Origin of the sequence: Microbacterium oleivorans, assembly GCF_023715745.1 — a bacterium.
Taxonomy (GTDB): Bacteria; Actinomycetota; Actinomycetes; order Actinomycetales; family Microbacteriaceae; genus Microbacterium; species Microbacterium oleivorans_D.
Map to the genome: position 1 here is coordinate 57,492 of NZ_JAMBOV010000002.1, position 55,652 is coordinate 113,143.

A 55,652-nucleotide genomic window follows, 5' to 3' on the forward strand; every position below is an offset into this window, starting at 1 on the left:
CCGCAGGCGATCTGACGTACTCCGACGTGTTCCTCGTGCCCCGACGGTCGGACGTGACCAGCCGCCTCGACGTCGACCTGTCGCCGGGGGATGGGACGACCGCCACCATCCCCATCGTGGCCTCCAACATGAACTCCGTCACGGGGCCGCGGATGGCGGCGACGCTCGCCCGTCGCGGTGGTCTGGCGGTGCTGCCCCAGGACATGCCTCTGCAGGAAGTGGATGCCGGCATCCGCTGGGTGAAGGACCAGCCTGTGCGCTGGGACACTCCGCTCGTCCTGACGCCCGACGCGCTGGTCGCAGAGGCCGCCGCTCTCCTGCCACCGGCCGCAGGACACGGGATCGTGGTCGCCACGCCGTCGCAGCACGGCACGAGCGGACCGCAGGTGCACGTCGACGACATCCTCGGCATCGTGCCGGCCGAACGCCTCGGCACCGCCCTGCCCGACGCGCGGCTCGGAGATCTCGTGCGCGGACGTGCGGCATCCATCGACGCGGACGACGTGGACTCCGCCCGCGCGGCGTTCGACCTTCTGGTCGCGGCGGATGCCGACATCGTCACCGTCCTGCAGCACGGCCATCTCGTCGGCACGCTCTCACAGCGCACGGCGTTGCGCTCCTCCCTCTACCGCCCCGCCGTCGACGCCGACGGACGGCTCATCGTCGCTGCGGCGGTGGGCATCAACGGCGACGTCGCCGCGAAGGCGCGGGCTCTCGCGGCGGCGGGTGTCGACGCGCTCGTCGTCGACACCGCGCACGGGCATCAGGAGAGCATGATCCGCGCGCTGCGCGCCGTGCAGGCGGAGGGTCTCGATCTGCCCATCGTCGCCGGCAACGTCGTCACCGCCGAGGGCGTGCGTGATCTCGTCGAGGCGGGGGCGACCATCCTCAAAGTCGGCGTGGGCCCGGGCGCCATGTGCACGACGCGCATGATGACCGCCGTCGGCCGCCCGCAGTTCTCCGCGGTGCTGGAGACCGCCGAGGCCGCCGCCGCCGCAGGCGCGCACGTGTGGGCCGACGGCGGCGTCCGCTACCCGCGGGATGTCGCGCTCGCCCTGGCGGCGGGTGCGGCATCCGTCATGATCGGCTCGTGGTTCGCGGGCACGATCGAGGCGCCCGGCGATCTGCGGGTCGATGCGGAGGGGCGCGTCTTCAAGGAATCTTGGGGCATGGCGTCGACGAAGGCGGTCCAGGGGCGGTTCGGCCGGCTCGACCCCTTCGAGCGTGCACGCAAGGAGCTGTTCGCGGAGGGCATCTCGTCCTCGCGCATCTACCTCGACCCCCTGCGCCCGAGCGTGGAGGACCTGCTCGACATGATCACGTCGGGCGTCCGCTCCTCGTTCACGTACGCGGGAGCCGCGACGGTCGCGGACTTCCACGAGCGTGCCACCGTGGGCTTCCAGTCGGCCGCCGGGTACGAGGAGGGCAAGGCCTTGCCCGTCAGCTGGTGACTCCACCGCCCGCCGTGACGGGTGTGCCGTAGAATCATCCGCACAATGGACGACCCTCCCAGTAGACCCTCGCCCCACCGACCCTGCTCCCCGATGATCGGGGGTGACGTGTGATGGACTACGTCATGTTGGGCGTGGGGCTGCTCCTGACCGTGGGAACCGGTCTGTTCGTCGCGAGCGAGTTCGCCCTGGTGAACCTCGACCGAGCCGACCTCGAGTCCCGCCGTGCCGCGGGCGAGAGTCGGCTGTCGCTGACGATCAACGCTCTCCGGATCACGTCGACGCACCTGTCGAGCGCTCAGCTCGGCATCACGCTGACGACTCTGCTCACCGGTTACACGATGGAACCGGCGCTGTCGAACCTCCTGAGCCCGGTCCTCGCACTCTGGGGTGTGCCGGAAGCGGCATCCCGCCCCATCGCGACCGTCGTGGCGATCACCGTCGCGACGATCTTCTCGATGATCATTGGCGAGCTCGTCCCGAAGAACTTCGCGCTGGCCGTCCCGCGTCAGACCGCCAAGCTCGTGATGGGCTTCCAAACGGTCTTCACGACCGTCTTCCGACCCGCCATCTCGCTGCTCAATGGCAGCGCGAACGCCGTGCTGCGGGCGATGGGGGTCGAGCCCAAGGAAGAGCTGTCGGGCGCGCGCACGGCCGAGGAGCTCTCGAGCCTCGTGCGCCGCTCCGCGAGCGCCGGCGTCCTCGAGGAGGACACCGCCTCGCTGCTGGATCGCACGCTGACGTTCTCGCGTCTCACGACCGCTGACGTCATGACCCCGCGCCCGAGCGTCCACGCCGTCGCCGCCGACGACAGCGTCGAAGAGGTGGTCCAGCTCGCCCGACGCACCGGCCACAGCCGGTTCCCCGTCTACGGCGAGTCGATGGACGACATCACGGGCATCGTCCACCTCAAGCAGGCGGTGTCGGTGCCGCGCGAGCGTCGCGCGGACGTCCCGGCTGCGGCGATCGCCGAGGAGCCGCTCCGTGTTCCGGAGGCCGTCCACCTCGACGGGCTGATGTCGGAGCTGCGTTCGCGCGGCTACCAGATGGCGATCGTCGTCGACGAGTACGGCGGGACGGCCGGCGTCGTCACGCTCGAGGATCTCGTCGAGGAGATCGTGGGCGAGGTGCTCGACGAGCACGACCGCAGCCGCGCCGGCGTCGTCCGCGCGAAGGGCTCGATCATCTTCCCCGGCGACCTCCGTCCCGACGAGGTGCTCGACCGCACCGGCATCCGTGTCCCGGAGGGCGACGTCTACGACACGGTCGGCGGGTTCATCATGGCCACGCTCGAGCGCATCCCCGCGGTCGGGGACGAGATCACCTTGGAGGACGGGACCATCACCGTGCAGCGGATGGACGGCCGTCGTGTCGACCGCGTCAAGTTCGTCCCCGCGCCCGTGCCGGTCGGCGCCGAGACCGAAGGGGGTGGTCGTCGATGAGCGACTGGGCCGGAATCGCCTGGCTGGTCGTGCTGCTGATCGCCAACGCCTTCTTCGTCGGCGCGGAGTTCGCCGTCATCTCGGCGCGACGCTCGCAGATCGAGCCCCTGGCCGAGAAGGGCTCCCGTTCGGCGAAGACCGCGCTGTGGGCCATGGAGCATGCGACGCTCATGCTGGCGACGTGCCAGCTCGGCATCACGATCTGCTCGCTGCTCATCCTCAACGTGTCGGAGCCGGCCATCCACCACCTGCTGGCGGTGCCGCTCGAGGCGATCGGCCTGCCCTACGCCGTGGTGGACGTCACCGGCTTCGTGATCGCTCTGCTTCTCGTCTCGTACCTGCACGTGGTGTTCGGTGAGATGGTGCCGAAGAACCTGGCGTTCTCGCTCCCGGACCGCGCGGTGCTTCTGCTCGCGCCCCCGCTGGTCTTCGTCTCCCGCGTCTTCCACCCGATCATCGTCGCGCTCAACTGGATCGCGAACCACGTGGTCCGGCTGTTCCGCGTCGAGCCGAAGGACGAGGCGGCCTCGACCTTCACGCTCGACGAGGTCGCCACGATCGTCAATCAGTCGCGTATCGAGGGTGTCCTCGACGACGCCTCCGGTGCCGTGGCGATGGCGGTCGAGTTCACCGACAAGAAGGCGAAGGATGTCGCGGTCCCGCTCTCCGAGCTCGTGACCCTGCCCGAGACCACGACACCCGACGAGATCGAGCGGGCCGTCGCCCGTCACGGCTTCTCGCGGTACGTGATCGTCGACGACGAGGGGATGCCGCTCGGCTACGTCCACCTGAAGGACGTGCTGCGCGCCGCGGAAGGGGCGGATGCCGACGCCACCGTCGAGCTCCCGATCAAGCCGAAGCGCATCCACCACATGATCCCGATCGGCGAGACCACCGACCTCGAGGACGCCCTCGCGCTCATGCGTCGATCGAGCCGCCACCTCGCACAGGTGCGCGACTCGGCGGGGGAGACGACCGCGGTCCTGTTCCTCGAGGACATCATCGAGGAGCTCGTCGGCGAGGTGCATGACGCCACTCGCCGGCTGTGAGGCCTCGCAGGGCGTCGTCGGTGGCCGGTCTCAGTGCCGGCGGGCGCGGAGGTACTGCGGCGGCCACAGCGCCGCTGCCTCCGCGTCGCCGAGCTCGTCGGCCGCGTGCAGGGCGAAGTGCGGGTCGCGGAGCCAGCCGCGTCCGATCATGACGGCGTCGGCGAGACCGTCCTGCAGGACCGCCTCGGCCTGCGGGCCGTCGAGGATCTCGCCGACCGCCGTGACCAGCAGGCCGGTGCGCTCGCGGACGGTCGCGGCGAACGGCACCTGGTAGCCCGGGCCGGTGGTGATCCGCTGGTGTGCGACCAGGCCGCCGGTGGAGATGTCGATCACGCGTGCGCCGCGTTCGCCGACCCAGGCGGCGACCGTCGCGGTCTCCTCGACGCCCCAGCCGCCCTCGGCCCAGTCGGTCGCCGAGAAGCGGACGGCGAGCACCCGGTCGGGTGCGGCGTCGCGGACGGCGGTCACGACGCGCAGCAGGAGCCGTGCACGGTTCTCGAGCGATCCGCCGTACTCGTCGGTGCGCTCGTTGGACAGGGGTGAGAGGTACTGGTGCAGCAGGTAGCCGTGCGCGGCGTGGACCTCCAGCAGGTCGAACCCGGCCTCGTCGGCGCGGCGGGCAGCCTGGGCGAAGGCGTCCACGAGGGACTCGATGTCGTCGGCACTCATCGCGACCGGCTGCGCATACCCGTCGAACGCGATGGCGGAGGGAGCCACCGTCGTCCAGCCGCCGTCGGCGGCGGCGACGGTGCCGCGCTCCGCGTCCCACGGGCGGTGCGTCGACGCCTTGCGGCCCGCGTGCGCGAGCTGCACGCCGGCGAGGGCGCCGCGGTCGTGGATCGCCGCGACGATCGGGGTCCAGGCATCCCGCTGCGCGTCGTTCCACAGCCCGGTGTCCTGGGGCGAGATCCTGCCCTCGGGGGTGACCGCCGACGCTTCGGCGATGACGACCCCGGCACCACCGGCTGCGAACTGCGCGAGGTGCACGTGGTGCCAGTCGTTCGGCACGCCCTCGACCGCCGAGTACTGGCACATGGGCGACACCCAGAGGCGGTTGCGCGCGGTCGCACCGGTCAGCTCGAGGGGGCGGAACAGCAGGGTCATGGGTGGACTCCGTCGCAGTAGGGTGGGCGCCATGGCGGCGCAGGGATGGACGAGGGCGGACACGGCCGAGGTCGTCTCCGAGCCAACGGCGGACGATGACAAGTATTCCCGCGGCGTCGTCGGCATGCGCACGGGGTCGACCGCGTTCCCGGGCGCGGCGGTTCTCGGGGTCGACGCGGCGTGGCGGTGCGGTGTCGGGATGGTGCGGTACCTCGGACCGGAGCGCGCCGCGGACCTGGTCCTCGCCCGCAGGCCCGAGACGGTGACCGCCGAGGGCCGTGTGCAGGCGTGGGTCATCGGGTCGGGGACGGATGCCGCGCACCGCTCGGCACGCGAGCGCGCCGCCCTCGCCGCCGTCCTCAGCGGAGACGTCCCCGTCATCGTGGACGCGGGCGCCCTCGACCTCGCCGGCGAGGCCTCGGCCCCGGTCGTGGCGACGCCTCACGGACGCGAGCACCAGCGGCTGCGCCGGATGCTCGGGCTCGATCCGGACACGGACGACGCCTCCGAGACCGCGCGGGCCCTCGGCGGCGTGGTCGTCCGGAAAGGGGCGACGACGGTGATCGCCGCGCCGGACTCCCCGCCGATCGAGATCACCGCGCCGACCTCCTGGCTGGCGACCGCGGGGACCGGCGACGTCCTGGCCGGCACAGTCGGTGCCGTGATCGCGGGTGTCATCGGTCGAGGCGCGTCGCCGGGTGACCTCGCCGCGGTGCAGCGGGCCGCGGCATCCGCTGTCTGGCTGCACGGGCACGCGGCGGCGCTCGCCGTCGCCGCCCACCGCGGCGGACCCATCGCCGCGCTCGACGTGGCGGAGCATCTGCCGCACGCCGTCGCCGATGCACTGCGCGGCTGAACCGCGTCACGGCCCGCGCGGGCACGCCCGTAGGCTGGGCGCGTGACGAATCGCGTGCTGCTCTGGGCCGCGTTCGCGCTCGTCCACCTGGGTGTGGGGGTGCTCGGCTTCGTCCTGCCGAACGAGCCGATGGGCGATGTCTACCGCGTCTACGAGCCGTGGTCGCGCGCCGTCTTCTCGGGTGGGGGAGTCGTCGGGGTGACCCAGGACTGGGTCTACCCGCACCTCGCGCTGCTGCCCATGCTCCTCGCGCATCTGCCGGGTGCCCTGGTCGGCGACTACACCGTCGGCTGGGCGGTCCTCGTGACCCTCATCGACGCGGTCGCGTTCGCCGTGCTCATCGGCCGCGTGCGCTCCCGGGGCCGGGTCGCCGCGGCGGTGTTCTGGCTCGCCGCGATCGTCTGCCTCGGACCCGTCGGGATGTACCGGATCGACGCGATCTCGGTTCCGCTCGCGATCCTCGGATGCCTGTGGCTGGTGCGCCGGCCGGGGACCGCCGCCGCCCTCCTCGCCGCGGCGACGTGGATCAAGGTATGGCCGGCGGCGCTCCTGGCGGCGGCGGTCGTCGCCGTCCGCCGTCGTGCAACGGTGATCGCCGCCGCGGCTCTCGTGAGCGTCGCGGTGCTGGGCGCCGTGGTCGCCGCCGGTGGTGCGGACCACGCGCTCGGATTCGTCACCGGGCAGACGGGGCGCGGACTGCAGGTGGAGGCACCCGTGAGCGCCCCCTACGTCTGGGGTGCGCTGCTCGGATCCGACGGAGCCGCGGTCTACTACGACCTGGGGCTCCTGACGTTCCAGGTCACGGGACCTCACGTCGACCTGGTCATCGCCGCGATGACGCCCCTGCTCGCCGCGTCGGCCGCCGCCGTGCTCCTGATCGGGGTCTGGCGGCTGCGCCGTGGCGCGCCGTTCGTGCGGCTGTTCCCGGTCCTTTCGCTCGCGCTCGTGCTCGTGCTCATCGTGGTCAACAAGGTGGGATCTCCGCAGTTCCACACGTGGCTGTTCGCTCCCGTCGTGCTCGGGCTCGTGATCGACCGTCGTCGGTGGACGGTCCCGGGGGTGCTCGTGCTGATCGCTGCGGCGCTGACGCAACTCGTCTACCCCGTGCTCTACGGCGGCATCGTCACGCCGGCCTTCCCCGCCGTGGCGGTCCTCACGCTCCGCAACCTCGTTCTCGTCGCGCTCCTTGTGTGGATGGTCGTCAGACTCGTGCGACTGCCGGCATCCGTCGTCGCAGCCGTCCCCCTCACCCACTGATCCGGAGGTCCTTCCATGCTCGTCGCCTTCTCCGTCGCCCCGTCCGGGAACGGCAATGCGGATGGTTCCGTTCACGACGCCGTCGCGGCGGCCGTCGCGGTCGTCCGCGCCTCGGGCCTGCCGCACCGCACGACGAGCATGTTCACCGAGGTCGAAGGGGAGTGGGACGAGGTGATGGCCGTGGTCAAAGGTGCGGTCGACGCCGTGCAGCCCTTCGGCTCGCGGGTCTCGCTCGTCGTGAAAGCCGACATCCGCCCCGGCTACACGGGCGAGATCGACGGGAAGATCGCGCGGCTCGAGACCGCCATCGAATCGATTCGTGATGAGCGCGGGAGCGGGACTACGATCTCGGAGTGACCTCCGCCCCCATCCGTCCCCGCCGCGCCCTCCTCGCGCTCGCCGTCGGCAGCTTCGGCATCGGCATGACGGAGTTCGTCGTCATGGGGCTCCTCCCCGAGATCGCGCGCGAGCTCCTGCCGTCGACCTGGGCGACCTCTCAGGAGGATGCGATCGCCCACGCGGGGTGGCTCATCACCCTCTACGCCCTCGGGGTCGTGATCGGGGCGCCGACCATCGCGGCATCCGTCGCCAAGTATCCGCGTCACCGCGTCATGGTCCTCCTCGCCGGCGCGCTGACCTTGTTCAACGCGCTCACGCTCCTCCTCCCGACGTTCGAGCTCGTCGCGGCGTCGCGGCTGCTGGCGGGGCTTCCCCACGGTGCGTACTTCGGCATCGGCGCGCTCGTGGCCGCCGACGTCATGGGGCCGGGCAACCGGGCCAAGGGCGTGGCGTTCGTGCTGACGGGCCTCACGGTGGCGAACGTCGTCGGGGTGCCGCTGGGCACATTCCTCGGGCAGAACCTGGGCTGGAGATGGGCGTTCGTGCTCGTGGTCGCCATCTTCGGTGCCGCGACGGCCGCCATCGCCGTCACCGTCCCGCGCCGCGCCGGCGAGCCGTCCCGCACGCTCCGCGCGGAGCTCGGGGTCTTCCGGATCGGCCAGGTCTGGTTCGCGCTCGGGGTCGGGGCCATCGGCTTCGGCGGATTCTTCGCGGCGTACACCTACGTGTCGCCGCTGGTCACCGAGGCGGCGGGGTCGCCGGCGTGGGTCGTTCCGATCGTGCTCGTGATCCTGGGGCTCGGGATGACGGCGGGCAACCTCGTCGGCGGGCACCTCGCCGACGTCGACCTCATCCGTGCGATGTTCGGCCTCCTGGGGCTGCTTGCGCTCTCGCAGCTGCTGCTGGCCCTGACCTCGGGCTGGATCGTCACGGTCGTCGTGTTCGTCTTCGCCGTGGCCTTCGCCGCGTCGGCCGTGAGCCCGACCATCCAGACGCGCCTGATGGATGTCGCGGGCGACAACCAGTCGATCGCGGCGGCCCTCAACCACTCCGCGCTCAACACCGGCAACGCGCTCGGTGCTGCCCTCGGAGGCGCCGTGATCGCGGCCGGCCTCGGCTTCACCGCGCCGGTGTGGGTCGGGTTCCTGCTCGCTCTCGCCGGACTCGGCGTCGCAGCCCTCAGCATCGCGCTGGAGCGGCGGAGCCTCGCCCGCACCCTTGTCCGCGCCTGACACGACCTCGGAGGCGGCGCAACCCCGTCGGCTGCGGTGTCCGTGACTCGATAGCGTCGAGCCATGTCCCGCAACTCGCGCCTGTTCGCCTGCACGCCTGCTGACGTCTTCGCCGTCCTCGAGGACGGCTGGCTGTTCCCCGCATGGGTGGTCGGAGCGTCCCGGATGCGGGAGGTGGCGGACGCGTGGCCGGCCACGGGTTCGCACCTGCACCACTCGTTCGGTGTGTGGCCGGTGCTCATCGACGACTCGACCGAGGTCCTCGCCTACGATCCGCCCCGCCACATCCTGCTGCGGGCGAAGGGATGGCCGATGGGGGAGGCCCAGGTGGACATCCAGGTGAAGCCGCATCGCGACGGATGCATCGTGCGCATCCAGGAGGAGGCGGTGGCGGGGCCGGGCAGTCTCATCCCGCAGCCTCTCCTCGACGTCGCGCTCCAGCTGCGCAACCACGAGACCCTCCACCGGCTGGCCTACCTCGCGGAGGGACGCGCTGTGCGGCCCACCGATGAGACCACCGCCGAGGACGAGGGCGTCCAGGGGTGAGCGACGTCGACGCGGTCGTCGTGGGGGCGGGGCCCAACGGGCTCGCCGCAGCCGTCACTCTCGCCCGGGCAGGCTTGGCCGTCCGCGTCTACGAGAAGGGCGCGACGATCGGCGGGGGCGCGCGCACCGCCGAGATGACTCTCGCGGGCTACCACCACGACGTCTGCTCCGCCGTGCATCCGCTCGCATTCGAGAGCCGGTTCTTCCGCGAGTTCGGACTCGGGCAGCGAGTCGACTTCGTCGTCCCCGACGCGTCCTTCGCGCATCCCCTCGACGGCGGCCGCGCGGCGGTCGCCTATCGCGACCTCGACCGCACCGCCGAAGGACTCGGTCGCGACGGGGACGCGTACGCGCGCTTGCTGCGCCCGCTGGTGGACCGCGCGTCCGGTGTCGCCGACTTCACGGGGCATCCGCTGCTGCGGGTGCCTCGGCATCCGCTCGCGGCCGCGTGGTTCGGTGCCCGGACGCTGGAGCAGGGGAGCCCGGCCTGGAACGCACGCTTCCGCGAGGAGGCCGCGCCCGCCATGCTCACGGGTGTCGCGGCGCACACCATCCTGCCGCTGCCGAGCCTCGCCGGTGCAGGGGCGGGGCTCGCCCTCACGACCTATGCGCACGCGCGCGGATGGCCGATCCCGGTCGGCGGCAGCCAGCGCATCGTCGACGCGATGGCCGACGATCTACGCGCCCACGGGGGTGAGATCGTGACCGATCACGAGGTGACCTCACTCGCCGAGCTGCCCGCCTCCCGGGCCGTCCTGCTCGATGTCATCCCGCGCGCGTTCCTGCGGATCGCGGGGGACGCGGTCCCCGCCGGATACCGCAGCGCCCTCGAACGGTTCCGGTACGGCGGTGCGGTCGCGAAGGTGGACTTCGCGCTGTCGGGTCCGGTGCCCTGGGCGAACCCGGAGGTGGCGGCCGCCGGGACCGTGCACGTCGGCGGCACGCGTGCCGAGGTGGCGGCATCCGAGACCCTCATCTCCCGCGGCGGCCTGCCGGATGCGCCGTACGTCCTCGTCGCGCAGCCGTCGGGGTTCGATGCGTCGCGGGCGCCCGCGGGCCACCACACGCTGTGGACGTACACGCACGTGCCGTCGGGATCGACGGCGGATCGCGCCGAGGCGGTGATCGCCCAGATCGAACGATTCGCACCGGGCTTCCGCGACCTGATCCTCGCCGTGAACTCGCGCAACGCGGTCGAGGTCGAGGCGGAGAACCCGAACTACCCCGGCGGCGACATCGCGGCCGGCGCCCCTGCCCTCTGGCAGCTCCTGAAACGCCCCGTGGTGTCGCCCGAGCCGTGGCGCACGCCTCTCGACGGCGTGTACCTCTGCTCCGCGTCGGTGAGCCCGGGCCCGGGCGTCCACGGTCTGGCCGGATGGCACGCCGCCCGGTCCGCGCTGCGGCACACCTTCGGGACCCGCATCGCACCCGACCTCTCCCCGCGCGTCTAGACCACTTCTCGACACGAATCAATCCCCTCCTCCACTGCCGCGTCGCGTTCCTAGCGTGCGCCGCAAGCGCTCGAGTGGGCGCTTCGCGTGAGGAGGCGCACATGGACATCACGACGCGGCGCACGGTGACGGCGTTCGGCGGCGCAGCGGCGACCGCGGCCCTGCTGGTGGGGTGCGCAGTCGGTACCGGCGGCCAGGGGGACGGCGGCGCCCAGTACGAGGCGGATGCCGAGCTCACCGGCGATCTGCAGGTCATGGGCTTCAGCGGTGTCGACGAGGTCGCGACGAGCCGGATGGAACTGGCGGAGCAGGAGCTCGGCGCGGACGTGGACGTCTCGCTCATCGAGGGCGAACTCGATCTGCAGCAGTTCCTCTCCGCTGTCGCCTCCGGCAAGCCGCCTGCCGTCGTCTACGCGAACCGCAACCAGATCGGGTCGCTCGCGGCCCGCGGCGCGATCGTCCCACTCGACTCCTGCATCGAGGGAGAGTCGATCGACACGTCGATGTACGTCCCCGCCGCGCTGGAGCAGGTCACCTTCGACGGGTCGGTCTACGGCATCCCGGAGTTCAACTCGATCCAGATCACGATGGCGAACGCCGATCTGCTCGCGGATGCCGGGGTGGGCATCGACGCGGTGAACGGGTCGGACTGGGAGGCCATGTCCGCCGCCAACGACGCGCTCGCCTCCGCGTCGGGCGGGCGACTGGAGGTCATCGGCGTCGACAGCAAACTGCCGGAGTTCCTGCCGTTGTGGGCCAAGTCGAACGGGGCGGACCTGATCTCCGAGGACGGGCGCACGGCACAGCTCGACGACCCCGCCGTCGTCGAAGCTCTCGAATGGGCGGTCTCGATCTACGACGCCCAGGGCGGCTTCAGCGACGTGAAGGCCTATCGCGACTCCGCGGACTTCTTCGGCGCGGGCAACCAGTTCGCCACCGGCGTCCTCGGCGCGATGCCGATGGAGCAGTGGTACGTCAACGTGCTCAACGACGTCTCGCCGGACGCCCCGCTCGCCTTCGACACGGTCCACACGCGCGACGGCGACACCGTCGCGTATGCGTCGGGTTCGGCATGGGCGATTCCCTCGGGAAGCCCCAACCCCGAGGCCGCCTGCCGGTGGGCGCGCGCGATGACATCCGTCGATGCGTGGGAGGCCGCCGCGAACGCCCGCCTGGAGCTGCGCGAGGCCGAGAGCAAGCCTTTCACCGGCATCCTGACCGGCAACGCCGAGGCCGACGCCATGATCCAGGGGATGGTGACCTCAGGCGGGGAGCCCTGGGACACCGCCGTCGACGCGATGTACGAGGCCAACGAGGCATCGTTCTCGCTGCCGGCCAACCCCGCCGACGCCGAGTTCACGACCGCGATGCAGGATGCCGTGAACAAGGTCCTGAACGGACAGGCCGAGCCGCAGGCAGCCCTCGGGCAGGCGCAGGAGGCCGCCCAGAAGGCACTCGACGACGCCTGGGCGGAGCTCGAGGAGCGCTGACATGTCCACCGTCGTGGCGGCAGACCGCACCCGGTCCCGTCGCCGCGCCGCCCGGCGCAACACCCGGTCGGCGCTGCTGTTCCTCTCGCCGTGGATCATCGGCTTCGGTGTCTTCACGGCGTGGCCGCTCATCTACAGCGCGTATCTCTCGTTCACCGACTACGACGTCATCAACGACCCGTCCTTCGTCGGGTGGGACAACTACGTCGAACTCTTCGCCGATCCGAAGATCGGGCTCGCGCTCGCCAACACGTTCACCTTCATGGTGATCCAGGTCCCGGCGTACGTCGTCGTCTCACTCGCCCTCGCGGTTCTCCTGAACAGTGCCGGGCGGTCGTCCGGCTTCTTCCGGACGATGGTGTTCCTCCCGAAGATGACGCCGCCGGTCGCCGTCGGCATCCTCTTCCTCCTCCTGTTCAACGGACAGAACGGACTCATCAACGCCGGTCTCGAAGGCGTCGGCGTCGACGGGCCGAGCTGGACCACCGACCCGGCGTGGGTGAAACCGGGCCTCGTGATCATGAGCCTCTGGACGGTGGGCTCGTCGGTCATCATCCTGCTCGCGGCGCTGCAGTCGGTACCCGAGGAGCTCTACGAGTCCGCGCGTCTCGACGGCGCCGGCCGCTGGCACCGGTTCCGACACGTGAGCCTGCCGATGATCAGCCCGGCGCTGTTCTTCATCATCGTGGTCAACACGATCGCCGGGCTCCAGACCTTCGACGAGGCCTACACCGCCTTCTTCGGCGCGGGGAACTCGACTTACAGCAACGACGCCGCGCTCTTCTACGTCATCTACCTGTTCCAGCAGGCCTTCCAATTCCTGAACATGGGATACGCCTCGGCCATGGCGTGGCTGCTCTTCGTCCTCATCCTCATCGTCACCGCCGTCCAGCTCGTCGTCTCGCGCCGGCTCGTGTACTACGAAGGCGGCGGACGATGACCGGTCTGATGTCGGGTCCGACGGGCGCCGCCGCGTCGGCGGAGGGGCGGGATCCGGCATCCGCGAAGGACCCCGTCGACACGGCCGCCCCGCAGCGCCGACGTCGGCCGAAGGTGTCGCGGATCGTGTCGATCGCGCTCCTCGTGGTCGTCACGATCGCCTTCGCGTACCCGTTCGTCTGGCTCGTGAGCGCGTCGTTCAAGCCACGCGGCGAGGTGTTCGACAACAAGCTCGTCCCCGACACGTTCACGCTCGAGAACTACGGCCAGGTCTGGCAGGAGGCGCCGCTGGCGCTCTGGCTCGTGAACACGCTCGTGGTGACGGTCCTGGCAGCGGTCACGGTGACGATCTCGAGTTCGATGGTCGCGTGGGGCTTCGCCTATTTCCGCTTCCGTGGTCGGAACGTCCTCTTCGGGCTGGTGCTCGCGTCGATGATGCTGCCCGGTGCGGTGACGATGATCCCGACGTTCCTCATCTGGAACTCGCTCGGGTTCGTCGGCACCCTCGTCCCGATGTGGGCGCAGAACCTGTTCGCGAGCGCGTTCTACGTCTTCCTGCTGCGGCAGTTCATCCTCACCCTGCCGCGCGAGCTGTTCGAGGCCGCGCGCGTGGACGGGGCGAGTCAGTGGGCGGTCTTCTGGCGCATCGCGGTGCCGCTGCTGCGGCCGACCCTCGCGGTCGTGCTCGTCTTCGAGGTGCAGGCGGCGTGGACCGACCTGATGCGCGGGCTCATCTACCTGCGCGACTCGTCGACGTTCACGATCCCGCGGGGGCTCAAGTCGCTCGTCGACGCCTTCGGCTTCGGCGGGGAGTGGCACTGGGAGATCATCGTGACGGCGAGCGTCATCGCGACGGTGCCGATGATCCTCGTGTTCTTCCTCGCGCAGAAGCAGATCATCCGCGGCATCAGCACGTCAGGGCTGAAGGGCTGAACATCAGCTCTCGAGGAGGCGGCGCAGGTGCCGGCCGACGGGCTCGGTCTCGATCAGGAACCCGTCATGGCCGAAGTCGCTGTGCAGGACGACGGTGCCCTCGTCGATCGTGGTGCGGATGCCGCGGCTGATGCGGTGCTGCCCCTCCACCGGGAACAGCCGGTCGCTGTCGATGCCGAGCACGAGGGTGCGCGCCGTCACGCGGGCGAGCGCGTCCTCGACACCGCCTCGGCCCCGCCCGACGTCGTGGGAGTTCATCGCCTCGACGAGGCTCAGGTAGGAGTTCGCGTCGAAACGGCGGGTGAAGCGGTTGCCGTGGAAGTCGAGGTAGCTCTCGACGGCGTACCGGCCGCCCTCGCCGAACGGGCTCTTGTCGGACTGCCATGACCGCTGGAAGCGTTGATTGAGTTCGACCGGGGTGCGGTAGTTGAGCAGGGCCATGCGCCGCGCGAGCGACAGGCCGCGGTGCGGGCCGTCGCCGTCCGGCGCGTCGTAGTAGTGTCCACCGGCGAAGCGCGGGTCCATCTGGATGGCCGCCAGCTGCACGGAGTTGAGCGCGACCTGATCGGCTGTCGTCGTCGGCGGCGAGCACAGGACGGCGAGGCGCTCGACCCGCTCAGGGTGCGTGACCGCCCACTCCAGGGCGTGCATACCGCCCATGGAGCCGCCGACCACTCCCGCCCAGACGTCGATGCCGAGCGCGTCGGCCAGCATGACCTGCGCGGCGACCTGGTCGCGGATCGTGAGGAAGGGGAAGCGGGAGGCCCATTCGTAGCCGTCGGGAGCGATGCTGGCGGGCCCGGTCGACCCCTGGCATCCGCCCAGGATGTTCGGCGCCACGACGAACCACCGGTCCGTGTCGATCGCGGCTCCGGGACCCACGACGTCGCCCCACCAGCCCTCGGTCGCGTGCCCCGGGCCCGCCCCGCCGCGCACGTGGCTGTCGCCGGTGAGGGCGTGCAGGATCAGCACGGCGTTGTCGCGGGCAGGGGAGAGCTCGCCCCACGTCTCATAGGCGAGACGGATGCCGGGCAGGCTCGCGCCGCCCTCGGTGGCGAACGCGCCGAACTGTGCGAATCGGCGCTCGCCGACCGGGTCGCCGTCTCGCCACGCCCCGGTCGCGGGAGGGCGCCCCAGCAGCAGCCGCGCATCGGCCTCGGTCACGGGCGCCGAGGGCACCGTGTCCTCCGAGGTCTGCCAGTCCATGTCTCCATTGTCCCGGGTGGGTCGAGGACCTGGCGGAGTGTTACGGACGCACGACACCCCGCCGCGGGCGGACCCGGGCGGGGTGTCGGTCTCCTGAGGAGGGGAGGATCAGGCGCGCGCCGCCTCCGAGACGCGTCGCGCGGCGGCCAAGGCCTGCTCGAGGTCGGCCTTCAGGTCGTCGATGTTCTCGAGACCGACCGACAGGCGCACGAGACCCGGCGTGACACCGGAGGTGAGCTGCTGCTCCGGGGTCAGCTGCGAGTGCGTCGTGGATGCGGGGTGGATGACGAGCGAGCGCACGTCGCCGATGTTCGCCAGGTGGCTGAACAGGGTCAGTGCGTTGACGAACTCGCGGCCCGCGCCGACACCGCCCTTGAGTTCGAACGAGAGCACCGCGCCGACACCCTTCGGGGCGTAGCGGTTGGCCGCGGCGTACCACGGCGAGGTCGGGAGCCCCGAGTAGTTCACCGAGGCGACGTCGGGGTGGTTCTCGAGCCACTCGGCGATCTCCTGCGCGTTCTGCACGTGACGCTCGATGCGCAGCGACAGCGTCTCGACGCCCTGGATGAGGTTCCACGCGCTCTGCGGCGAGATCGCCGAGCCCAGGTCGCGCAGCAGCTGCACGCGCGCCTTGATGATGTAGGCGAGGGCGTCGCCGACGGCGGCGGTGTAGACCGCGCCGTGGTACGACTCGTCGGGCGTCGTCAGCCCGGGGAAGCGCTCGGAGTGCTCGGACCACGGGAACGAACCGCCGTCGATGATCGCGCCGCCGATGGTCGTGCCGTGGCCGCCGAGGAACTTCGTCACCGAGTGGACGACGATGTCGGCGCCGTGCTCGAAGGGACGGATGAGGTAGGGCGTCGCGATCGTGTTGTCGACGATGAGCGGCACACCGGCCTCGTGGGCGACGTCGGCGACGGTGCGGATGTCGAGGACGTTGATCTTCGGGTTGCCGATCGTCTCGGCGAAGAACAGCTTCGTGTTCGGGCGGACCGCGCGGCGCCACTCCTCGACGTCGTCCTGGTTCTCGACGAACGTCGTCTCGATGCCGAGCTTGGCGAGCGTGTACTTGAAGAGGTTGTAGGTGCCGCCGTAGATCGAGCTCGACGAGACGATGTGGTCACCGGCCTGCGCGATGTTGAGGACGGCGAACGTCTCGGCCGCCTGACCCGAGGCGACGAGGAGGGCGCCGGTGCCGCCCTCGAGGCCCGCGAGGCGCTGCTCCAGGACATCCTGCGTGGGGTTCTGGATGCGCGTGTAGATGTTGCCGAACTCCGCCAGTGCGAAGAGGTTCGCGGCGTGGTCGGCGCTGTCGAAGACGTACGACGTCGTCTGGTAGATGGGGGTGGCGCGGGCCTTGGTGACCGGGTCCGGAGCGGCGCCGGTGTGGATCTGCTTGGTCTCGAAGCGCCAGTTCTCGGGTGCGGACATGACGGGCTCCCTGCGTGAGTGGACGGTGGGTGTGACGGCCCGTGTGACGGATGCCGCGGGCTCGACACCGACGTTACGAGCCGTCCCCCGCCGGGACAACGGATCGGACACGCGACGTAACCTGGCGTGCTCCCGGCCTCCGCGGGAGTGGCTAGCGTGGACGACATGGCGAATCGACGTGCAGTGGTGACCGGAGCGAGCTCGGGGATCGGCGAGGCGGTCGTACGCGACCTCCGCGCGAGGGGCTGGGACGTCGTGGGTGTCGCCCGCCGTGCGGCGCGACTGGAGGCCCTCGACGCCGAGGTCGGGTCGCGCTCGTACGCCGCCGACCTCACGAGCGAGGCGGACGTCGCCGCTCTCGCGGCGCACCTCGCCGACACAGGCCCTGTTCACGCCCTCGTCCACGTCGCGGGCGGAGCGCGCGGCACACAGCGGGTCGAGGACGGCGATGCGGCCGACTGGCGGTGGATGTTCGAGGCGAACGTCCTGTCGGCGCAGCTGCTCACGGCGGCGCTGCTGCCGCTCCTGCGCCGTGCCGCCGAAGCCGACGGGCACGCCGACACGGTCTACGTCACCTCGACCGCTGCGCAGACCGCCTACCCCGGTGGAGCGGGGTACAACGCGGCGAAGGCGGGGGAGTCGATGCTCGTCCACGCGCTCCGACTCGAGCTGAACGGCGAGCCGATCCGCGTCGTCGAGATCGCCCCCGGGATGGTGCAGACCGAGGAGTTCTCCCTCAACCGCCTCGGCGGTGACCGCGCCGCGGCCGAGAAGGTCTACGACGGCGTCGAGGAACCGCTGACCGCGGCCGACGTCGCCGACGTCATCGGCTACGCCCTGGGCGCGCCGGGCCACGTGAACCTCGACCTCGTCACGATGCGTCCGGTCGCCCAATCGGCGCAGCACCTGCTGGCGCGCGGGCGGCTGCGCCCCCGCAGCGACATCGACTGACCGGATTCAGCCGGACGGCGGGCCGTCGGCGAACGCCACGCGCGGCACGAAGACCAGCAGCACCGCGGCGAGGAATCCGCCTGCCGCGCAGATCGCCCACACGGTGAGGTAGCCGCCGAGCGAGCTCGCGGTCTGCCCGGCGACACTCCCCGCCCCCGCGGCGAGCACCACACCGAAGACCGCGGACGAGAACGCGCCGCCGATCGTCTTCGTGGTGTTGGTCATCCCCGATGCCTCGCCGGTCTTGCCGAAAGGCGCGGCTGCCGCAGCGGCGGCGGGCATGGCGCCGACGAGGGCGCCGCATCCGATGCCGGCGATCGACAGGTTCAGCAGCACCTGCCAGACCTCGAGGTGGAACGGCAGGAACAGGGCGTAGCCGACACCCACGAGAGCGGCGGCGACGATGAGAGCGAGCCGGGGACTGATGCGACGTGACGTGACAGCGAACAGCACGGCTCCGACGATGAGCGACACGAGGTAGATCCCGATGACGTAGGAGCGTTCCGTCGCATCCAGGCCGAGCCCGTATCCGAGCGACGAATCGGTCCCGGCGTACGTCGAGAGGGGCCCCTGCGCGCCGAGCAGGCTGATGCCGATGAGGAACGCCGTCGTCTGCACGGGCCACATGTCGGGGCGCGCGAGGACCCGCACGTCGATCACCGGGTAGGCGTGACCCCGCTCATGGCGGACGAACCAGACGAGGACACCCACGCCGATCACGCCGAGCGCGGCGACCAGCAGCCAGGCGAAGCCGCCCAGTCGCAGCTCGCCGATCAGCCGCATCCATGCGAGGGCGCCGGTCACCAGCAGCAGCCCCCAGGCGAGCAGGACGACGCCCCACGTGTCGAGGCGGCGCTCGCCGCTGGGGGTCGACTCGGGCACGAAGAGCCAGATGACGACCGCGATGAGCGACACCGCGATCGCCGGCACCATGAGCGTGAGGGCCAGATCGCCCGTCGCCGCGTAGATCCGGCCCGCCGCCAGCGCCCCCATGATCGCCCCGGCCTCGAGGCCGACGACCAGCAGACCGGCCGCGCGGCGGGTCATCGACACTCCGCGGTTCTGCTGCCGGCCGCGTTCGAAGATGAGCGCGATCTCGAGCGGCAGCCAGACGACGTAGAACCCCTGCAGCGACCAGAACAGCAGGAAGGTCCAGAACGAGTCGGCGAAGACGAGCCCCCACGAGGCGAGGGCGGTGAGGATGGCGGCGACGAGCAGGATCCGCTTGTGGCCGAACATGTCGCCGAGCTTCGCGAGGATCGGGACGACGAGGGCGCTCAGCAGCAGCTGACCCGCCTCGAACCAGTTCACGTCGGCGTCGCGGATCCCAAGCTGGATCACGATGTCGCTGAAGAGGGGCACATAGAACCCCTGCAGGATGCCGCTGACGATCTCGACGCAGATGAACCACCCGATGAGACCGGCGGTGATCCCCCACGCGGAGGAAGGCAGCGCCGAGGAACGCAGGGTCGAGGAGCGCGCGGAGCCGGTCACGAGCGTGAGCCTAGCGCTGCGTCGGCCCGCGCCGGGGAAGCGGCCGCCCGCACGCCGTAGTCTTGAGGATCCATGGACGAAGGGATGCCGGTGGCCGCCGAACGCGAGACGTTGACCTGGGATGATTTCGGCGGGGCGACCCGCGATCTGGCGCGATCGATCATCGCCGACGGGTTCGCTCCCGACATCGTCGTCGCGATCGCCCGCGGGGGCCTGCTGCCCGCCGGCGCGATCGCCTATGGGCTCGGCGTGAAGAGCTGCGGCGCCCTCAACGTGGAGTTCTACACGGGCATCGGCACCGTGCTCGACGCGCCGACCCTGCTGCCACCCGACCTCGACCTGGGTGCGCTGCCGGGCAAACGCGTCCTGCTGGTCGACGACGTGGCCGACAGCGGCCGCACTCTCGCCCTCGCCGTCAAGATGCTCGGCGAGGCCGGTGCCGACGTCCGATCGGTGTGCATCTACACGAAGCCCGGATCGATCGCGATGCCCGACTACTCGTGGCGTGAGACCGATCTGTGGATCGACTTCCCGTGGTCGTTCCGGGGGACCGTGGTCCAGGAGGACCAGGGGCTCCCCGCCGGCGCATGAGCGGGCGCTCGCTCGAGGACCTGGCCGCCGACGGTCTGATCGACCCGGGGTGGGCGAGGGCGCTCGCCCCCGTCGCCTCCGAGATCGCCGCGCTCGGCGAACGCCTGCGCGCCGACGACCGCGGCTACCTCCCCGAGGGGCGCCATGTCCTCCGCGCCTTCGCGCAGCCGCTGTCGCAGGTCCGGGTGCTCATCGTCGGGCAGGATCCGTACCCGACCCCGGGGCATCCGATCGGGCTGTCGTTCGCGGTCGAGCGTCATGTCCGGCCGCTGCCGCGCAGCCTCGGCAACATCTACGCCGAGCTCTCCGCCGACCTCGGCGTCCCGCCGGCGTCCCACGGCGACCTGTCGGCGTGGACGGAGCAGGGCGTCATGCTCCTCAACCGCGTACTCACCGTCGCACCCGGCCACGCGGGCTCGCATCGCGGCTGGGGCTGGGAACGCGTCACGGAGCACGCGATCCGCACGCTCGCAGCCCGACCCGATCCGCTCGTGGCGGTGCTGTGGGGCAAGGATGCCGCCGGCCTCGCGCCGTTGCTCGGAGAGACGCCGCGGGTCGAGTCCGCTCATCCGTCCCCGCTGTCGGCGAGGCGGGGCTTCTTCGGCTCGCGGCCGTTCTCACGCGTGAACGCTCTCCTCGAGGCGCAAGGGGCGGCCCCGGTCGACTGGCGGCTGCCCGACTGACCTGCACGAGACCCGTATGCTGGCCGCATGCTGGAGGACGAGTACGAGCGCGACCGCCGTCGCCTTCCGCGTCACCTCCGCCGTCGTCCGGAGCCCGAGCGTCAGTTCACATTCGAGCTGCGCCCCGCGGTGCGCACCGACATGCCGGACGTCCGCGAGATCTACAACTACTACGTCACCAACTCCGTCGTGACCTTCGACGAGAAGCGGTGGACGCACAAGCAGTGGGTGGAGAAGTTCGACCACCTCACGAAACTGGGGCTGCCGTTCCTCGTCGCCGTCTCACCGGGCGGACAGATCCTCGGCTACGGCCTCGTGTCGCCGTGGACCGGAAAGAGCGGCTTCCGATACACCGTCGAGAACTCCATCTACCTGGGTCAGGCGGCGACAGGCAAAGGACTCGGCCGCGCGCTGCTGGAGGCCCTCATCGCCGCGTGCGAGGACAGGGGCATCCGCGAGATGGTCGCCGTCATCAGCGACAAGGGAGCCGAGGCGTCGCTCGCGCTGCATGAGCGTCTCGGCTTCGTCGAAGTCGGCCGGATGGGGAAGGTCGGCTTCAAGTTCGGCCGGTCCCTCGGCACGATCTACCTGCAGAAGCACCTGAACCCGAAGAAGAAGGAATCGATCCTCTCGCGCATCCGCGCGCGGTGAGTCAGGTCGCCGGGACGCTCTCGCCGTCGGTCCGCACCCGCTCGATGAGCTCACGCCAGGGTCCCGCGGCGTCGCTCTCCCCGAGCGATGCGCGGCGGTCGCAGGAGCTGCCGGCGACGGCCACCTCCCACGAGAATCGGTCGGCCCCCGGGGCGGATGCCGCAGGCTGCTCCCACGGGCACGCCTCGATCAGCGGCATCCAGTCGCCGGCGTCCTGATTCGCGATCTCGACACGCCACGCACGACGGAGTCCCGCGAAGCCGCCGCTGCGCACGACGACGATCGTCAGCGGTTCAGCGGGCTGGCTCATCCTCCACGACTCCGACGCTCGCCCACGCGGTGCGGACGGCGACGGCCTCCTCCGAATCCTCACCGTACTCCCGCGCGGCGGTGTCGGCGGTGGCCTTCGCGAACTGCGCGAAGGTGGCGGCGGGGGAAAGCACCCCCGAGGTCAGCGTCAGGTACCAGACGCGGCCCGCGCGCTCCCAGGCGTAGCCGCCGAGAGCCGTCGCGACCAGGTGGAACGCCTTGTTCGGGATGCCGGAGTTGATGTGCACGCCGCCGTTGTCGCCCGAGGTCTCCACGAAGTCGCGCATGTGGGAGGGCTGCGGGTCCTTGCCGAGCACGTCGTCGTCGTAGGCCGTGCCCGGGGCGGCGAGCGAGCGCAGCGCCGAACCCGTGACGGCCTCGGTGAAGATCTCGGAGCCGACGAGCCAGCTGGCGACGTCCGCCGTCTGGCCGCGGTGGTGCTGGTCGGTGAGCGCCCCGAAGACGTCGGCGATCGACTCGTTGAGCGCACCGGACTGTCCCGAGTAGTCGAGGCCGCCGGCGCTCTCGATGACCCCGTGCCCCAGCTCGTGGGCGATGACGCTCAGCGAGCGGGTGAAGCCCGCGAACACCTCGCCGTCGCCGTCGCCGAAGACCATGCGCTCGCCGTCCCAGAACGCGTTGTCGTACGCCCGGCCGTAGTGCACGGTGGCCGCGAGCGAACCGCTGCGGCCGTCGAGACCGACCCGCTCGAAGGCCTCCCACAGGAAGGTGAAGGTCGCGCCGAGCCCGTCGTATGCCTCGTCGACCGCGGTGTCACCGGTCGGCGCGGCGCCCTCGGCGCGGGCGGGTGTGCCGGGCAGCTCCTCGCGGCCCTGCGCGTCGGAGATCAGCCGGTCGGGGTCGGGTGCCGCCGACACGACGAGGGCGTCGCCGTCGACGGACAGATCGAGGTGCGCACGCATCGGCGCATAGGCGCGCGGGACGGCGAGGGTCGCGCGGGCGGCGGCGACGGCGTGCGGGAATCGTTCGGCCGGAGCGGCCGCGAGACGGGCGAGCAGGTACGGCGGGACGATGGCGTGCATGCGGCCACGCTAGTCGCCGGCGCCGACACCGGGGCCGCGTGTCAGCGGTCGCGGCGCTCGATGACGGGGATCGAGGCCAGCAGCCGACGGGTGTAGGCGACCTGCGGGTCGAGGAGGACCTTCTCGGTCGGGCCCTCTTCGACGACTCGACCGTCCGTCATGACGACGACGTCGTCACAGAGGTTCTGCACGACGCCGATGTCGTGCGACACCATAACCAGCGTCAGTCCGTCCCGCCGTCGCAGCTCTCGGATCAGGTCCAGGATCTGCGCACGGACGGTCACGTCGAGGGCCGACAGCGGTTCGTCGCCGACGAGGACCTCGGGGCGGTGGACGAGGGCGCGGGCAAGGGCGATGCGCTGCCTCTGCCCGCCGGAGAACTCGTGCGGGAACCGCTCCGCGGCGTCCGAGGGCAGCCCCACGTCGTCGAGCACCTCTCGCACGCGCGCGCGGTGGTCGCCGGGGAGCTCGAGCGCTGCCAGGGGCTCGCCGACGATGCGGCCGACACTCATCCGGGGGTCGAGCGAGCCGTACGGGTCCTGGAAGACGATGCCGGTGCGCCGCCGCAGCCAGTGCAGGGAGCGGGCGCGTGCGCTGCCCACGACGGGGCGTCCGTCGAACTGGACCGTTCCCGAGGTCGCGACGTCGAGGCCCAGCAGCAGGCGGACGAGCGTCGACTTGCCCGAACCCGACTCGCCGATGATCCCCAGCGCGCTGTGCGCACGCACGTCGACGTCCACGTCGTCGAGCGCCGTCGTCCACCGTGGGGGCTCGAAGGCGCGGGACCGCGGCATCCGGTATCGACGCGTCAGCCCTCGGGCTCGGATGAGATCGCTCACGAGTCCCCCCTCGGTCGCCACAGCGTCGCCGTCGCATCCCGCAGCAGGGCCTGCGTCACGGGAGAGGCGGGGGAGTGCAGGAGCGTCCGCAGCGGCCCGGTCTCGACGACGCGGCCGGCGTCGAGCACGACGGCGTCCGTGGCGATCTGCGACAGGACCGCGAGGTCATGTGTGATGAACACGAGCGACATCCCGTCCTCCTCGACGAGGTGGTGCAGCAGCTCGAGGATCTCCGCCTGGATGGTGACGTCGAGGGCCGTCGTGGGTTCGTCGGCGATCAGCATCCGCGGGTGGCAGGCCAGGGCCATCGCGATGGCGACCCGCTGGCGCTGTCCGCCCGAGAGCTGATGGGGGTAGCGGCGGACGATGGCCTCGGGATCGGGGAGCTTCACCCGCCGCGCCTGCTCGATCGCGCGCGACCAGGCCTGCGCCCGCGAGACGCCGCGCTCGTGGATGCGGATGGACTCGGCGATCTGCCTGCCCACCGTTCGGATCGGGTTCAGCGCCGTCTGCGGCTCCTGGAAGACCATGCCGATCTCATCACCGCGCAGCTGCGCGAGATCCCGGTCGCGCATGCCGACGAGCTCCCGACCGTCCCACCGGATGCTGCCGCCGATTTGCGCGCCGTCGGGGAGGAGTCCCAGGATCGCGAGCGCGGTGAGGGACTTGCCCGACCCCGACTCGCCGATGAGCCCGACCCGATCGCCGTCGTGCACCTCGAGGTCGATGCCGTCGACCACCCGGCGACCGGCGACGTCGATCGTGAGTCCTGTCACCGAGAGGGTCATGCCGTCACCGCCGCAGGAGGCTCCGCGCCCTTCGGGCCGACACGACGCGACAGCGTGGGATCGGTGGCGTCGCGGAGGGCGTCGCCGAGCAGGTTGAACCCCAGCACCGTCAGGGTGATCGCGAGCCCCGGCCACACGACCGAGAGCGGGTGGACACTGATGAACCGTTGCAGGTCGGCCAGGAGGAGCCCCCACGAGGGCTCCGTCACGGGGGCGCCGAATCCGAGGTAGGACAGACCGGCTTCGGCGAGGACCGCGACGGCCATGCCCCAGGAGAGCTGCACGATGAACACCGGGGCGACGTTCGGGAGCAGGTGCCGCCACAGGTTCTGCCAGGGCGTCAGGCCCGACGCCCGGCCCGCGAGCACGAAGTCGCTGTGGAGGACACGTCGCAGCTCGGGACGGGTGACGCGTGCGATGTTGACGCCGAATCCGATCCCCACCGAGACGATGACCACCAGGAGCGATCCGCCCCACACGGCCGAGATCATCATCGCGATGAGCAGCACGGGGAACGCGATGAGGACGTCGACGAGCACGGCCACGCTCTCTCGGACCGGACGGGGAGTGAGGGCCCCGAGCACGGCGAGCAGCAGGCCGATGACCGTCGCGATGAGCCCGGCGCCCGCGGCGACGAGTACGGTCGTGCGCGCCCCCGCCATGAGCAGGCTGAGGATGTCGCGGCCCGAGCCGTCGGTGCCGAGGAGATGTGCGGCATCCGGCGACGACCACCGGTTCGCGATGTCCACCCGCTGCGGATCGAGCGGGGTCCAGAACAGGGCGACCGCAGCGACGATGAGGACGACGAGCACGACGATCACGCCGAACCGGCCGGTGCCGGAGCCCCACAGTCGCCGTGCCCAGTCGAAACGCCCCATCACTCGGCCTCTCGCTGACGGGGGTCGAGCAGCCGGTGCACCAGGTCCACCACGAAACCGATGACGAGGACGAGCCCGGTGAGCACGAGCAGTTCGCCCTGCACCTTCACGAGGTCGCGGTTGCCGGTGTCCTCCACCAGCATGCGTCCGATGCCGGGGAGGCTGAAGAGCTGCTCGATCACGACGGCCCCGACCATGATGCCGGCCACCTGGACCCCCAGGACGGTGACGACCGACAGCCCCACGCTCGGGAGACCGTGCCGCAGGAGCGCCTGTGTGCGGGTGAGTCCCTTCGCGGCCGCTGTGCGCACGAAGTCCTGGCTCACCGCCTGCAGGGTGGCGGAGCGGACGAACCGCAGGAGCACGGCGCCCTCGACGACGCCGATCGTGAGGGCCGGGAGGATCAGGGCACGCACTGCCGCGGCGGGGTCGGACCACCCGGCGCGCGGGAAGCCCTGCGCCGGCAGCCATCCGAGGCTGACCGCGAAGACGACGACCAGCATCATGCCCGCCCAGACGACGGGGACGGCAGCGAGGGTCTGAGCGCCCACGGAGACGAGGATGCCGTCGGGCCGACGACGTCGGACGGCCGCGTACACGCCGAACGGGATCGCGACGAGCAGGGCGATGACGAAGGAGAGGATGCCGAGCGGCACCGTCACCTCCGCCTTCTGCAGCAGTTCCGAAGCCACCGGCGTCCCGGTGAGCTGCGAGCTGCCGAGATCACCGGTGAGGATGCCGCCGATCCAGTCCCCGTACTGGACGGGGAGGGGACGGTCGAGGCCCAGCTGTGCACGGAGGGCCGCGATCTGCTCGGGGGTGGAGTTCACCCCGGCGATGAGCTGGGCGACGTCTCCCGGGAGGACGCGGAGGGTCGAGAAGATGAGCGCACTGGCGACGAACAGGCCCAGCACCAGCAGGGCCAGTCGCGTCAGCGCGTAGCGGATCACCCCTCGCTCTTGGCCAGCTCTGCGACGTTCAGTCGCTCATTGACGTTGACCGTCGGCATCCCACTGACGTTCGACGCGACCGCGAGCACGGACTCCCCGTTGTAGAGCCAGTCGGCGGCGTCGTCCTCGGACACGATGCGGGCGGCCTGCGCGAGCAGGTCGGCGGCCTCGGCGTCGTCGGTCGCGGCGACGGACTGCGCGTAGAGCGCCTGCACCTCCGGGTTGTCGTACGTGAAGTAGTAGTCGGGGTTCGCCCAGTTCTCGAAGTCCCGCGCCTCGGTGTGCAGCACGAAGCTGAGCTCGTAGTCCTTGTTGACGTAGACGTCGTTGATCCAGGTGGGGAACTCGACCGGGTTCACCTGCAGAGTGATCCCGACGTCACGGAGGTTCGAGACCAGGATCTGGGGGATCGTGGTGCCGTAGGCGGACGGGATCGTCAGTGTGAGGGTGAGGTTCTCGGCGCCGGCGTCGGCGAGCAGGGCGCGCGCGGCCTCGGGGTCGAACGGGGCGACGTCGGTCAGGTCCTCGTAGCCGGGGTCGAGCGACGGGATGGGCCCGCCGAGGACCTTGCCGGCGCCGAGGGCCTCGACGATCGCGTTCTTGTCGATCGCCTGACGGATCGCCTTGCGCACGTTCTGGTCGGCCAGCGGGCCGGTGGTCTGGTTGAAGGCGAGGGTGCCCTTGTCGGTCGAGTCGCCGAGCTCGAGGGCGAAGTCGCCGTTCGCCTCGACCTGGTCCTCGAGGTTCGCGTCGAATCCGGTGAGGACGTCGAATTCGCCGGCCAGCGCGCCGCTGAGCGCAGCCTGGTTGTCGCTCACATACGAGAACACGACCTCCGCCGCGGCGGCGGGCGTCCCCCAGTAGTCGGCGAACCGCTCGAAGGTGATGCTGTCGCCCTCGCGCCAGTCGGTGAGCTGGAACGGCCCGGTCCCGTTCGCGGCGGTCTTCCGGTCGACGGTGTCGCCCTCCTTCAGGACGAGACCGGCACGGCCGGTGAGGTTCCAGAGCAGGGTCGAGTCGGGTGCCTTCAGGGTGAGGGTGATGGTCTGTCCGTCGGCGGCGATACCGGTGACGTTCGCCAACCGCGCGGAGTCGCGGAACGTCGGGGTGTCGCGCACCTGCGTCAACGACCACACGACGTCCTGCGGGGTGAGCGGCTGACCGTCGTGGAAGGTGACGCCCTCGCGCAGCGTGAACGTGTACGTGAGCTTGTCGTCGGAGACCTGGTAGTCGCTCGCGAGCGCTGGCACGATCTTCTGATCGGCGGTGCGGGCCACGAGGCCCTGGTACACGTTGTCGATGAGGATCTGATCGAGGGCTGCGCCGGCGGTCTCGCGGATGTCGAGGTTCCCCGGCTCGAGGACGAGGCGCACGGCGACGGACGCGTCGGGGTCGGGGGTGACGGAGGAGGCGGACGGGCCGGGCTGTGCGCCGGTGCAGCCGGAGAGGAGCAGGGCGCCTGCGGCGACGAGCGCGGCGGCGGCCAGGGCGGTGCGGCGAAGCATGTGAGTGGGGATCCTTTCGGCACGATGGGGCGTCGTCACTGCCGCCGCTCCATCGGAGTGCTCGGGTGCGCGTTACAGCCTAGAGTCCCCCGGCGTGGACTTCGGTCACCGGCCGTCATGTGCCGTCCGCAGGGCTGCGGCGAGCTCGACGGGGCGCTCCTCCTGCACGTTGTGCGCCGAGTCGAGCTCGACGTGCCGGGCGGCCGGCATCCGTTCACGGAACTCCTCCCGATCTGCCTGTGTCAGGAAACCGCGGGTCCCGATGACGAGCGTGACGGGGGCGCTGACGGCGGACAGGTCGTCCCACCCCGCGGCGGAGAGGATGCCGGCATCCGCTCGCTGCGCGGCATCCACCGCGTCGGCGGCGTCGGGATCGGCGGCGAGCCGGTTGGCGAGGTGCGCGTAGTGGTGTTTCCACTCGACACGACCGTCGGGGCGGATGCGGGAGTTCAGCGAGACGCCGCGGGTGGCGGCCTCGCGCGACCCGCCGAGCCCGAACGACAGCGCGCGCTCGACGAGATCCTCGCGGCTCGCCCAGTCCGTCGGGCCCGCGAAGAACGCGCGGATCGAGGCGGCCGCGCCGTTCGGGTCGATTCCGGGGGAGATGTCCACCAGGACGAGTGCGGCGACGAGCTCCGGATGCCGCGAGGCGAGGGCCGCTGCAGCGAGTCCGCCCAGCGAGTGACCCACGAGGGTCTGTCGCCTGCCGAGAGCCCAATCGGCGATGGCGGGGGCGATGTCCTCGGCGATGGTCGCTCCCGTGTAGCGGGCGTCATCGCGCCACGACGAGTCGCCGTGCCCCGGCAGGTCGACGACGAGGGCCGGAAGACCGGCGGCGAGGACCGTCGTGTCCCATGTGTGGGCGTTGAGCCCGGCGCCGTGGAGGAACGTGGCCTCCGGGGGGAGGCTCGGGTCGCCGAACCGCAGGGCGCTCACCGTCCGGCCGTCCGCGAGGTGGTGGGTCAGCCGCTGCACCGGGGGAACCGGGACGCCGAGGGCGTCGGCCTGGGCGGGGAGGTAGGAGAACTCGTCGAAGGCGTCGTCGCTCACGTTCCTCATTGTGGCCGATCCGGAGCATCGGGGACGCGGCTAGGGTGACGGCATGAGCGATCCCCACCGCGTGCACCTGGCCCGAGCGGCCCGGCCGGCCTACGACGCCCTGGAGGCGTTCGCGAAGACGGTCGGCGAGCTCGCCGCCGACGCCGGCATCGACGCCCGGATGCGCGAGATCGCCCTGATCCACGCCTCTCAGCTCAACGGGTGCGCCTACTGCGTCCGTGTCCACGCCGATCGCGCCGTCAAGGCGGGACTCACGACGGACGTCATCGCACAGATCGCCGTCTGGCGGGACTCCGGCGTCTTCAGCGAGCGCGAACGGGCGGCGCTCGAATTGACCGAGGCCTATGTCTTCATCCACGAGGACGGTGTCCCCGACGAGGTGTACGACCGCGTCGGCGGCATCCTCTCCGAGGAGGAGTACGTGGCGCTCAGCTGGCTGCTCGTCTCGATCAACGCCTTCAACCGCATCGCGATCGCGGGGCGCTACCCGGTACCGGGGCGCCCGGCGCCCCCGACGTCGTGACGGTCCACGACGTCCCCGGGGCCTTCAACGTCCGCGACGTCGGCGGGCTCCCGGCCGAGGGAGGCGTCACGCGTGACGGCGTCCTGTTCCGATCGGGACACCTCGCCCACCTGACGACCGAGGGCCGCGAGCGGCTCGGCGCGTTCGGCATCCGACGCATCGTGGACCTGCGCGACGAACAGGAACGACGATACGAACCGTCCCGTCTCGACGGTCTCGACGTCGAGACCGTGTGCCTGCCGATGTTCGCGGGGTCCACGGCCTCGTTCTTCGACGACGATCTCTCGCTCGACGATCTGTATCGAGCGCTCATCGACGGCTCGGCGTCGCGGCTGGTCGAGGTGGTGCGCGCGGTGCTCTCGAAGCAGCCCGTGCTCGTCCACTGCACCGTCGGCAAGGATCGCACGGGACTCTCGGTCGCGCTCATCCTCGCCGCGGCGGGCGTCGACGAGGATGCCGTCGTCGCCGACTACGCCCGCACGGAGGCCCTCCTGCCCGCCGAGCGCAACCAGAACGTCCTGCGATACCTCCGCGGGCGATACCCGCACGCGCGGCACCTGGAGGACCTCGCGACCCGTTCGCCGGCGCGGGCCCTGCGCGCCGTCTTCGACGACCTGCGCCTCCGGTACGGCGGCCCCGTCGACTACCTGCGGGCGTACGGACTGCGCGACGACGAGATCACCGACCTGCGCCGCGCGCTCATCGAGTGACGGGCCCTCGGCGGCTGGACCTCAGCCGCGGGGCACGTAGCGGCCGTCGGCGAGCCCTGCCTCGATCTCGAACCGGTTGGTGAGGGGGTCGCGACCGGCGAACAGGTAGAGCAGCGGCATGAGCATGCCGTATCGCCGCCACTGCTCGCGGTGGACCGCCTCGTGCGCGAGCAGCCGGTCGTCGATGGCTCCCACGCCCGTCAGGAAGCAGCCTCCGACGCAGACACCGCCGCGCCCGAAGGTCGCCTCCGGCATCCCCCGGAAGACCCAGAGTCCCGCGCGCCGTTCGATCCGACCGGTGGACCAGAGCGTCCCCCACACGAACCCGAACGCCGTGCCGCCGAGGTAGCCGAGACGGCTGAGCGGGGAGTCGAGGAGGATGCCGGGGATCCAGCGATCCCACCGGCGCCCGCGTTCGACGGCGCGGGCAGCGCGTTCCTCCCATCCCGCCGGCGGCACTGGGGTCACGCGAGGGCTCCCAGCAGACGCAGGATCGTGCCGAGGTCCTCGACCGCCGCATCCCGGCTCGCCGGGGCGAAACCCGAGAGCGAGGCCCCGACCAGCGGCATCCGCTCCCGGAGGCGTCCGATCGCAGCGACGACCTCCGCGGGCTGGGCGCCGAACGGCACGGGCTCGAGCACACCCGTCACGGTGGCGGGGTCCAGCACGTCCAGGTCGATGTGGACGTAGACCGCGTCGGCCCCTGTCGCCGCGACGGCGTCCGTGAGGGCCGCGGGGTCGGCGAGGGCGTCGGGGGCGAGCATCGTGAGGGATGAGGAGTCGAGCAGGTCGGCTTCGGCGTCGTCGAGGGCGCGGGCGCCCACGAGCACCGTGCGGGCGTCGGTCGCGGGCGGGGCGTCGGTGAACGGTCCCGGTGCGACGGCGGCGCGCAGTGCCATCCCGGCGAGGGCACCCGAGGGGGAGGACTCCGGGGTGTGCAGATCGCCGTGAGCGTCGAACCAGACGACCGCGAGGGAGGGATGCCGGGCGGCGGCCGCCGCGATACCGGGCACGGCGATCGCGCAGTCGCCGCCCACGATGACGGCGGGTTCCTCGGATCCGGCGAGCACCTCGGCGATCGCGTCCCGAACCCGGGTCAGTGTGCTGAAGCGACGGATGCCGGTGCCGAGGGATTCGCCCGCCTCGGTGGGCACTTCGATGCGCGTCAGCGCGGAGCGGGGAAGGTCGTCGGCGATCGCCTCGGCGCCGTCGATCAGGCGCATCGCGCGTGCCGACGGCGAGCCCTGCCACTGCGGGGCGACGACGAAACGGGTCATGGACACCTCCGGGAGCAGGACGGCGCCGGACCCGCGGGCCCGGCGCCGTCCGTGCGAATGGACTTACTGCTCGATCGCGCCGGCGTTGCCGCCGGTCTTCAGCGCGGCCAGCCGCGCCTCGACCTCGGTGAGCTCACCGATGTCCTCGAGCTGATTGAACTGCGCGTCGATGGACGAGGCCGCGATCTCGGCCTTGCCGGCGGCGAGGGCCTCCTGGCGGCGGACCTTGTCCTCGAAGCGGCCGAGCTCGCTCGTCGGGTCGAGAACGTCGATCGACTTGACGGCGTCGTGCACCTTGTTCTGCGCCTCGGCGGTCTTCGCTCGCGCGAGGAGCTCCGAACGCTTCGACCGCAGCTGGTCGAGCTTCTGCTTCATGCCGTTGAGGCCGTCCTTGAGCTTCTCGACGACCTCGGTCTGCGCGGCGATCGAGGGGGCGATGGCACGGGCCTCGTTCTCCTCGCTGATCTGGCGCTGGAGCGCGATCTTCGCGAGGTTGTCGAACTTGTCGGCGTCCGTCGTGTTCCCGGCGCTGCGCAGCTCGTCGGCCTTGCGGCTGGCGGCGATGGCCTTGTTGCCCCACTCGGCCGCGGCCTTCACGTCCTCATCGTGGTCGCGCTCGAGCAGGCGCAGGTTGCCGATGGTCTCGGCGATCGCGGTCTCGGCATCGGCGATGTTGTTGGTGTAGTCCCGGACGAGCTGGTCGAGCATCTTCTGCGGGTCCTCGGCGGAGTCGAGGAGGGCGTTGATGTTCGCCTTCACCAGAGTCGAGATGCGGCCGAAGATGGACTGCTTTGCCATCGTGTTTCCTTTCCTAGCGGGAGGTCGTGAGGTCGAGATCGATGTGGGGGTCGTGGGCCTGCGTCGTCGGAAGATCAGAAGCGACCGCCTCCTCTGCGGGATCGTGAGCCGCCGCTGCTGCGTCCGATCGACCCGCCGCTGCGTCCGCCGCTGCGGCGTGACGAGCCGCCGAAGCCGCCGAAGCCGCCGGACGGACGACGCGATCCGCCGCCGCCGAGGAGGGAGCCGATGATGATGCCGCCCAGCATGCCGCCGAAATCGCCTCCGCCGCCACCGTTTCCGCCGCCGGCGAACGATCCGACGTCGTTCTGCGCGAGGCGGATGGCCTCCCCGGCGAGGGCGGACGCGTGCTGGGCCATCGCCAGTGCTCGCTCGGGGTCGTTCTCCTGGGCCTGCGTGGCCTGAACGAGAGTGGCGCCGGCCTCGGCGAGCCGCGTGCGGGCGGTGGCACCCACCGCACCGCGTCGCGATCGGATGAAGTCCTCGGCGCTCGCCACCTGCGTGCGGGCCTGGAGGAGCGTCTGCGCGAGGACGGCGCGGGCGCGGTCGGCGCGCTGCTGCGCGTCCCGGACGTCGCCGAGAGCGCCGTCGATCGCGGAGTTCGCGCGCTCGAGGAGCGTGAGGGCCGAGAGCGGGTCTCGGACGTCGCCGGTCAGGTCCTTGCGAGCTGCGTCGAGGTTCTGCCGGGTGGCGGCGATGACGGGCGCGAGACGCGACTCGGGATCGGGTGTCGCCGCCGCGGCCGCGAGGTCGGCCTCGAGCTCGGTCACGAGGGCCGCGCCCTCGCGCTCGGCCGTCTCGAGGTCCGATGCGAGTGTCGTGAGGGCGTCCTGCAGCTGGGTCGCCTGCGCCACCGCCTGCTCCGCCGCACGGATGCCGACGGCCGCCCCGGCGCCGTCACCCGATGCCACGTCGCGCTGCGCTTCGGCGAGCCGGGCGTCGGCGAAGGTGAGTCGGTCCCGCGCCTGGTCGGGGTTGTCGGCGACGGCGTCCAGGGCCTCCGCGCGGTAGGCGGCGCGAAGCCGCGCGAAGAGCGCATCCGACTCCGCGATCCGAGCACCGACCTCGGCGCGGCGCTGCTGGACGCGGACCAGGGCCTCGGGCGCGTTCTTCGCCAGGTCGCGCAGCGCGTCGAAGGCCTCGGCCTTCTCTGCCAGAGAGGCGGCGGCCGCGCGGCAGAGCTCGAGGATCTGTTGATAGCCGGAGCGGCGCTCCTCGGGCGAGTCCGGCGTCTCGTCATCCATCTTCTGCTGCAGAGAGAACGCCTGCTGGAGCGAGGCGCGGGCGGTGGTGATCGCCTGCTCGAACTCGACCGTGGCGGCATCCCCGAACTCCGCCTTCGCGAAGCCCAGCTCCTGCGTGCTCGCCGAGATCTCGTCGTCGGTGCGGACGAGGGCAGCGCCGGCCTCGCGCTCGAGCTCCTCGAGGGGAACCTGCTTCGTGCCGGACGCCGTGCCCGACGCGCTCCGGCGGCGCCGCACGAGCGCCCAGACGACGAGACCCGCGAGGGCGGCCACGACGAGGATGACGACCCAGACGACTCCGCCGCCTCCGCCCGCGGAGCGCCCTTGCTCCAGACCGTCGGCGGCGGCGACCCCGGCGCCCTCCCAGTCTCCGTCGCTCAGGGCGGGGAGCACGCGCTCCTGTTCGATGCGGGTGATCGCGTCCTCGGCGATCGGGCCGCTGGAGTCCGCCGAGAGGTAGTACGCGCGACCCTCGGTCGCGATCGCGAGCAGGTACTGACTGGGGCCCAGGTTGTTCCGCTCCGCCGCCGCGTTCGCCCAGTCCTCGGCGCTCGTCGGATCGGTGAAGTCGTCGACGTAGACCACCCAGAGACCGAGGCCGGTGTCGTCCTGCAGCTTCGTGAGGCGCGCGTCGAGTCGCGATTCCTGCGCGTCGGTGAGGACGTCGGACTCGTCCAGCACACGGCTCGCGCCGAGAGTGACCGGCTCGGTCGCCGAGGCGGGTGCGGCCGCGCCGGCACCGAGGAGGATCGCGAGCGACACCGCCACGACGGACGTCAGGCGGGATCGCATCGTCCAGACCTCCGGGGGAGTTGCTCGAGTGCGGTCGGAACCGCCTGTCGCGAGTCTATGCCGCGACCCGTATGTCTCGGTACCGGCATCCGGCCGGTGCGCCTGTGCGTTCCCTCTGTGTTCCTCATCTAGGCTTCCCGGTTCGGGAGGTGCCGATGGACGACCGGTACGGAAGCGACGTTCTGGCCACGGGATGGCGCGACAAGGGGCGGCCCACCGTCACCACGGTGCCCGCCGAGCGCGGACTCGTGGTGGAGGTCGCGCTCGACGACTTCGTCGGTGCTGTCACGGGCGTCACGGCGGGACACGTCGAGCTCGAGGACCGGCACGGCCGCGTTCGGCTGTTCCCGCTCGGCGGCGGCTTCCTCGTCGACGGAAGGCCCGTCCAGCTCGTCCCGCCGCGCGCCGCCGCGCCCGCCGGCCGGACGCGCACGGCCTCCGGGTCCTTCGCCGACCCGCAGGCCCGTGCCCGTGTCGCCCGTGCATCGCGCATCCTCGTGGAGGGGCGCCACGACGCCGAGCTCGTCGAGAAGGTCTGGGGCGACGACCTCCGGATCGAGGGCGTCGTGGTCGAGTACCTGCGGGGCATCGATCTGCTCGAGGACCTGCTCCGCGACGAACCCCCGAGCGCGGACCGCCGATACGGGGTGCTCGTGGACCACCTCGTGCCCGGCTCGAAGGAGACCCGGATCGCCGAGCAGATCATGCGCGGCCCGCACGGCCGGTTCCTCAAGATCGTCGGGCATCCGCACATCGACGTCTGGCAGTGCGTCCTGCCGCGCGCCCTCGGCATCGCCGCCTGGCCGGATGTGCCCCGGGGGATCGAGTGGAAGAAGGGCGTGAGCCGCGCCCTCGGATGGCCGGCAGGCGACCAGATCGACATCGCCGAGAACTGGCAGCGGATCCTCGGGTCGGTCACGACCTACCGCGACCTGGACCCTGCCCTCCTCGGCCGGGTCGAAGAGCTCATCGATTTCGTGACGGCGTGAGCGGGCGACGCAAGGGCCGGCCCGCGGAGGCGCCCGACACCGCGGGATACCCTGGTCGCATGCCCGACCCCGACGCCCCCGAGGCCGCGCCGCGCTTCCGCGACAAGCCCGTGTCGTTCGTCCGCCGGAGTGGGCGGATGAGCGACGCGCAGGAGCGCGCCTGGGACGAGCTCTCGGGCACATACCTGCTGGAGGTGCAGCGGGATGCCGCGGCCACCAGCATCCGCCCCGGTTCCACGATCGACCCCGCTGCCGAGTTCGGTCGCCGCGCGCCCCTGGTGGTCGAGATCGGGTCGGGTCAGGGGCACGCGATCGTGCACGCCGCGTCGGAGGCGCCCGAGACCGACTTCATCGCCGTCGAGGTGTTCCGGGCGGGACTCGCGCGGACGATGCTCGACGCGGACCGCGAGGGGATTCGGAACCTCCGGCTGGTCGAGGCGAACGCGCCCGAGGTCCTCGAGCATCTGCTGCCCGAGGCATCCGTCGACGAGGTCTGGATCTTCTTCCCCGACCCGTGGCACAAGACCAAGCACAACAAGCGTCGGCTCATCGCGAATGGCTTTCCGGCGCTCGCCGCTCGCGCGCTGCGTGACGGCGGCGTGCTGCGGCTCGCCACCGACTGGGAGGACTACGCGCTGCAGATGCGCGAGGTCCTGGGCGGGGCGGCGGACTTCGAGGCCGCGTTCGACGGGGAGTGGGCGGCGCGGTTCGAGGGCCGCATCATGACCGCGTTCGAGCGCAAAGGCATCGCCAAGGGGCGCGACATCCGCGACCTGGCGTACCGCCGCCGGCCCCGGACGCCGTGATGGTGCGCGCCGACGCGGGAGCACGTCCGCTCGTCGACGTGCGCCTCGTGCCGGCGCTGCTCGTCTGCCTTGCGGCCCCCGCCTTCTTCGTGCTGCTGACGCCGTGGCTCGGGTGGATCCTGCTCGCGATCGGCCTGGGCATCGCCGCTCTGCTCGAGCGGAAGGACGTGGCGGCATCCATCCCGTCGCTCACGCGCGACCTCTCGCTGATCGCGATCGGGATGCTGATCGTGAGCGTCATCCCGCTGAAGGCGGAGCTCGACGACGCGGCGATGATCCGATTCACGCTCGCCCTCGGCGGCGCGGTGCTCGTGCCGTACCTGGTGTCGCGGTTCGTCTACCGCGATCACGCGATCCGGTTCCCCTGGCGCGGCGGCGGGCGGTGGACGCTGTGGCAGTGGGCCTGGCTGGTCGCCGTCCTCGTGCTCGGCTGGCTGATCCTGCCGTTCTACTTCATCACCTCGGGTGTGTACGAGAACTGGCCCGTCGTCGACACCCCGGACCTCATCGCGCGCCTGTTCGTCGGCGTGGGGGCGGTGGGCATCTGGGACGAGCTGTTCTTCATCTGCACGTGCTTCGCGCTGCTGCGACGTCACTTCGCGGATGCCACGGCGAACGTGCTGCAGGCGATCGTGTTCGTCTCGTTCCTGTGGGAGCTGGGATACCGGGCGTGGGGCCCCCTGTTGACGATCCCGTTCGCCCTCCTGCAGGCCGTCATCTTCCTGCGGACGAGATCGCTCGCCTACGTCGTGACGGTTCACCTGCTGTTCGATGCGGTGGTGTTCGGGGTGCTGGTCCACGCGCACAACCCGGGACTGCTCGGCGCGGTGTTCCTCGTCCCCGCACCCTGACGTCGGCCTAGGCGGGAGCGGTGGATGCCGTGGCGCGCGCCGACGTCGCGTGCGCGACACCCCAGACGACCAGGACGATCGCGGCGACACCGCTCGCCATCATGAGGACGGATCCGCCCGCGGCGTGATCGCCGCCGGAGACCGCGAACGCGTCGGCGAGTGCCATGCCGGGCCCGAAGGATGCCGCGAAGTAGGCCGGCGCGCCACCGGCGATGATCGCGAGGTACGCGGCCGCGGCGACGCGGGTGGATGCGGTGCGGAGGAGGATCGCCGGGACGAGGACGATGAGCGCGAGGCCGACGCCGATGCACGCGAACACCCACGGGGTGGGGGTGAAGACGACCTCTCCGCGGGACAGCGCCACGTCGTGGATCTCGCCGAGGCTGAGCCCGGGCGCCGCGGCGAGCGGGTTCCAGACGGAGATCTGGAGCACCATGACGACGGCGTAGGTCGTCACGGCGAGGGCGCCGAGGACGGCGATGGACGTGCGCTGCGATCGCGTCGACATGCGCCGAGCATCGCACATGAGCCGCCATCGCGGCATCCGTGTCGCTCATCCGGTCGAAGGTGTCAAGCCCTCCGTCCGTCCGTCGGGGCGGTGCGAGCCTGACGGAGAGACGAAGGAGGGCCTCATGGCCGACGAGAAGGATCCGCACGCGACACTGATTGACCTGCTTCCGAAGTTCCGCTTCGCGATGGTCACCACGATGAACGAGGAGGGTGCTCACACGGCGCGGCCGTTGACGGTGCAGGATCGTGAATTCGACGGCGACCTGTGGTTCATCGTCGGCCGGAACTCCTCGGTCGTGGCTCACGTCGCGACCCGCCCGCAGGTCGGGGTCGCGCTGAGCACGAACGACGCCTGGGTGTCCATCGCGGGCACCGCCGAGGTGGTCGACGACATCGAGCGACTGCGCGAGTACTGGTCGCCCTCGGTCGAGGCGTGGTTCCCCGATGGACCCGAGGACCCGAACGTCACGCTGCTGAAGATCGACGCGTTGTCGGGGGAGTACTGGAGCAGCCCCGGAGGTGTCGTCGCCTCGGTCGTGAGCCTCGTGAAGTCGAAGATCACGGGAAAGCCGTATGAGGGTCGCAACGACACCGTCGACCTTTGACCTCACCCGCGCGGGGGTCTGTCAAGGCCCTCCGTGCCGCGGATGCCGCGACGTAGCGTCGCGGGCACGTGACCGACAGCGACCGGAAGGACCGCGATGAGCGACACGAACGGCTCGGACGAGCACAACACCCAGGGTGTCCCGGACGAGGGCGCTGACGCCGACACCGCGTCCGGCGGATCGCCCGACGAGAACCCGCCCGTCACGACGGACGAGGACGGCACCCCCATCGAGAACCCGTCGGGCGGCTGAGTCCGTACGACGCCAGGTCTGCCGTCACGCGAGGATGTCCGTCCTCCGCGCGACGGCAGCTTCTTCGTGCGGGCGTCCTCGGGGCCGACCTCAGAACATCGCGAGCAGCGACGGTCCGAAGGCCACCAGGAGGGCGACGGGGACGACGAGCAGACCGACGGCGGCGATACCGATCGCGGCGATCGTGCCGAGCACGGACAGCACCGCCGCAGAGGTCGTGCTGCCCACGCGTGTTGCGGAGGACGACGGGGTGGAGAGGGTCGCGGTAGCCATACTCCGACGCTACGAATCGACCCGTTCGGTCGCGTCCACCGCAAGGCTGGCCGAGGTCATCCTCCGGAATGATCTGGCCCGCCCCGACGCCGAGACCGCACGTGCGTCTCGAGACTGCGTCTGCACGCCGCATCCTCGTCGCGCGGGTGCAGTCTCGCGAACCGGGTCTGCACAGGCAGCCCCGATAGGATCGCGGCGGGCCTCACCCGGGCCCCCGGACGAGGGTTCAGTACCCGGTGAGCGACAAGACTGGCCAGGAGGTCAGTGATGCTGTCGTGGATCGTTCTCATCGTCGCCGGGATGCTCGAGGCCGTGTGGGCCACCGCACTCGGCCGGTCGGAGGGCTTCACAAAGCTCTGGCCGACGGTCACGTTCGGCGTCGCCCTCGTCGCCAGCATGGGCGGCCTCGCCTTCGCGCTGCGGGAGATCCCTACGGGGACCGGCTATGCGGTGTGGGTCGGCATCGGGGCATCCCTCACCGTCATCTGGGCGATGGTCACCGGGGCGGAATCGGTCTCGCTCGTGAAGATCCTGCTCATCCTCGGCCTGGTGGCGTGCATCGTCGGACTCAAACTCGTCTCGGACTGACGCGTCGCGCTGTCAACCCCGGGCGTCCGCGGGCGCCGGGCATTAGCGTCTGGTCCACAGACGCCACCGACCGACGGAGGGTGACATGTCCGGCGACGACCACAATGCCGACGAGAACGCGTACGAGGGACCGGACGTGGAGCTTCCCACGCACGATGGCGCGGTCCCGGGCGGAGTCCCGCCCTTCGGGCACCCCGTCGATCCGGACGAGGCCCCCGACAGCGACTGACGATCGCGGGAACGACGAAGGGGACCCGGCGTGATGCCGAGTCCCCTTCGCTTCCGTGTGCCCCCGGAGGGATTCGAACCCCCGACTTCTGGTACCGGAAACCAACGCTCTATCCCCTGAGCTACGGAGGCGTACCGATCGAGACTATCACCGGTGCGGCGGCGGTCGCGCCCACGTCGGCCCCGTGACCTAGCCTGAACTCGTGACCACGCCTCCTCCCGCCCACACCGCGCGGGAGCAGCTCGTGCACCTCGTGCATTCGGTGGCGAGCGGAGCCGCGCAGCCGGGTTTCGAGGTCCTGCGCTCGATCCCCGAGGTGACGGGTGCCCGTGCGGCGGCCGTCTTGATCCTGTTCGGCGTCCTCGACGATGCGCCCGCCGATCGCGACGCCGCGGACCGCGCCGTCTCGCGTGATCTCGACGTCCTCCTCCTGTCGCGGGCCGAGACGCTGCGCGCCCACCCGGGCCAGGTCGCCTTCCCCGGCGGACGTGTCGATCCGGGGGATGCGGATGCCGTGGCGGCATCCCTGCGCGAGGCGTGGGAGGAGACGGGGCTGGATGTCGACGGCGTCGACGTGCTCGGGACGCTGGAGCCCATCCCTCTCGAGTTCTCACGCCATCTCGTGACGCCGGTGATCGCCTGGTGGCGGCGTCCCTCACCCGTGCGGGTCGTCGACGAGGCGGAGTCGGCGGACGTGTTCCGGGCGCCCGTCGCCGACCTTCTCGATCCCCTCCATCGCGGAACCACCGTGGTGCGCAGCGAGCGGGGGGAGTTCCGCGGACCGGCGTTCCTCATCCCGACGCCGCGAGGGGAACGCCTCGTGTGGGGCTTCACCGCGATGATCCTCGCGGGTCTGTTCACCCGACTCGGGTGGGACGAGCCGTGGGATGCGGGACGCATCATCCCGCTCCCCGGTCAGAACGCGTAGAAGTCCGCGTAATCCGACAGCAGCAGGTCGGTGGCGTCCTCGGGGACGAGGTAGGCCACGAGTCCCTCCACGGTCTCACCTTCGTCGACCGTGCCGGCGTCGCTCAGCAGCGTCGAATCGTCCGGTGCCACGACGAACGTGCTCGGGTAGATCTTGCCGTCCGGTGTGGCCAGCGACAGGTCGTACGAAGCGTAGGCGGCCTCCGTGCCCTCGGGGTCGAGACCCGTCACGGTCATCTCGACCAGGACGTACCGCATCCCCTGCATCGTGAGCCCGTTGTACTCGTTCCACGCCAGGACCTCGTCGGTCGCATCCTCGTCGATCAGGCGGACCTCGGCGCGGTAGTCGTCTCCCGACGAGGAACCGGCCACATACGGCAGAGGCAGCGGGTCCTCCAGCGATCCGGGCCCGGTGTCCGGGGCGAAGGAATCGAAGCCCTGGCCGGGGGAGGGCGACGCCCCGGGCGCCGGTGCGGCGCCGACATCCGTGTCGTCGTAGGACCGCGTCGGCGCCCAGATGATCGAGGAGATGGAGATCGTGACGATCAGAGCCCAAGCGAGCCCGAGCCCCGACAGGACCAGGCCCGTCACCGCGAGCCCCTTCCGCTGACGCCGCACGAGAGCGAGCACACCGAAGACCGCCCCCACGAGGGCGATGACGAGTCCGAGGAAGGGGATCCACGCCGAGAGGAAGGCGGCGATCCCCAGCACGAGCGCCGCGACCGCGATTCCCTGGGGCGGCCCCGGGGGCATCGCGCCCCCATAGGGCGGATAACCCGGCGGCGGTGCGCCGTACGGCGCCGGCGGCACACCGTGCGGCGGGACCGCGCCGTACGGCGGCGCGGCGCCGTACGGCGGCAGAGCACCGTGCGGCGGAACGCCCGCAGGCTGCGGCGGCGTGGGAGCCGCTCCGCCCGCGTCGGCCGGCAGGAACGGGGGAGCGGCGTGCCACGTCGAGCCGTCCCAGTAGCGGAGCTCATTGCCGGCGTGCGGAGCCGGATACCACCCGGCAGGCGTCGTGTCGGTCACGTCCGAATCCCCCTCGTCGATGCGTCCGGGGCCGCGCGGGCCCCTTCCATGTCGAGCGTACAAGCGCAAGGGGCGGCACCCGGGGGACTGTCGCCCGTAGCGTCGAGGAGGTAGAGAGGAGCCCCCATGGCACGCATCACGATCATCGGCGGACACGGGAAGGTCGCGCTGCTTCTCGCGCCCCTCCTCGTCGAGGCCGGGCACGACGTCGTCTCCGTGATCCGCAACCCCGACCATGAGCAGGATGTCGCCCGCACGGGTGCCAGCGCCGTCGTCGCCGACGTCGCGGCATCCGACCTGGATGAGCTGACCGAGCTGCTCGCCGACAGCGACGCGGTCGTGTGGTCGGCCGGCGCGGGTGGGGGTTCCCCCGAGCGCACGTACGCCGTCGACCGGGATGCCGCGATCCGCTCGATCGACGCGGCCGTCGCGGCCGAGGCGCGGCGCTACATCATGGTGTCGTACTTCGGCGCAGGCCCCGATCACGGAGTGGACCCGTCGGACGGCTTCTTCGCGTACGCCGAGGCCAAGGCCGCGGCCGACGCTCACCTGCGCGACGCGGACCTCGACTGGACGATCCTCGCGCCGTCCGCGCTCACACTCGACGAGCCGACCGGCCGCATCGACGCGGCGGCGGACACGGGCACGTCGGTGACACGAGCGGACGTCGCCGCGGTCATCGCCGCGGCCCTGGCGGAGCCGGGAACCATCGGACGGACGATCTCGTTCAACAACGGCGACGTGCCGATCGGCGACGCGCTGAAGGCGTGAGGGTCAGCGACCGGCGGGAGCCGACTCGTCCTCCGTCACCGCGCCGGCGTCGGTGATCGCGCTGCGTTCGAGGAGAGCCTGCTGAAGCCTCTCGGCGAGGTAGGCGTGCCCCTGATCGGACGGATGACGCTTGCCGGCGTCGACATCGATCACGTCGAGGTAGTTGGCCGGCGTGACCCACTGCTCCTGCAGAGGAGAGATGTACCACCAGTGCCGGTCGGCTGCCGCCTTCTGCAGATCGCGATCGATCCGTGCGGTGCCCTCTTCGACCGGGAACTGGTGCGGGGTCGGACCGAAGATGACGATCTGGGCGTGCGGGTACAGCCCGGCGAAGACGTCCCAGGTCGCCTCGACCTCCTCGCGGTAGCCGCGTTCGCCCTGGAGTCGGTCGTTGATGGAGCCCTGGATGATGATGAGGTCGTAATCGGCGCGGGGGTCGAGCCACGTCGCGCGAGTGCGGAAGTCGGGACCGTCGAAGCCGGGTTTCATATAGCCCGAGCCGCGCACGCCGTCCACGGTGACGTTCCAGCCCGTCAGACGACCGAGCTGGTAGGCGTAGCCGTCGGTGGGCACCGTCGCTGCCGAGCCGTACGTCCATGAGTCGCCGAACACGAGCACGTTCGCGTCGGCGGACACCGAGAGCGGTTCGATGGCGGCGACGCCGGAGGTCGAGGTCGCGGCATCCACCGTGGGCGCAGTGCGCCACGGCTGCCAGGCGGCGAGCGCGACGATGGCCGCCACTCCCGCGGCGAGAACCCCGAGCCCCCAGGTCCTCCCACGTCGTTCAGAGGTCATGCGAAGAGGGTAAGCGATGATCCCGGGACTCGCCGACTCCGATCTTCCGCGTGCGAGGATTGCCCGGTGCAGCGTGTCGTCCGGGCGGAACTCGACCTCGAACTCGAGGGGGAGCTCGAGCTCATCCTCTCCGTCGCCGTGGCCGCCGGCACCCCCCTCGCGCACGAGCGGCTGCAGCTCCTGCGGGAGGGCGAGGAACTGCACCCCACGACCGTGACGGATGCCGCCGGCACGCGCCTGCACCGCCTCCGGGTCGCGGCAGGGCCGGTGCAGGTGCGCTACGACGCCCGCGTGGACGGTCCGCTGAACCCGGCACCGGCCTCCGATCTCGACACCGCCGTCTACCTCCGGCCCAGTCGCTACGCCCCCTCGGACTCCGTCTTCGCGCAGGCCCGCCGACAGTTCGGCGGACTTCGGGGGACCGATCTCCTCGCGGCCGTCGAGGCGTTCGTCGCCGAGACCGTCACCTACTCACCGGGGCTCTCGCTGGGGACCGACTCCGCCGTCACGACCCTCGCGACCGGTCAGGGCGTGTGCCGCGACTACGCGCACCTGGTCATCGCGCTCCTGCGGGCGATGGACGTCCCCGCACGGTACGTCGCCTGCTACGCGCCCGGGCTCGTCCCGATGGACTTCCACGCCGTGGCTGAGGCCTGGATAGACGGGCGCTGGCTCGTCGTCGATGCGACGCGGCTCTCCAACCGTCGCGGACTGGTGCGCATCGCCACAGGGAGGGATGCCGCGGACTGCGCCTTCCTCAGCTACTACGGCGCCAACCTCGCCCTGCGCCGGCTCGTCGTGGACGCGCACATCGACGGCGACGGGGAGGTCGTCGCCGCGGCATCCGATCCGCTCCGTGACGATCGGACGGCCCTCGTCTCCCTCGGGTGATTAGGGTGATCCATAGATCATGGGGGAGGAACGCGTGAAGACGGCGGATGACGTCATTCGGCGAGCGATCATCGAGGGGTACGGCGTCCTCGGCGAAGCTCCGGAAGCCGACCTGCAGGGACTGGTCCAGTTGGCCGCGACCGTGTGCGACGTCCCCACCGCCGTCATCAATCTGATCGACGATCGCTTCCAGCATCAGATCGCCGCGGTCGGCATCGAGCCGGCGGTCTGCAGCCGTGAGGACTCGATGTGCGCGGTCGTGTTCCGCAAGCCGGGGCACACCGTCGTCACCGACGCGAGCCTCGACGAGCGTTTCGCCGGCAACCCCTTCGTCACCGGTGAGATCGCGAACGTCAAGTTCTACGCCTCGAGCCCGCTGATCACGCCGACGGGAGTGCCGATCGGGACCATCTGCATCTTCGACGAGGTGCCACGCGAGCTCCCCGATGACGAGAGCGACGCCCTCGCCCTCATCGCGCGACAGATCGTGGACGTGCTGGAGCTGCGACGCATCACACGGGAGCTCGGCGAGTCCAACGAGCAGCTCGAGAACTTCGCCGCCCAGGTCGCCCACGACCTGCGGAACCCGCTCACGGCACTGACCGGCTACATCGAGCTGGCCGCGGACGTCCCCGAGGTCGCGGGCGTGCCGGCGGCGTCGCGGGCCCTGGCGCGGGCGGAGTCCGTCGCGGATCGCATGTCGGGGATGATCGCGCGACTGCTCGACTATGCGCGCGTCGGCGGCGCGCCCATCCGGCGATCCTCGGTCGACGTCGCCCCCCTCGTCGCTTCGACCATGGAGGACCTGCGCAGCGCCGGCGAGGACAACGGGGCCGAGGTGACGGTCGAGGCATCCGTCCCCGTCAACGCCGACCCGACCCTGATCGGAGTGCTGCTGCAGAACCTCGTCGGGAACGCCGTCAAGTTCGCCGGGATCGGCGGTCGCCTGCCGAAGGTCATCGTCTCGGTCGCGGCCGTCACCGCCGGCGTGCGGATCGTGGTCGACGACAACGGTCCCGGCGTCCCGCCCGCGGAGCGCGAACTCGTGCTCGAGCCTCTGGAGCGCGGGTCCAACGCCGACGCCCCCGGCTTCGGCATCGGCCTGGCCACGTGCCGCCGCATCGTCGAGTCGCACGGCGGCCGCCTCGGCATCGACGATTCGCCCCTGGGTGGTGCCCGCGTCTGGGTGGTCCTGCCGTCGGCGTGAGGACCGCCCGAAACGTAGACTTGACGGGTTATGACTCCCGAAGCGCTCTCCGCCGCCCTGCTCGCCGTCGTCACCCCGCTCGTGGAGGCGCGACGACCCGGCTCCGGTGAGGCGCTCACGCTCGCCGACTTCCCGGTCGAACGCCCGAAGAACCGCGACCACGGGGACTGGGCCTCGAACGCCGCCCTCAAGCTCTCGAAGCAGGTCGGCGCGAATCCGCGCGAGTTCGCGGCCGAGGTCGCCGAGGCGCTCGCCGCGATCGACGGCATCGCGTCGGTGGAGGTCGCGGGTCCCGGGTTCATCAACATCCGACTGGATGCCGCCGCTGCCGGCGCGCTCGCGAAGGCCATCGTCGAGGCCGGCGCGGCCTTCGGACAGGGGCGCTCGCAGGAGGGCAACACGATCAACCTCGAGTTCGTGAGCGCGAACCCGACCGGCCCCATGCACATCGGTCACACCCGCTGGGCGGCGCTCGGCGACGCGATCGCGCGCCTGCTGCTCGCCAGCGGTGCGACCCTCGTGCGTGAGTTCTACATCAACGACGCGGGCGCTCAGATGGACCGGTTCGGCCGCTCCGTGCTGGCGCGCATGAAGGGTGATCCGGCGCCGGGGGACGGCTACGCCGGCGCGTACATCGACGACCTCGCGAAGCGTGTCGCCGAGGGGGAGCCGGCGATCGGCGACCTGCCCGAGGACGAGCAGATCGCCGTCGCGCGCGATCGCGCGTATGCGCTGCAGTTGGCGGAGCTCCAGGCGTCCCTCGAGAAGTTCAACGTCCACTTCGACGTCTTCTTCAGCGAGCGCACGCTGCACGCCGCCGGCGAGGACGGCGGACCGAGCCTCGTCGACCAGGCCGTCGACCGCCTGCGTGCCCAGGGCCATGTGTTCGACGCCGACGGTGCGGTGTGGGTGCGCACGACCGACTTCGGCGACGACAAGGACCGCGTCATCCGTCGCTCGAACGGCGAGTACACCTACTTCGCCGCCGACGCCGCGTACTACCTGAACAAGGGCGACCGCGGCTTCGCGCACAAGATCTACCTGCTGGGCGCCGACCACCACGGCTACGTGCACCGGCTGAAGGCGCTCGCCGGGGCGGCGGGCGACGACCCCGAGAAGGACATCGAGGTGCTGATCGGCCAGCTCGTGTCGGTCAACGGCGCCCGCCTGTCCAAGCGCGCCGGCAACATCATCGAGCTCGACGACCTGCGCGAGTGGCTGGGCACCGACGCGCTGCGCTACTCGCTTGCGCGCTACCCGGCCGACTCGCCGCTGACACTCGACCCCGAGATCCTGCAGAAGCGCACGAACGACAACCCCGTGTTCTACGTGCAGTACGCCCACGCACGGACGCACAACGTCGCGCGCAACGCCGCCGACTCCGGCGTCTCCCGCGACGCGTTCGCCCCCGAGCTGCTGACCCACGAGACCGAGTCGGCCCTGCTGGGCGCCCTGCAGGAGTTCCCCCGCCTCGTGGCGTTCGCCGCCGAGTTGCGCGAGCCCCATCGCGTCGCCCGCTACCTGGAGGAGCTCGCGAGCCTCTACCACCGCTGGTACGACTCCTGCCGAGTGACGCCGCTCGGCGATGAGGAGGTCACCGACCTGCACCGCACCCGTCTGTGGCTGAACGACGCCACCGGTCAGGTGCTCCGCAACGGTCTCGACCTCCTCGGCGTGAGCGCGCCCGAGCGGATGTGACATGACCACCGTCACGGCGCCCCGCCGACGCCGGCGCGGCTGGATCGTCGCGATCGTCATCGTCGCGGTGCTCGCGGTGCTGGTGGTCGCCGCCGAGTTCGCGGCGAGGGCGCTGGTGCCGCAGGTCATCCGGTCGCAGCTCGTCTCCACGCTCGGCCTGCCCGAGGATCAGCCGATCGACGTCGACATCCCCGGGCTGCTCCTGCCTCAGCTGGTGGTCGGCAACATCCCCGTGATGAGCCTGTCCGCGGACGACGTGGAGGTCGACGGCATCTCCGGCGACGTCGAGGTGACCATCGCGGATGCCCCGGTCCGCCAGGGCGGCGACTGGAGCAGCGCGCGAGCCGTGGTCGTGATGGACGAGGAGCAGATCCGCACCATCCTCTCCCGGGTGGACGGGTTCCCGGTCGATTCCTTCCGCCTCGATCCGCCGGCGGTCGCCCTGGACACCGAGCTGAACGTGTTCGGCGCCGCCGTTCCGCTCGGTGTGCGTCTGTCGGCCGCGGCGGAGGACGGCGAGCTCGTCCTGTCGCCGACCACGTTCCGCCTCGGCGAGGTGGACGTGTCGGCCGAGGCGCTGCGGCAGCAGCTGGGCCCGCTCGTCGGGTCCTTCGTGCAGAACTGGCCGGTGTGCCTCGCGGAGTACCTGCCGCGCGCGCTTACGCTCGCCGAGGTCACCGTGGCGGAACGCGGCGTCGTCGCCTCCTTCGATATCGACAGTGCGATCCTCCGCGACAGGACCGCCCAGCAGCCCGGTTCCTGCGCCGACGCCTCGTAGCGTCACGGGGCCGGGGGCGGTTGCCGCGGTGCCCTAGACTGTGGGCACCGTCGGGGCGTGGCCACACCGCCCGGCGATCCCGTTCCCACCCCGATTGGTGCCCCTGCGTGTCCACCGCCTCCGACCGTCCCGCCGTGCCCGAGTGGCTCACGAAGCCGGACGACGCGAATGCGCTCGTCGAGGCCGTCTGGCCCGCCGGCGCCGCCCGTGACGACACCGGTGCGCTCGTGTTCGGCGGCGTCCCGGCTCCCGTGCTCGCGGAGCGATTCGGTACGCCGCTCTACGTCGTCGACGAGGACCTGATCCGGGCCCGCGCCCGCGAGGTGCTGACCGCCTTCCGGGATGCCGCGGCCCGCCACGGCGGCTCGGCTCGGGTCTACTACGCCGGCAAGGCGCTGCTGACCACCGACGTCGTCCGCTGGGTGACCGCCGAAGGTCTCGGCGTCGACGTCGCCAGCGGCGGCGAGCTCGCGGTCGCCCTGGCCGCGGGAGCGGATGCCGCACGCCTCGGGCTGCACGGCAACAACAAGCTCCCCGCCGAGATCACCCGGGCCGTCCGCGTCGGGGTCGGCTCGATCGTGATCGACTCGCTGATCGAGATCGAACGCGTCGCCGCCGAGGCCGCCGCGCAGGGCGTCGTCCAGACCGTCCTCCTCCGGGTCAACAGCGGCGTGCACGCCGAGACGCACGACTTCCTGGCGACGGCGCACGAGGATCAGAAGTTCGGCTTCGCCCTGACGGATGCCGAGGCGGCGGTCGTCCGCATCCGCGAGCTGCCCTCTCTCCGGTTCGCCGGACTCCACTGCCACATCGGGTCGCAGATCTTCGGGACGGCCGGGTTCGCGGAGTCCGCCGCCCGCGTCGTCGAGCTCCATGCGCGCCTGCGGGAGGGCGGTGACGTGCCCCTGCTCAACCTGGGCGGCGGTTTCGGCATCGCCTACACGTCGAAGGACGACCCGACCCCCATCGCGGAACTCGCCGACGGCATCGTCGCAGCGGTCGCCCGCGAGTGCGAGAGCCGCGGCATCCCGCTGCCCGAACTCGCCTTCGAACCCGGCCGCAGCATCGTCGGCCGCGCGGGTGTGACCCTGTACTCGGTCGGGACCGTGAAGCCCGTGCGCGTCTCAGACGAGCTCGAGCGGCTCTACGTCAGCGTCGACGGCGGAATGAGCGACAACGCGCGTCCGGCCCTGTACGGCGCCGACTACAGCGCGCGCATCGCCGGCCGACGCAGCGACGCCGAGGCGGCGCTGGCCCGCGTGGTCGGTCGGCACTGCGAGTCGGGCGACATCGTCGTGGATGCGGAGTACCTGCCGGGCGACGTGACGCCGGGGGACCTGCTCGCCGTCGCCGCCACGGGCGCCTACTGCTTCTCGCTCGCGAGCAACTACAACTATCTGACCCGTCCTCCCGTCGTCGCGGTGAGCGGCGGCGCCGCCCGGCTGATCGTCCGCGGCGAGGACGAGAACGACCTGCTGGCGCGCGACCTCGGCGTCGCACCGGCCGCATCCCGCACCACCGAGGAGTCCGCATGATCGAGCCCCGTCGCCTTCGCGTCGCCCTGCTGGGAGCCGGCGCCGTCGGGTCGCAGGTCGCCCGCTTGCTGCTCACGCACGCCGACGAATTGGCCGACCGCGCCGGCGCCCCGCTCGACCTCGTGGGCATCGCCGTGCGCGACGTCGACGCGCCTCGCGAGGCCGACCTGCCGCGCGAGCTGTTCACGACCGACGCCGACACGCTCATCGCCGGTGCCGACATCGTCATCGAGGTCACCGGCGGACTGGAGCCCGCGCGCACGCGCATCCTCCACGCCCTCGCCTCGGGCGCCGACGTCGTCACCGCCAACAAGGCGCTCCTGGCCACCCACGGCAGCGAGATCTTCGACGCCGCCGATCAGGTCGGCGCGACGGTCGCCTACGAGGCCGCCGTCGCCGGTGCCATCCCGATCATCCGGCCCCTGCGCGACTCGCTCGCGGGCGACCGGGTGCGTCGGATCATGGGAATCGTCAACGGCACGACCAACTACATCCTCGACCGCATGGACCGCGAAGGACTCGGCTTCGACGAGGTGCTCACGGAGGCGCAGCGTCTCGGGTACGCCGAGGCCGACCCGACGGCCGATGTCGAGGGCTACGACGCCGCTCAGAAGGCCGCCATCCTGGCGAGCCTCGCGTTCCACACCACCGTCCCGCTCGAGGCGGTGCACCGTGAGGGCATCACCTCGGTGGATGCGGGTGTCATCGAGGCCGCTCGCAAGGCGGGCTACGTCGTGAAGCTGCTCGCCGTCTGCGAGCGGCTCGTCGACCAGCCCGACGCGGCGCCCAGCGGCGAGGCGATCTCGGTGCGGGTCTACCCGGCGCTGGTGCCGCGCGAGCATCCGCTCGCCTCCGTCCACGGCGCGAACAACGCCGTGTTCGTCGAGGCCGAGGCCGCGGGCGACCTCATGTTCTACGGCGCCGGCGCCGGGGGAGTGCAGACCGCCTCCGCCGTCCTCGGCGACGTCGTCTCCGCCGCACGGCGCCACGTCGCGGGTGGTCCGGGGGTCGGGGAGTCGACGCGGGCGGGCCTGCCGATCGTTCCCATCGGCCGCATCCGCACCAGCTGCCAGATCACGCTCGAGGTCGACGACCGACCGGGTGTGCTGGCCACCGTCGCGGGCATCCTCAGCGACGGGGACGTGTCCATCGCGACCGTCGAACAGACCACCTCGGGCGACACCGTCGCCCAGGGAAGCGGGGATGCCGTCGCGCACCTCGTCATCGGAACCCACACGGCCCGGGAGCAGGACCTGGCCGACACGGTCGAGCGGCTCGCTGCCACCAGCGCCGTCCGACGCGTGGTCTCGGTCCTGCGCGTAGAAGGAGACTGACATGGCACACGTCTGGCGCGGAGTCCTCCGCGAGTACGCCGATCGACTGGGCGTCACCGACGCCTCGACCGTCGTGACGCTCGGCGAGGGCGGCACGCCGCTCATCCCCGCGGCGTCGCTGTCGCAGATCACGGGCGCCGATGTCTACGTCAAGTTCGAGGGCATGAACCCGACGGGCTCGTTCAAGGACCGAGGGATGACGGTCGCGCTGTCGCGTGCCGTCGAGCACGGCGCCGAGGCGGTCATCTGCGCCTCGACCGGCAACACCTCGGCATCCGCTGCCGCCTACGCCGCGCACGCCGGGATCACCGCCGCCGTCCTCGTGCCCGAGGGCAAGATCGCGATGGGCAAGCTGAGCCAGGCGGTCGCCCACAACGGCAAGCTCATCCAGATCCGCGGCAACTTCGACGACTGCCTCGAGATCGCACGCGAGCTCGCCGGCGGCTACAAGGTGCACCTCGTGAACTCGGTCAACCCCGACCGCATCGAGGGGCAGAAGACCGCGGCCTACGAGATCGTCAGCCAGCTCGGCGACGCCCCGGACTTCCACTTCATCCCCGTCGGTAACGCCGGCAACTACACCGCCTACTCTCGCGGATACCGCGAAGAGGCCGAGCGCGGGGTCGCGACGCGCGTGCCCCGCATGTTCGGCTTCCAGGCCGAGGGGTCCGCGCCGCTCGTGCGCGGTGAGGTCGTGAAGAACCCCGAGACCATCGCCTCCGCCATCCGCATCGGCAACCCGGCGTCGTGGGACCTCGCCCTCGAGGCGCGCTCCGCGACCGACGGGTGGTTCGGGGCGATCGACGACGAGCGCATCCTCGCGGCGCAGAAGCTCCTCGCCGGCACGGTCGGCGTGTTCGTCGAGCCGGCTTCTGCGATCAGTGTCGCAGGCCTGCTCGACCGTGCCGAGGCCGGGGTCATCCCGAAGGGCGCCAAGGTCGTGCTGACGGTCACCGGACACGGCCTGAAGGACCCGCAGTGGGCGCTCCGCAACGCGGACGGCTCGCAGGTCGAGCCTCTCGTCGTGGACGCCGCGACCAGCGAGGTGGCGTCCGCGCTCGATCTCACCCGCGTGGCGGGATGACGCTCGCCGGGCGCTCCGTCGCCGTCCGCGTCCCGGCCACGAGCGCCAACCTGGGGCCGGGTTTCGACACGCTCGGACTCGCCCTGAGCGTGCACGACGAGCTCGTCGTCACCGCCCTCGACGAGCCCGGTCTCGAGATCGAGGTCACCGGCGAGGGTGCGTCGGACGTGCCGACGGATGCCTCGCATCTGGTCGTGCGCTCGATGGCGTACGCGTTCGAGGCGGCCGGCCGGCCGATGCCCGGCATCCGTCTCCGCGCGCACAACGTGATCCCGCACGGCCGGGGGATGGGGTCGTCGGGAGCGGCGGTCGTCGCCGGGCTCCTGGCGGCGCAGGGGCTCCTCGAGGGGGACGTGACGCTCGGGCCCGAGACCCTGCTGCGCCTGGCCACCGAACTCGAAGGACACCCCGACAACGTCGCGCCCGCGCTGTTCGGCGGTCTCACGATCGCCTGGATGGATCAGGACGGTCCGCAGCACAAGAAGCTCGCGGTCCACCGCGGGGTGTCACCGCTCGTCTTCGTCCCCGAGTTCACGATGTCGACGTCGGTGGCCCGGGGCCTCGCCCCGCTCCACGTCACGCGTGAGGACGCGGTCTTCAACGTGTCGCGGTCAGCCCTGCTCATCGCGGCGCTCACCCAGAGCCCCGAGCTGCTCATGGCGGCCACCGAGGACAAGCTGCACCAGTCGTACCGGGCGCAGGCCATGCCGGCGACCGACGCGCTCGTGCAGTCGCTCCGCGGCGCCGGCTTCGCCGCCGTCGTCTCGGGCGCCGGCCCCAGCGTGCTCGTCCTGGCCGATGGACCGGGACGCCGCCTCGATGCGGTCGAGTTCGCGGCGCAGTCGACGGACACGCCATGGAAACCCCTGCTGCTGGCCGTCGATGTCCGGGGTGGTACAGTGAGGGACCATACGGAGGATGCCACGTAATCACGTGAATCTGCCCTCCATCGCAATCTGCGAACCACCGCACACCCCTTCTGACGGGCCTGCGCGAATTGTGTGCCTGCGCGAACACCCCGCTGAGGAATCGGATCCGTCGTGGACGGGTCCACCTGCGGTTATGACTTTCCACATCTGAAAGGGAGAACTCGTGGAGTCCATCTCCGAGATCCAGACCGGCGACGACGTCGCCACCGACGGCACCGCCGCCGACGAGAACACCACGGACGCCGCCGCGCAGTCGGCCGCGCCCGCGACCGAAGAGACCCCTGCCGAAGAGGCCCCCGTCGAGGAGGCTCCCGTCGAGGAGGCTCCCGCTGAGGAGGCTCCCGCGGAGGAGGCTCCCGCTGAGGAGGCTCCCGCGGCAGAGGCCGCCGCGCCCGTCGCCGACGAAGAGGTCGCCGCCGCCTCGCAGACGATCGACGACGCCCCCGCCGAGGAGAAGCCCGCCGAGAAGCCGGCGAAGGCCCCGCGCAAGCGCGCCCCGCGCCGTGCGAAGAGCACCGACGTGCCCGCCGCCGATGCGGCCGTCGCCGCAGACGCCGCAGAGGCTCCCGCGACCGACGCCCCCGCGACCGACGCTGCGGCCCCCGAGGCCCCGGCCGCGGATGCTCCGGCCGGCGAGGCAGCGTCCGACGAGACCCCCGCGACCGACGCAGCCCAGGCCGACGAGCCCGAGGCGCCGGCCGGTGAGGCCGCGGCACCGACGGCATCCGCTGAGGACGGCGAGAACGGCGGTGAGGGCTCCGGCCGCACCCGCAGCCGCTCGCGCAGCCGCAGCCGCAACCGCAACAAGGGCGAGAACGCCCAGAACGGCGGCGCCCAGAACGGCAACGCCCAGAACGGCAACGCTCAGAACGCTCCGGCCGACAAGCCCGCCGTCGAGGAGAAGACCGACGACGAGCAGGGGCAGGGTCGTGGCCGTCAGCGCAACAAGCGCCGCGGACAGAACACGAACGACGAGTTCGACACCGAGATCGGCGAGGACGACGTCCTCATCCCGATCGCGGGCATCCTCGACGTCCTCGACAACTACGCCTTCGTGCGCACGACGGGCTACCTCCCCGGCCAGAGCGACGTCTACGTCTCGCTCGGTCAGGTCAAGAAGTACAACCTGCGCAAGGGTGACGCCGTCGTCGGCGCCATCAAGCAGCCGCGCGAGGGCGAGCAGTCCAGCCGCCAGAAGTACAACGCGCTCGTCAAGGTCGACGCCGTCAACGGACTGTCGGTCGAGGACGCGGCCACGCGTGTCGAGTTCGGCAAGCTGACGCCGCTGTACCCGCAGGAGCGCCTGCGCCTCGAGACGGCCCCCGAGAAGCTGACGCAGCGCATCATCGACCTCGTCGCCCCGATCGGCAAGGGTCAGCGCGGTCTGATCGTCGCGCCGCCCAAGGCCGGCAAGACGATCGTCCTGCAGCAGATCGCCAATGCGATCGCGACGAACAACCCCGAGGTCCACCTCATGGTCGTGCTCGTCGACGAGCGCCCCGAAGAGGTCACCGACATGCAGCGGACCGTCAAGGGCGAGGTCATCGCCTCGACGTTCGACCGCCCCGCGGAGGACCACACGACGGTCGCCGAGCTCGCCATCGAGCGCGCGAAGCGCCTCGTCGAGCTCGGCCGCGACGTCGTCGTGCTCCTCGACTCGATCACGCGCCTCGGCCGTGCGTACAACATCTCGGCGCCGACCTCGGGTCGCGTGCTCACCGGCGGTGTCGACGCGTCCGCGCTGTACCCGCCCAAGCGCTTCTTCGGCGCCGCGCGCAACATCGAGAACGGCGGATCGCTCACGATCCTCGCCACGGCGCTCGTCGAGACCGGCTCCAAGATGGACGACGTCATCTTCGAGGAGTTCAAGGGCACCGGCAACAGCGAGCTGCGCCTCTCGCGGCAGCTGGCCGACAAGCGCATCTTCCCCGCCGTCGACGTGAACGCCTCGAGCACCCGTCGCGAGGAGATGCTGCTCTCGGCCGACGAGGTCAAGATCACGTGGAAGCTGCGTCGCGCCCTCGCCGGCCTCGACCCGCAGCAGGCCCTCGAGGTCGTCCTCGGCAAGCTCAAGGAGACGACGTCGAACGTCGAGTTCCTCGTGCAGATGCAGAAGTCGATCCCGGCGCCCGCCGCGGGTGGCCACGGCCACGGGCACGAGAACAGCATCCGCTGATCCACCCCTCGTGTTCGAGTCCGTCCAGACGCTGATCGACGAGCACCGCGCGGTCCAGGAGGAACTCTCGGACCCCGCGGTGCACGCCGATGCGGCGCGCGCGAAGCGTGTGAACCGGCGGTACGCCGAGCTGTCGCGCATCGTCGCGGCCCACGACGCGTGGCACGCGGCCGAGGAGGACCTCTCCGCGGCCCGCGAACTCGCGAAGGAGGACGACGCCTTCGCCGACGAGGTCCCCGCGCTGGAGCAGCGTCTGGCAGAGACGCAGGAGAAGCTCCGTCGGCTCCTGATTCCGCGCGACCCGGACGATGCGCGGGACGTGATCCTCGAGATCAAAGCGGGGGAGGGCGGCGCCGAGTCGGCCCTCTTCGCCGCCGACCTCCTGCGCATGTATCTGCAGTACGCCGCGTCGCAGGGCTGGAAGACCGAATTGCTCGAGCGCAACGAGTCCGACCTCGGTGGCTACAAGGACGTCCAGGTGGCCATCAAGGGCTCCTCGAGCGACCCGGCGCAGGGCGTCTGGGCGCACCTGAAGTACGAGGGCGGCGTCCATCGCGTTCAGCGCGTACCCGCGACCGAATCGCAGGGCCGCATCCACACCTCGACGACCGGCGTCCTCGTCTTCCCCGAGGTCGACGAGCCCGAAGAGGTGCAGATCGACCCGAACGACCTGAAGATCGACGTGTTCCGCTCCTCCGGTCCGGGCGGGCAGTCGGTCAACACGACCGACTCGGCCGTCCGCATCACGCACCTGCCGACCGGCATCGTCGTGTCCATGCAGAACGAGAAGAGTCAGCTGCAGAACCGCGAGGCGGGTATGCGCGTGCTGCGCGCGCGACTGCTCGCCAAGCAGCAGGAGGAGCGGGATGCCGCGGCCTCCGACGCCCGCCGGTCGCAGATCCGCGGAATGGACCGCTCCGAGCGCATTCGCACGTACAACTTCCCCGAGAACCGGATCGCCGACCACCGCACGGGGTACAAGGCGTACAACCTGGATCAGGTCATGGACGGCGCGCTGGCCCCGCTCATCGAGTCCGCCATCGCGGCCGATGAGGAGGCGCGGCTGGCTGCCGTCGGCTCCGACGCCTGACCGTCAGATGTGGTACTCGGGCGCCGTGAGGATCGCCCGGGTGTCCTCGCCGACCGCCCGTCGCCGGGCGCGCGCCGGCACACCCACGAGCACGGAATCGGCCGGTGCGTCCTTCGTGACGACGGCGTTCGCGCCGATCACCGAGTGGGCGCCGATGACCACGGGGCCGAGGATCTTGGCGCCCGCCCCGACGGCGACGCCGTCCTCGAGGGTGGGATGCCGCTTGCCGCCGTCCCGGGTGCGCCCGCCGAGCGTCACCCCGTGGTACAGCATGACGTCGTCGCCGACCTCCGCCGTCTCACCGATGACGACGCCCATGCCGTGATCGATGAAGAACCGGCGCCCGATGCGGGCCCCGGGATGGATCTCGATGCCGGTGAGCCAGCGCGTCGCCTGCGAGAGGGCCCTGGCCGGGAACCTCCATCCCCGCCGCCAGAGCGCGTGGGCGACCCGGTGGCTCCACACGGCGTGGAGCCCCGGGTACAGCAGCGCGA

Annotated in this window: 58 protein-coding genes, 1 tRNA gene and 1 riboswitch (2 of these 60 cut by a window edge); of the genes, 37 read left to right on the plus strand and 22 right to left on the minus strand. The window is 71.2% G+C overall.

Annotation, left to right across the window (positions count from 1 at the left end; translation table 11 throughout):
• The 3 genes from M3190_RS05035 to M3190_RS05045 form a co-directional block, all read left to right on the plus strand.
• Nucleotides 1–1,451: the 3' portion of a GuaB1 family IMP dehydrogenase-related protein gene (locus M3190_RS05035; protein WP_251579150.1), read on the plus strand. 22 nt of this gene lie to the left of the window's left edge; 1,451 of the gene's 1,473 nt are visible here — the last part of the coding sequence; the start codon falls outside the window, past its left edge; it ends in the stop codon at nt 1,449–1,451.
• A gap of 113 nt (nt 1,452–1,564) precedes the next feature.
• Entirely contained in the window at nt 1,565–2,893 is a 1,329-nt protein-coding gene (locus M3190_RS05040) for a hemolysin family protein (RefSeq protein ID WP_251579152.1), read from the plus strand.
• Entirely contained in the window at nt 2,890–3,942 is a 1,053-nt protein-coding gene (locus M3190_RS05045; RefSeq protein ID WP_251579153.1) for a hemolysin family protein, read from the plus strand. The genes M3190_RS05040 and M3190_RS05045 overlap by 4 nt, the downstream gene beginning before the upstream one ends.
• A 30-nt stretch (nt 3,943–3,972) precedes the next feature.
• Here M3190_RS05045 and M3190_RS05050 read toward each other — a convergent pair whose 3' ends face one another.
• On the minus strand, nt 3,973–5,046 hold the full coding sequence (locus tag M3190_RS05050; protein ID WP_251579155.1) for an NADH:flavin oxidoreductase/NADH oxidase: 1,074 nt from the start codon (nt 5,044–5,046) through the stop codon (nt 3,973–3,975).
• A gap of 22 nt (nt 5,047–5,068) precedes the next feature.
• On the opposite strand from M3190_RS05050, the gene M3190_RS05055 reads away from it, so the two are divergent.
• From M3190_RS05055 to M3190_RS05095, 9 genes are all read left to right on the plus strand, one after another.
• Entirely contained in the window at nt 5,069–5,902 is an 834-nt protein-coding gene (locus M3190_RS05055) for an ADP-dependent NAD(P)H-hydrate dehydratase (protein ID WP_251580402.1), read from the plus strand.
• Nucleotides 5,903–5,944: 42 nt separating this feature from the next.
• Nucleotides 5,945–7,159, plus strand: coding sequence for a glycosyltransferase 87 family protein (locus tag M3190_RS05060; RefSeq protein WP_251579157.1), 1,215 nt, complete (start codon nt 5,945–5,947; stop codon nt 7,157–7,159).
• A gap of 15 nt (nt 7,160–7,174) precedes the next feature.
• Complete coding sequence (locus M3190_RS05065; protein WP_251579159.1) at nt 7,175–7,516, plus strand: thiamine-binding protein; 342 nt, start codon at nt 7,175–7,177, stop codon at nt 7,514–7,516.
• Nucleotides 7,513–8,730, plus strand: coding sequence for an MFS transporter (locus M3190_RS05070; RefSeq protein ID WP_251579161.1), 1,218 nt, complete (start codon nt 7,513–7,515; stop codon nt 8,728–8,730). Before M3190_RS05065 ends, M3190_RS05070 begins: the two co-directional genes overlap by 4 nt.
• 63 nt (nt 8,731–8,793) lie before the next feature.
• Nucleotides 8,794–9,276, plus strand: a complete 483-nt coding sequence (locus M3190_RS05075; RefSeq protein ID WP_251579163.1) for an SRPBCC family protein — start codon at nt 8,794–8,796, stop codon at nt 9,274–9,276.
• Nucleotides 9,273–10,727: a phytoene desaturase family protein gene (locus tag M3190_RS05080; protein WP_251579164.1), complete on the plus strand. Its 1,455-nt coding sequence runs from the start codon at nt 9,273–9,275 to the stop codon at nt 10,725–10,727. Before M3190_RS05075 ends, M3190_RS05080 begins: the two co-directional genes overlap by 4 nt.
• Nucleotides 10,728–10,828: 101 nt before the next feature.
• Nucleotides 10,829–12,217: an extracellular solute-binding protein gene (locus tag M3190_RS05085; protein ID WP_251579166.1), complete on the plus strand. Its 1,389-nt coding sequence runs from the start codon at nt 10,829–10,831 to the stop codon at nt 12,215–12,217.
• A 1-nt stretch (nt 12,218) separates the two neighbouring features.
• Entirely contained in the window at nt 12,219–13,157 is a 939-nt protein-coding gene (locus M3190_RS05090; protein WP_251579168.1) for a carbohydrate ABC transporter permease, read from the plus strand.
• A complete protein-coding gene (locus M3190_RS05095; RefSeq protein ID WP_251579170.1) occupies nt 13,154–14,089 on the plus strand; it encodes a carbohydrate ABC transporter permease in 936 nt (311 codons plus the stop codon). Before M3190_RS05090 ends, M3190_RS05095 begins: the two co-directional genes overlap by 4 nt.
• Before the next feature lie 3 nt (nt 14,090–14,092).
• On the opposite strand, the gene metX is transcribed toward M3190_RS05095, so the two are convergent.
• Complete coding sequence (gene metX / locus M3190_RS05100) at nt 14,093–15,295, minus strand: homoserine O-acetyltransferase MetX (protein WP_251579172.1); 1,203 nt, start codon at nt 15,293–15,295, stop codon at nt 14,093–14,095.
• Nucleotides 15,296–15,403: 108 nt separating this feature from the next.
• Nucleotides 15,404–16,726 (minus strand): bifunctional o-acetylhomoserine/o-acetylserine sulfhydrylase, encoded by a 1,323-nt coding sequence (locus M3190_RS05105; RefSeq protein ID WP_251579173.1) that lies wholly within the window; start codon nt 16,724–16,726, stop codon nt 15,404–15,406.
• A gap of 165 nt (nt 16,727–16,891) precedes the next feature.
• Between M3190_RS05105 and M3190_RS05110 the strand changes: the two genes are divergently transcribed.
• Nucleotides 16,892–17,677, plus strand: coding sequence for an SDR family oxidoreductase (locus tag M3190_RS05110; RefSeq protein ID WP_251579175.1), 786 nt, complete (start codon nt 16,892–16,894; stop codon nt 17,675–17,677).
• Nucleotides 17,678–17,683: 6 nt separating this feature from the next.
• Here the strand turns inward: M3190_RS05110 and M3190_RS05115 are convergent, their stop codons facing one another.
• On the minus strand, nt 17,684–19,129 hold the full coding sequence (locus M3190_RS05115) for an MFS transporter (RefSeq protein WP_251580403.1): 1,446 nt from the start codon (nt 19,127–19,129) through the stop codon (nt 17,684–17,686).
• 114 nt (nt 19,130–19,243) lie between these two features.
• On the opposite strand from M3190_RS05115, the gene M3190_RS05120 reads away from it, so the two are divergent.
• From M3190_RS05120 to M3190_RS05130, 3 genes are read left to right on the plus strand one after another with little or no spacing between them, the layout of a single operon-like run.
• Entirely contained in the window at nt 19,244–19,762 is a 519-nt protein-coding gene (locus M3190_RS05120) for a phosphoribosyltransferase (RefSeq protein ID WP_251579178.1), read from the plus strand.
• Complete coding sequence (locus M3190_RS05125; protein ID WP_251579179.1) at nt 19,759–20,445, plus strand: uracil-DNA glycosylase; 687 nt, start codon at nt 19,759–19,761, stop codon at nt 20,443–20,445. Before M3190_RS05120 ends, M3190_RS05125 begins: the two co-directional genes overlap by 4 nt.
• A gap of 27 nt (nt 20,446–20,472) precedes the next feature.
• Entirely contained in the window at nt 20,473–21,096 is a 624-nt protein-coding gene (locus M3190_RS05130; RefSeq protein WP_251579182.1) for a GNAT family N-acetyltransferase, read from the plus strand.
• Nucleotide 21,097: 1 nt separating this feature from the next.
• Here M3190_RS05130 and M3190_RS05135 read toward each other — a convergent pair whose 3' ends face one another.
• The 8 genes from M3190_RS05135 to M3190_RS05170 all read right to left on the minus strand — a co-directional run bounded on the left by M3190_RS05135 (nt 21,098) and on the right by M3190_RS05170 (nt 28,458).
• Nucleotides 21,098–21,406, minus strand: a complete 309-nt coding sequence (locus M3190_RS05135; protein ID WP_251579184.1) for a protealysin inhibitor emfourin — start codon at nt 21,404–21,406, stop codon at nt 21,098–21,100.
• Complete coding sequence (locus M3190_RS05140; RefSeq protein WP_251579186.1) at nt 21,390–22,448, minus strand: M4 family metallopeptidase; 1,059 nt, start codon at nt 22,446–22,448, stop codon at nt 21,390–21,392. Before M3190_RS05140 ends, M3190_RS05135 begins: the two co-directional genes overlap by 17 nt.
• A 41-nt stretch (nt 22,449–22,489) precedes the next feature.
• On the minus strand, nt 22,490–23,242 hold the full coding sequence (locus tag M3190_RS05145) for an ABC transporter ATP-binding protein (RefSeq protein WP_251580404.1): 753 nt from the start codon (nt 23,240–23,242) through the stop codon (nt 22,490–22,492).
• A 41-nt stretch (nt 23,243–23,283) separates the two neighbouring features.
• Entirely contained in the window at nt 23,284–24,075 is a 792-nt protein-coding gene (locus M3190_RS05150) for an ABC transporter ATP-binding protein (RefSeq protein ID WP_251579188.1), read from the minus strand.
• On the minus strand, nt 24,072–24,953 hold the full coding sequence (locus M3190_RS05155; RefSeq protein WP_251579189.1) for an ABC transporter permease: 882 nt from the start codon (nt 24,951–24,953) through the stop codon (nt 24,072–24,074). Before M3190_RS05155 ends, M3190_RS05150 begins: the two co-directional genes overlap by 4 nt.
• The gene (locus M3190_RS05160) at nt 24,953–25,903 is read right to left on the minus strand and encodes an ABC transporter permease (protein WP_251579191.1); all 951 of its coding nucleotides are present in this window, start codon (nt 25,901–25,903) and stop codon (nt 24,953–24,955) included. Before M3190_RS05160 ends, M3190_RS05155 begins: the two co-directional genes overlap by 1 nt.
• On the minus strand, nt 25,900–27,408 hold the full coding sequence (locus M3190_RS05165) for an ABC transporter substrate-binding protein (protein WP_251579193.1): 1,509 nt from the start codon (nt 27,406–27,408) through the stop codon (nt 25,900–25,902). The genes M3190_RS05160 and M3190_RS05165 overlap by 4 nt, the downstream gene beginning before the upstream one ends.
• Before the next feature lie 105 nt (nt 27,409–27,513).
• The gene (locus M3190_RS05170) at nt 27,514–28,458 is read right to left on the minus strand and encodes an alpha/beta fold hydrolase (protein WP_439958006.1); all 945 of its coding nucleotides are present in this window, start codon (nt 28,456–28,458) and stop codon (nt 27,514–27,516) included.
• Nucleotides 28,459–28,510: 52 nt separating this feature from the next.
• Between M3190_RS05170 and M3190_RS05175 the strand changes: the two genes are divergently transcribed.
• A complete protein-coding gene (locus M3190_RS05175; RefSeq protein WP_251579197.1) occupies nt 28,511–28,990 on the plus strand; it encodes a carboxymuconolactone decarboxylase family protein in 480 nt (159 codons plus the stop codon).
• A complete protein-coding gene (locus M3190_RS05180) occupies nt 28,987–29,700 on the plus strand; it encodes a tyrosine-protein phosphatase (RefSeq protein WP_251579199.1) in 714 nt (237 codons plus the stop codon). Before M3190_RS05175 ends, M3190_RS05180 begins: the two co-directional genes overlap by 4 nt.
• Before the next feature lie 21 nt (nt 29,701–29,721).
• On the opposite strand, the gene M3190_RS05185 is transcribed toward M3190_RS05180, so the two are convergent.
• From M3190_RS05185 to M3190_RS05200, 4 genes are all read right to left on the minus strand, one after another.
• Nucleotides 29,722–30,168, minus strand: a complete 447-nt coding sequence (locus M3190_RS05185; protein WP_251579201.1) for a Fe-S oxidoreductase — start codon at nt 30,166–30,168, stop codon at nt 29,722–29,724.
• Nucleotides 30,165–30,977, minus strand: coding sequence for an arginase family protein (locus M3190_RS05190; RefSeq protein ID WP_251579203.1), 813 nt, complete (start codon nt 30,975–30,977; stop codon nt 30,165–30,167). The genes M3190_RS05185 and M3190_RS05190 overlap by 4 nt, the downstream gene beginning before the upstream one ends.
• 63 nt (nt 30,978–31,040) lie before the next feature.
• Nucleotides 31,041–31,775 (minus strand): PspA/IM30 family protein, encoded by a 735-nt coding sequence (locus tag M3190_RS05195; protein ID WP_064001454.1) that lies wholly within the window; start codon nt 31,773–31,775, stop codon nt 31,041–31,043.
• A gap of 74 nt (nt 31,776–31,849) precedes the next feature.
• Entirely contained in the window at nt 31,850–33,811 is a 1,962-nt protein-coding gene (locus M3190_RS05200; protein WP_251579205.1) for a TPM domain-containing protein, read from the minus strand.
• Between the two features lie 155 nt (nt 33,812–33,966).
• Between M3190_RS05200 and M3190_RS05205 the strand changes: the two genes are divergently transcribed.
• From M3190_RS05205 to M3190_RS05215, 3 genes are read left to right on the plus strand one after another with little or no spacing between them, the layout of a single operon-like run.
• Nucleotides 33,967–34,800, plus strand: a complete 834-nt coding sequence (locus tag M3190_RS05205; protein ID WP_251579207.1) for a DUF3097 family protein — start codon at nt 33,967–33,969, stop codon at nt 34,798–34,800.
• A gap of 59 nt (nt 34,801–34,859) precedes the next feature.
• Nucleotides 34,860–35,606, plus strand: a complete 747-nt coding sequence (gene trmB / locus M3190_RS05210; protein WP_251579209.1) for a tRNA (guanosine(46)-N7)-methyltransferase TrmB — start codon at nt 34,860–34,862, stop codon at nt 35,604–35,606.
• A complete protein-coding gene (locus M3190_RS05215) occupies nt 35,606–36,457 on the plus strand; it encodes a CPBP family intramembrane glutamic endopeptidase (protein ID WP_251579211.1) in 852 nt (283 codons plus the stop codon). Before trmB ends, M3190_RS05215 begins: the two co-directional genes overlap by 1 nt.
• A 7-nt stretch (nt 36,458–36,464) precedes the next feature.
• Here M3190_RS05215 and M3190_RS05220 read toward each other — a convergent pair whose 3' ends face one another.
• Entirely contained in the window at nt 36,465–36,965 is a 501-nt protein-coding gene (locus tag M3190_RS05220) for a hypothetical protein (protein ID WP_251579213.1), read from the minus strand.
• Nucleotides 36,966–36,981: 16 nt separating this feature from the next.
• Between M3190_RS05220 and M3190_RS05225 the strand changes: the two genes are divergently transcribed.
• A complete protein-coding gene (locus tag M3190_RS05225) occupies nt 36,982–37,572 on the plus strand; it encodes a pyridoxamine 5'-phosphate oxidase family protein (protein WP_439958007.1) in 591 nt (196 codons plus the stop codon).
• A gap of 96 nt (nt 37,573–37,668) precedes the next feature.
• On the plus strand, nt 37,669–37,824 hold the full coding sequence (locus tag M3190_RS05230) for a hypothetical protein (RefSeq protein WP_197471560.1): 156 nt from the start codon (nt 37,669–37,671) through the stop codon (nt 37,822–37,824).
• A gap of 90 nt (nt 37,825–37,914) precedes the next feature.
• Here M3190_RS05230 and M3190_RS05235 read toward each other — a convergent pair whose 3' ends face one another.
• On the minus strand, nt 37,915–38,097 hold the full coding sequence (locus M3190_RS05235) for a hypothetical protein (RefSeq protein ID WP_251579215.1): 183 nt from the start codon (nt 38,095–38,097) through the stop codon (nt 37,915–37,917).
• Nucleotides 38,098–38,291: 194 nt separating this feature from the next.
• A riboswitch (guanidine-III (ykkC-III) riboswitch) is annotated at nt 38,292–38,355 on the plus strand.
• A 12-nt stretch (nt 38,356–38,367) separates the two neighbouring features.
• Between M3190_RS05235 and M3190_RS05240 the strand changes: the two genes are divergently transcribed.
• Both M3190_RS05240 and M3190_RS05245 read left to right on the plus strand, forming a co-directional pair.
• Nucleotides 38,368–38,685: a DMT family transporter gene (locus M3190_RS05240; protein WP_251580406.1), complete on the plus strand. Its 318-nt coding sequence runs from the start codon at nt 38,368–38,370 to the stop codon at nt 38,683–38,685.
• Nucleotides 38,686–38,770: 85 nt separating this feature from the next.
• On the plus strand, nt 38,771–38,914 hold the full coding sequence (locus M3190_RS05245; RefSeq protein WP_251579218.1) for a hypothetical protein: 144 nt from the start codon (nt 38,771–38,773) through the stop codon (nt 38,912–38,914).
• Nucleotides 38,915–38,972: 58 nt separating this feature from the next.
• Here the strand turns inward: M3190_RS05245 and M3190_RS05250 are convergent.
• A tRNA-Arg gene (locus tag M3190_RS05250) sits at nt 38,973–39,045 on the minus strand.
• Nucleotides 39,046–39,176: 131 nt separating this feature from the next.
• Here M3190_RS05250 and M3190_RS05255 point away from each other — a divergent pair.
• Nucleotides 39,177–39,842: an NUDIX hydrolase gene (locus M3190_RS05255; protein WP_439958015.1), complete on the plus strand. Its 666-nt coding sequence runs from the start codon at nt 39,177–39,179 to the stop codon at nt 39,840–39,842.
• Here the strand turns inward: M3190_RS05255 and M3190_RS05260 are convergent.
• A complete protein-coding gene (locus M3190_RS05260; RefSeq protein ID WP_251579220.1) occupies nt 39,830–40,870 on the minus strand; it encodes a DUF2510 domain-containing protein in 1,041 nt (346 codons plus the stop codon). The genes M3190_RS05255 and M3190_RS05260 overlap by 13 nt on opposite strands.
• 126 nt (nt 40,871–40,996) lie before the next feature.
• Between M3190_RS05260 and M3190_RS05265 the strand changes: the two genes are divergently transcribed.
• The gene (locus M3190_RS05265; protein WP_251579222.1) at nt 40,997–41,641 is read left to right on the plus strand and encodes an NAD(P)-dependent oxidoreductase; all 645 of its coding nucleotides are present in this window, start codon (nt 40,997–40,999) and stop codon (nt 41,639–41,641) included.
• 3 nt (nt 41,642–41,644) lie between these two features.
• On the opposite strand, the gene M3190_RS05270 is transcribed toward M3190_RS05265, so the two are convergent.
• The gene (locus tag M3190_RS05270; protein ID WP_251579224.1) at nt 41,645–42,436 is read right to left on the minus strand and encodes an SGNH/GDSL hydrolase family protein; all 792 of its coding nucleotides are present in this window, start codon (nt 42,434–42,436) and stop codon (nt 41,645–41,647) included.
• A gap of 66 nt (nt 42,437–42,502) precedes the next feature.
• Between M3190_RS05270 and M3190_RS05275 the strand changes: the two genes are divergently transcribed.
• The 10 genes from M3190_RS05275 to prfA all read left to right on the plus strand — a co-directional run bounded on the left by M3190_RS05275 (nt 42,503) and on the right by prfA (nt 55,158).
• Complete coding sequence (locus M3190_RS05275; RefSeq protein ID WP_251579226.1) at nt 42,503–43,327, plus strand: transglutaminase-like domain-containing protein; 825 nt, start codon at nt 42,503–42,505, stop codon at nt 43,325–43,327.
• A 19-nt stretch (nt 43,328–43,346) separates the two neighbouring features.
• Complete coding sequence (locus M3190_RS05280; RefSeq protein ID WP_251579228.1) at nt 43,347–44,534, plus strand: sensor histidine kinase; 1,188 nt, start codon at nt 43,347–43,349, stop codon at nt 44,532–44,534.
• Between the two features lie 30 nt (nt 44,535–44,564).
• Nucleotides 44,565–46,232 (plus strand): arginine--tRNA ligase, encoded by a 1,668-nt coding sequence (argS, locus tag M3190_RS05285; protein WP_251579230.1) that lies wholly within the window; start codon nt 44,565–44,567, stop codon nt 46,230–46,232.
• Between the two features lies 1 nt (nt 46,233).
• Nucleotides 46,234–47,010, plus strand: a complete 777-nt coding sequence (locus M3190_RS05290; protein ID WP_251579232.1) for an LmeA family phospholipid-binding protein — start codon at nt 46,234–46,236, stop codon at nt 47,008–47,010.
• 107 nt (nt 47,011–47,117) lie between these two features.
• Complete coding sequence (gene lysA, locus M3190_RS05295; RefSeq protein WP_251579234.1) at nt 47,118–48,545, plus strand: diaminopimelate decarboxylase; 1,428 nt, start codon at nt 47,118–47,120, stop codon at nt 48,543–48,545.
• Entirely contained in the window at nt 48,542–49,879 is a 1,338-nt protein-coding gene (locus M3190_RS05300; RefSeq protein WP_251579236.1) for a homoserine dehydrogenase, read from the plus strand. The genes lysA and M3190_RS05300 overlap by 4 nt, the downstream gene beginning before the upstream one ends.
• 1 nt (nt 49,880) lies before the next feature.
• The gene (gene thrC, locus M3190_RS05305) at nt 49,881–50,963 is read left to right on the plus strand and encodes a threonine synthase (protein ID WP_251579238.1); all 1,083 of its coding nucleotides are present in this window, start codon (nt 49,881–49,883) and stop codon (nt 50,961–50,963) included.
• The gene (gene thrB, locus M3190_RS05310) at nt 50,960–51,892 is read left to right on the plus strand and encodes a homoserine kinase (protein ID WP_251579241.1); all 933 of its coding nucleotides are present in this window, start codon (nt 50,960–50,962) and stop codon (nt 51,890–51,892) included. The genes thrC and thrB overlap by 4 nt, the downstream gene beginning before the upstream one ends.
• Nucleotides 51,893–52,055: 163 nt before the next feature.
• Nucleotides 52,056–54,068, plus strand: coding sequence for a transcription termination factor Rho (gene rho, locus M3190_RS05315; protein WP_251579243.1), 2,013 nt, complete (start codon nt 52,056–52,058; stop codon nt 54,066–54,068).
• Nucleotides 54,069–54,078: 10 nt separating this feature from the next.
• A complete protein-coding gene (gene prfA / locus M3190_RS05320) occupies nt 54,079–55,158 on the plus strand; it encodes a peptide chain release factor 1 (RefSeq protein ID WP_251579245.1) in 1,080 nt (359 codons plus the stop codon).
• Nucleotides 55,159–55,161: 3 nt separating this feature from the next.
• Here prfA and epsC read toward each other — a convergent pair whose 3' ends face one another.
• Nucleotides 55,162–55,652 carry the 3' portion of a serine O-acetyltransferase EpsC gene (epsC, locus tag M3190_RS05325; RefSeq protein WP_251579247.1) on the minus strand. 115 nt of this gene lie beyond the right edge of the window, so 491 of the gene's 606 nt are visible here — the last part of the coding sequence; the start codon falls outside the window, past its right edge — the gene reads right to left on this strand; it ends in the stop codon at nt 55,162–55,164.

Coding starts and splice junctions, on each gene's coding strand:
- M3190_RS05040 (WP_251579152.1), top strand. CDS start 1,565: ATGGACTACGTCATGTTGGGCGTGGGGCTGCTCCTGACCGTGGGAACC.
- M3190_RS05045 (WP_251579153.1), top strand. CDS start 2,890: ATGAGCGACTGGGCCGGAATCGCCTGGCTGGTCGTGCTGCTGATCGCC.
- M3190_RS05050 (WP_251579155.1), bottom strand. CDS start 5,046: ATGACCCTGCTGTTCCGCCCCCTCGAGCTGACCGGTGCGACCGCGCGC.
- M3190_RS05065 (WP_251579159.1), top strand. CDS start 7,175: ATGCTCGTCGCCTTCTCCGTCGCCCCGTCCGGGAACGGCAATGCGGAT.
- M3190_RS05075 (WP_251579163.1), top strand. CDS start 8,794: ATGTCCCGCAACTCGCGCCTGTTCGCCTGCACGCCTGCTGACGTCTTC.
- M3190_RS05085 (WP_251579166.1), top strand. CDS start 10,829: ATGGACATCACGACGCGGCGCACGGTGACGGCGTTCGGCGGCGCAGCG.
- M3190_RS05090 (WP_251579168.1), top strand. CDS start 12,219: ATGTCCACCGTCGTGGCGGCAGACCGCACCCGGTCCCGTCGCCGCGCC.
- M3190_RS05095 (WP_251579170.1), top strand. CDS start 13,154: ATGACCGGTCTGATGTCGGGTCCGACGGGCGCCGCCGCGTCGGCGGAG.
- metX (WP_251579172.1), bottom strand. CDS start 15,295: ATGGACTGGCAGACCTCGGAGGACACGGTGCCCTCGGCGCCCGTGACC.
- M3190_RS05105 (WP_251579173.1), bottom strand. CDS start 16,726: ATGTCCGCACCCGAGAACTGGCGCTTCGAGACCAAGCAGATCCACACC.
- M3190_RS05110 (WP_251579175.1), top strand. CDS start 16,892: ATGGCGAATCGACGTGCAGTGGTGACCGGAGCGAGCTCGGGGATCGGC.
- M3190_RS05120 (WP_251579178.1), top strand. CDS start 19,244: ATGGACGAAGGGATGCCGGTGGCCGCCGAACGCGAGACGTTGACCTGG.
- M3190_RS05125 (WP_251579179.1), top strand. CDS start 19,759: ATGAGCGGGCGCTCGCTCGAGGACCTGGCCGCCGACGGTCTGATCGAC.
- M3190_RS05130 (WP_251579182.1), top strand. CDS start 20,473: ATGCTGGAGGACGAGTACGAGCGCGACCGCCGTCGCCTTCCGCGTCAC.
- M3190_RS05135 (WP_251579184.1), bottom strand. CDS start 21,406: ATGAGCCAGCCCGCTGAACCGCTGACGATCGTCGTCGTGCGCAGCGGC.
- M3190_RS05140 (WP_251579186.1), bottom strand. CDS start 22,448: ATGCACGCCATCGTCCCGCCGTACCTGCTCGCCCGTCTCGCGGCCGCT.
- M3190_RS05145 (WP_251580404.1), bottom strand. CDS start 23,242: ATGCCGCGGTCCCGCGCCTTCGAGCCCCCACGGTGGACGACGGCGCTC.
- M3190_RS05150 (WP_251579188.1), bottom strand. CDS start 24,075: ATGACCCTCTCGGTGACAGGACTCACGATCGACGTCGCCGGTCGCCGG.
- M3190_RS05155 (WP_251579189.1), bottom strand. CDS start 24,953: ATGGGGCGTTTCGACTGGGCACGGCGACTGTGGGGCTCCGGCACCGGC.
- M3190_RS05165 (WP_251579193.1), bottom strand. CDS start 27,408: ATGCTTCGCCGCACCGCCCTGGCCGCCGCCGCGCTCGTCGCCGCAGGC.
- M3190_RS05175 (WP_251579197.1), top strand. CDS start 28,511: ATGAGCGATCCCCACCGCGTGCACCTGGCCCGAGCGGCCCGGCCGGCC.
- M3190_RS05190 (WP_251579203.1), bottom strand. CDS start 30,977: ATGACCCGTTTCGTCGTCGCCCCGCAGTGGCAGGGCTCGCCGTCGGCA.
- M3190_RS05195 (WP_064001454.1), bottom strand. CDS start 31,775: ATGGCAAAGCAGTCCATCTTCGGCCGCATCTCGACTCTGGTGAAGGCG.
- M3190_RS05200 (WP_251579205.1), bottom strand. CDS start 33,811: ATGCGATCCCGCCTGACGTCCGTCGTGGCGGTGTCGCTCGCGATCCTC.
- M3190_RS05205 (WP_251579207.1), top strand. CDS start 33,967: ATGGACGACCGGTACGGAAGCGACGTTCTGGCCACGGGATGGCGCGAC.
- trmB (WP_251579209.1), top strand. CDS start 34,860: ATGCCCGACCCCGACGCCCCCGAGGCCGCGCCGCGCTTCCGCGACAAG.
- M3190_RS05215 (WP_251579211.1), top strand. CDS start 35,606: ATGGTGCGCGCCGACGCGGGAGCACGTCCGCTCGTCGACGTGCGCCTC.
- M3190_RS05220 (WP_251579213.1), bottom strand. CDS start 36,965: ATGTCGACGCGATCGCAGCGCACGTCCATCGCCGTCCTCGGCGCCCTC.
- M3190_RS05225 (WP_439958007.1), top strand. CDS start 36,982: ATGAGCCGCCATCGCGGCATCCGTGTCGCTCATCCGGTCGAAGGTGTC.
- M3190_RS05230 (WP_197471560.1), top strand. CDS start 37,669: ATGAGCGACACGAACGGCTCGGACGAGCACAACACCCAGGGTGTCCCG.
- M3190_RS05235 (WP_251579215.1), bottom strand. CDS start 38,097: ATGGCTACCGCGACCCTCTCCACCCCGTCGTCCTCCGCAACACGCGTG.
- M3190_RS05245 (WP_251579218.1), top strand. CDS start 38,771: ATGTCCGGCGACGACCACAATGCCGACGAGAACGCGTACGAGGGACCG.
- M3190_RS05265 (WP_251579222.1), top strand. CDS start 40,997: ATGGCACGCATCACGATCATCGGCGGACACGGGAAGGTCGCGCTGCTT.
- M3190_RS05270 (WP_251579224.1), bottom strand. CDS start 42,436: ATGACCTCTGAACGACGTGGGAGGACCTGGGGGCTCGGGGTTCTCGCC.
- M3190_RS05280 (WP_251579228.1), top strand. CDS start 43,347: ATGGGGGAGGAACGCGTGAAGACGGCGGATGACGTCATTCGGCGAGCG.
- argS (WP_251579230.1), top strand. CDS start 44,565: ATGACTCCCGAAGCGCTCTCCGCCGCCCTGCTCGCCGTCGTCACCCCG.
- M3190_RS05290 (WP_251579232.1), top strand. CDS start 46,234: ATGACCACCGTCACGGCGCCCCGCCGACGCCGGCGCGGCTGGATCGTC.
- M3190_RS05300 (WP_251579236.1), top strand. CDS start 48,542: ATGATCGAGCCCCGTCGCCTTCGCGTCGCCCTGCTGGGAGCCGGCGCC.
- thrC (WP_251579238.1), top strand. CDS start 49,881: ATGGCACACGTCTGGCGCGGAGTCCTCCGCGAGTACGCCGATCGACTG.
- thrB (WP_251579241.1), top strand. CDS start 50,960: ATGACGCTCGCCGGGCGCTCCGTCGCCGTCCGCGTCCCGGCCACGAGC.